A 57671-nucleotide genomic window follows, 5' to 3' on the forward strand; every position below is an offset into this window, starting at 1 on the left:
CCTTATATCAAGTATTCAGAAACGAGTACCCAACTAGCTAGCAGCCCTTACATCAAGTATTCAGAAACGGGTACTCAACTAGCTAGCAGCCCTTATATCAAGTATTCAGAAACGAGTACCCAACTAGCTAGCAGCCCTTACATCAAGTATTCAGAAACGGGTACTCAGCTAGCCAGCAGCCCGTATATCAAGTATTCAGAGGCTGGTACCCAACTAGCTAGCAGCCCATATATCAAGTATTCAGAAACGAGTACCCAACTAGCTAGCAGCCCATATATCAAGTATTCAGAAACGGGTACCCAACTAGCTAGCAGCCCTTATATCAAGTATTCAGAGACTGGTACTCAACTAGCTAGCAGCCCTTATATCAAGTATTCAGAAACGGGTACCCAACTAGCTAGCAGCCCTTATATCAAGTATTCAGAAACGGGTACCCAACTAGCTAGCAGCCCATATATCAAGTATTCAGAAACGGGTACTCAACTAGCCAGCAGCCCATATATCAAGTATTCAGAAACGGGTACTCAACTAGCCAGCAGCCCTTATATTAAATACACCAATTCAAGCATCGCTTAAGGAGATAAAATTATGTTTAACTCTTTATTAAAAGCACTAGGAATTGCACAGCCGCAACGTAAGAAAGTTAAATTACCTGAAGGCCTTGAGCATCTAGAGGTCATCCCAGCTAAAGCATGGTGGAACTAAGTCTTGTAGTGATATTTTACAGGCAAAGAAAAAGGGAGCATTAGCTCCCTTTTTAATACGCGGAATTTGCTAAAAGTATTGTTGCTGTTCATTACTAACCGCTAGTTTACGGGTTAATAAATATTTATGACTGTTGAACAATGGGTAAGCCAGAGGGCCCATCAACAAACCGGCAAATGACCATCTTTTTACTGCCATACCTTGAGCAAAAGCACAATTGCCAAGATAAATCGACGATAAGATTGAAATAATAAACACTAGAAATACCACTGAAACCTCTACAATTCATTCAGTTAACATCATTTCTTAAGCTCGAAGCATTAAGTTTTTGTGTTCAATGCTAGCTTTGGTCACATTATAACCAAGCCAAATACTCAAAGCTATGGGGATTTTTTATTGAGCCACAGTCAAAATATTCCGCAGCGTACATAAAACAGGCAAATCTCTGCCACTTTAGAATGAAAAAGCGGCATCATGTTGCCGCTTTGTTAAATGTGTAATCCTTAAAGTCTTAGTTTAGACTAATAAAAACTCGCTCCCTCATCAGCCATTTTGACTAATCTTTCACAAGGGGCAAATCTTTCGCCATGTAATTGCTGATACTGACGTAATTTTGACACTAGATTATTGATCCCCATGGTATCCATATAACGGAAAGGACCGCCTAAGAATGGCGGAAAACCAATTCCAAAAATAGCACCGATATCACCGTCTCTTGCATTGGCAATAATGCCTTCATCTAAACAACGAACAGCTTCGTTTAGCATCTGCACAACACAACGCATAGCAATATCGATTTCACTACCACTTAACTGATTATTAATGCCTAGTACTTGATATACACTTTCATCCACTAGCTTAGCTTTGTTTTTCTTGTTGCCGTATTGGTAAAAACCTTTGCCGTTTTTACGGCCTTTACGGTCATCTGCAAGTAACTTATCAAATGCACTTGGAGCTTCAAAGCGCTCACCCAGTTCTTTAGTTAAGATCGGCGCGATCTTAGCACCAACATCAATACCTACCTCGTCTAGCAAAGTAATAGGTCCTACAGGGAAACCAAACTTAACTAACGCTTTATCTAAAAATTCAATTTTTTGCCCTTCAAGAAGCACTTGCGCAGCTTCATTCATGTATAAGGCTAAAATACGATTTACATAAAAACCGGCTCCGTCTTGAACAACAATCGGTGTCTTACCTTGCTTACGAGCAAAGGCCACTGTCGTAGCAATGGTTTCTGGAGAGGTTTTCTTGTGCGCAATCACTTCCACTAACGGCATTTTCTCAACTGGCGAGAAATAATGCAGACCAATCACATTTTCAGGTCGACTGGCCGCTTCGGCAATTTGGCTGATTGGTAATGAAGATGTGTTAGATGCAAAGATAGTATTTTCATGACATTCACGTTCTACATCTTTCACCATTTGATGTTTTAATGCTAAATCTTCAAATACTGCTTCTACTACGATATCAGCATCTTTTACGCCGCTATATTCAGTGGTTGTCGTCATTAACGCCATTAGATTATCTCTAACTGCCGGAGTCATATGACGGCGCTTAACGCCTTTGGCTAACAACTTATAAGCATAAGCCAACGCATTACTTAAGCCGGTTTCATTGATATCTTTAACACGAGCAGGAATTTTAGCTTTGGTTGTCGTCACAGAGGCTATTCCGCCACCCATTAAGCCACCACCAATAACCAGTGCCTTGTTCACTTTGCGAGGTTTGCCCCCTTCTGCACCGGTTTCTTTTTTCATTTCTGTGGTTGCAAGGAATATACTACGAAGCGCTTCTGACTCTGGTGACATAATAAGTTCAGCAAAATGACTTGCTTCAACTTCTAAGCCTTTGATCATGCCTTTATTCATACCCTGCTTAACACAATCAATGATTTTAGCAGGAGCTGGATAATTACCCTGGGTTTTCTTCATCACTTGTTTAGCGGCTTGCTCAAAAATAATGTCACGAGTCGTACTGGTTGATTCAAGCAACTTGTTTAAAGCAGACTTTTTAACCACTTTAGCAGCAGACTTGCCTTTTTTTGCCATGGCAACTGCAGTCTCAAGCAAAATAGACTCTGGGACAACGTCATCAACCAAGGCTATTTTCAGTGCTTGTTTCGGACGCAGCTGCTTACCTGTTAGCATCATATCGAGCGCTGTAGTAATACCGACTTTTCTTGGTAAACGTTGGGTTCCCCCGCCACCTGGTAATAACCCAAGTTGAACTTCAGGCACACCCATAATAGTTTTCTTACTGTCGCTGCACACACGCAAATGACACGCTAGCGCTAGCTCTAATCCACCACCTAAGCAGGCACCGTTAATAGCAGCAACAACCGGTATAGTGAGGTTTTCTAATTCATTAAATACCACATGCCCTTGTTGTGATAGTTCTTTGGCAGCAGCAACACTGGTACAGGCATCTAACATGGTGATGTCAGCGCCAGCAACAAAAGAGTCAGATTTTCCTGAAATAATCACTAAACCTTTAATGCTAGCGTCAGTTTTTATCTCGGTAAGAATGTCACTAATTTCTGGGCCAAATTCTGCTTTTAAGGTGTTCATGGTTTCACCAGGAACATCCATAGTCAAAACCGCAATACCGTCTTCACGGCGTTGTAAATTAAATGTCTTTTCCATCAGAATTACTCCACTTCTACTATCATTGCAGCGCCAAGACCACCTGCTGCGCAGGCTGTGGCTAAACCGGTTCCACCACCACGGCGTTTAAGTTCACGACATACTTGAGTGATCAAACGCGTACCCGTAGCCGCAAATGGATGCCCATAAGCTAATGAACCACCTAGTACGTTAAATTTACTCATATCGATTTCACCAATCGCACGATTTTGGCCTAACTTTTCTGCAGCAAACTTTTTAGAGCCAAACATTTGCATGTTGGCTAAGGTTTGCGCTGCAAATGCTTCATGCATTTCAATTAAGGTTAAATCTTCTAACTGCATACCAGCACGCTTTAGTGCTAGCGGCGTAGCATAAGATGGCCCCATTAACATATCTTGCCAAACATCAATGGCAGTAAAGGCATAGCTCTTAATGTAACCAATAGGCTGATAACCTAATGCTTTGGCACGGCCTTCACTCATTAAGATAATTGCTGATGCGCCATCAGTTAGCGGCGTACTGTTGGCTGCGGTAACTGAACCATGTTTGCGATCAAAAGCTGGACGTAATTTCGCGTAAGACTCTAAAACTGAGTTTTCACGAATGTTGTTATCACGATCAATAAACTGCTTATAAGGAGGCACATGAGCCGTCATCACTTCATCGCGTAAATTACCTGAGTTCCAAGTTTCTGTTGCCAGAGTATGTGAGCGATGAGCCAGTGCATCTTGATCGGCGCGGCTAATTGAATAGGTCTTAGCCATTTGCTCAGCCGTTTGCCCCATTGACAAACCGGTAGAATATTCTGCAACCGCTGGCGGTACCGGCATTAAGTCTTTTAAACCCAAACGACGTGCAATGGCAAATTTTTGTTTAAAGGTACGGGCCTTATTTAAGTCCACTAGCGCATGAGCCAGCTTTTTTGACACGCCAATCGGTAAAACAGAAGATGAATCTGCGCCGCCAGCAATACCAATTTCAACATTACCAGTCATGATTGACTCAGCCACATTCACTGCCGATTGAAAACTTGTCGCACAAGCACGAGTGACACTGTAAGCATCCGTTGATACATCCATGCCAGTGCCTAATACGATTTCACGAGCAATATTTGGCGCAGCAGGCATTTGCACAACTTGACCATAAACTAATTGCTCAATGGTTTTTGGGTCTAACTCTGAGCGAGAAAGCAATTCATTAACCACCATTTTGCCCATATCTAAAGCTGAAACGCCATGAAATGCGGTGGCTTGTTTGGCAAAAGGCGTTCGTAAACCCGCTACAATTGCAATGCGCTCGCCGCGGGCATTGGTTACTTGTTGTCTATCACTCATTGTTCACCCTCTTTTAATTGTTTAGCCTTTATAGGCTTTTCAGTGAAAATCCATTTTGTCAGCGTTATCTGGTCTGACCATAAAAGTGTGATCTGATTCTAACTTTTAATTAGCAAGTTTAAAACACCCGTATGAAAATAACCTGACAATTTCCAACAAAATTAACAACCCAATTGAGATTTATATATTAAATACAGAAGGTTAAACTTTAGAGCATTAGCTTTATTAATATATTTAAGTATCGATTAAAGCTAGCTAACGCACCTTTAGTTGCAGCTAATGAACACCACGAATAAATAAAAATGAAATTCTGTTAATGCTACTAGCCAAAGGCCAATAAAATTCATTAACATAGAGTGAATTAGATAACGTTTTTTAGACAATAAATTTGAGTATCATCATGCCTTTGAGTCGATTTCATTCTTTACGCGCTTATTTAGATAATGTCATTTTGGGACAACCGGTTTTAACTGAAAATATGCTCATCGCACTTATTGCCGATGGTCATTTACTGGTTGAAGGCCCTCCAGGTTTAGCCAAAACCCGTGCAGTAAAAGCATTATGTGATGGCGTTGAAGGCGACTTTCATCGCATCCAGTTCACGCCTGATTTATTACCAGCGGATTTGACCGGCACCGATATCTATCGCGCTCAAACGGGTACCTTTGAATTTGAAGCGGGGCCGATTTTCCATAACTTAATCCTTGCCGATGAAATTAACCGCGCTCCAGCGAAGGTACAATCCGCATTACTTGAAGCAATGGCTGAAGGACAAGTGACCGTAGGTAAACACAGTTACCCGCTGCCAAAACTCTTTTTAGTGATGGCAACCCAAAACCCACTTGAAAACGAAGGGACTTACCCGCTACCTGAAGCGCAATTAGATCGCTTCTTAATGCACTTAAATTTAGATTACCCAAGTGCCGATACCGAGCGTCAGATTTTGCGTCAGTCTCGTAACGAAGCACTGACTCATCAGTTACCGACCATCGAGCCTGTGGTACAAGCAGATGTATTTTCTGCCCGTGAACAAGCGATGGAACTGTACTTAGCTGAGCCCCTTGAAAGCTATATCGTAGAAATTATTATGGCCACTCGTCAGCCAGAGCGTTATAGCCCAGAACTAGCCAAGTGGCTTGAATACGGCGTGAGTCCCCGCGCTTCAATTTCATTAGAGCGCTGCGCGCGAGCCAGAGCCTGGTTACATCAACGCGATTTTGTCTCACCTGAAGATATTCAAGCTGTGGCGCCTAATGTTTTACGCCACCGTCTACTGTTGAGTTATCAGGCACAGGCAGAAGGGATTAGTGCAGATCACGTCATAAATCATATTTTAAGCCAAGTGGCTGTACCTTAATGTTGAGTTATAGCCACTATGTCAGTAACCGCTATGTCAATTGAAAAAGAGTTGCCGCTATTTAGTAATGGCGTCAACCTTAATGAGCAAGAGCTAATAAGTTGTCAGAGTATTGCCCGTGCAATGCCTGAAAAACGTAGCCGTGCAAAAGCCAGCCTTGCGGGCCATAGAAGCAGCCTAATAAAAGGTCGTGGTATGGAGTTTGCTGAGGTGCGTCATTATCAAAATGGTGATGACGTGCGCACCATTGACTGGCGCGTGACGGCCAGAACCGGTAAAGCGCACACCAAATTATTTGTTGAAGAACGTGAACGACCCATTATCTTGTTGGTCGACCTAAGCCATAGCTTATTTTTTGGCTCAAGTTTACTTTTGCAATCAGTGCAAGCCGCCCATGTTGCAGCAACCCTAGGCTGGAACGCCATTAACCATGGTGACCGTTTAGGCGCATTGATTGCCAGTGAAACCGAACATGTGGAGCTAAAACCTCGCAGCCGTCGACAAGGTATTTTGCAGCTCACATCAGCATTAATCAAAGTGCATCAAAACCAATTAAATCACTTTGATGAATTACCACAAGATCCCCAACATATTCTGCGGGCTTGCCAGCGATTACAGCGCATCGCTAAACCCGGCTCACTGGTATGGATAATTACCGATGGTCAGCACTTTAGCCAAGAATGTTTAGCAGCGCTAACCGAACTTAAGCGCCATTGTGATGTAGGCGCCTTTGTGATTAGCGATCCATTGCGACAAGGCACATTAGCGTTACCGAAGCGATTTTCACTGCCTGTGCGTGATGGTAAGCAACAACTTACCTTAACTCGCCATAGTTACGATGTTTGGTTAAACGAGCAGTTAGCTCGCCAACAGCAATTTATTGAATTAATGAAAATGCTCAAAGTTCAAACCCGCTTTATCGATGCAGGTAAGAGTCTTAGCGATCAATTGGAACTATTACGTTAAATGAATGCTCCTCAAATCAACCCTGCATTAATGCAAATGGAAGATATCGTGCTGCCGCAGCCAATATCACAATTGCCCATTGCCCCCGGTTATTGGCTAGTGACGATTATCATTATCGCGGCTGGTGTCATCACTTTCATCAAGCTGCGAAAACGTGCCAAATATCACGCCCCGAGAAAGGCCGCATTAGCGCAACTACAGCAACTTGATATAAATGACAGTCAATACCCAAGCCAGATTAATAGCTTACTAAAACGAACTGCCTTGAGTTATTTACCCAGACAGGATTTTGCACAACTTGATGGCGACCAATGGTTCAAATGGCTTGAGCTAAGGTTACCGCAAGCAGAGCAAGGCCAAATTGGCTTGTTATTAGCCAAGCGTTATCAAGCTTGTGGCTTAAATGCAGCTGAAAAGCAGCAGTTATTTAAGTTAGCCAAGTCTTGGTTAACTAAAAAAGCTCGCTTTGCGCCCCTTAATGCCATCAAAAGCAACGCTAACAGCGCAAATACTCAAGCAAATAGTCCACAGGAGGCATCATGTTCTCTATAGCATGGCCGTGGTTATTGCTTTTATTGCCATTACCTTGGCTGTTAAAACCAAAGCGCGTTTCAAAAAATAATGGCGGTCACCTGCAACTTCCTGGCATCGCTAATGCTGATCAGGTCATATCAAGCCATGCTGACAAACCATCCCGTAAATTGTATTGGTTAATGTGGGCATGTTTATTGTGCGCACTTGTCAGGCCCCAATGGTTAGGCGAGCCTATAGAGCTGCCATCTGAAGGGCGCGACTTAATGCTGGCAGTCGATTTATCCGGCAGTATGCAAATTGAAGACATGGTTGTTGAAGGCAAAACGGTTGATAGATTGACCCTTATTAAACATGTGATTGGCGACTTTATCGAACGCCGTAATGGTGATCGCCTTGGGTTAATTTTATTTGCCGATCACGCCTATTTACAAGCGCCACTGACCCAAGATAGACGCTCGGTGGCAAAGTTCCTCGCCGATAGTCAAATTGGCCTAGTGGGCAAACAAACCGCCATTGGTGAATCAATTGCATTGGCGGTGAGACGCTTTGATAACGTTAACGACAGTAACCGAGTGCTCATTTTACTCACCGATGGTTCAAATAACGCAGGTAACATAGAACCTGAAGTGGCAGCTCGCATCGCTGCAGAACGCAATGTCACTATTTATACCGTCGGTGTTGGCGCTGAAATACTGGAAAGACGCAGTATTTTCGGCACTGAAAAAGTAAACCCGTCAGCAGATCTTGATGAAGCGCAATTACAACAGCTTGCAGAAATGACCAATGGTCATTACTTTAGAGCCCGTAATAGCGAAGAGCTAGAAGAAATTTATCAAAAAATTGATGAATTAGAGCCAGTCAGTCGCGACCAATTAACCTACCGCCCCCAAAGCGAGTTATTTTACTGGCCGCTATTTTTAGCTTTATTAGTCAGTTTAGCTATTAGCTTACGTGGTCAAATGAACCTTTCCCAAAGAGTAAATTCCAGTTATAACAAGGAGGATAAATAATGAGCTTGCATTTTATCCGTCCTGAATGGTTTTTGGCATTAATTCCATTAACGATTATCGGGCTGTTTCTGTGGCGTCAAACTAAAAATAACGCTGCATGGCAACACTACATAGCCCCTCATCTTGCCAGCACCTTGATCAGTGAATCCGCACAAATAAAAAAACAACCTAAATGGCTATTAATGCTGTGTTGGTTTATTGCTGTGGTTGCCATATCAGGCCCTGCCATTAATAAACAAAGCTTGCCTGTGTATGCCAGCGAGCAAGGGCGTGTACTGGTAATGGATATGTCTTTATCCATGTATGCAACCGATCAAAAACCTAATCGACTATCCCAGGCCAAATATCGAGCCACCGATTTTTTAACCAATTTAAAAGAAGGTGAAACTGGGTTAATCGCTTTTGCGGGAGATGCATTTACTATTAGTCCGTTAACCCGTGATAGCTCTACCCTATTAAATCTGCTCCCAACCTTAAGCCCGGACATTATGCCCGTTAGAGGCTCAGATTTAGCCGCCGCCCTTACCCTTGCCCAACAGTTATTAGGTCAAGGCGGGCATATCAGCGGTGATATTATTGTGATGACCGATGGTGTTAATGCAGCCCAATATGCGCAGGCAGCAAAAGCGCTGGATGGCAGTCGATATCGAGTATCGGTGATGGCATTTGGTAGCCAACAAGGCGCAGCAATACAGCTGCCAGATGGTCAGCTCATGCGCGATAATGCCGGTGAGATCGTGGTTGATAAAACTGACTTTTCATTGCTTGATAAATTGGTTACTCCCACTGGCGGTTTAATGTTACCAGCACGGGCAGACGGCGCTGCACTGGGCCAACTCGAAGCATGGCTTGCTAATGATGGTAATGCAAAAGCCACCGAACTTGAAGGTGAAGCTTGGCAAGATTTAGGCCCTTATATTGCCCTCCTGTTGATTATTCCAGTACTGCTGAGTTTTAGGTTTACAGTACTGCCTATGGTGAGTGTCCTCACGCTAGGCTTATTGATGCAGCCAACTCCTGCTTCAGCTAATAGCTGGGATGATTTATGGCAAACCGCCGATCAACAAGCCTTAGAGCAATTTAATCAGGCTCAATCAGCAGAAGACTATTCTAAAGCTGCCGAGCAATTTGACATACCTCAATGGCAAGCTAGCGCCCAATATAAGGCTGGTAACTATGAAAATGCCTTAAGCGGTTTTGAGCAAGATGACTCTGCCAATGGTTTATATAATCAAGCCAATAGTTTACTGCAGCTCAATAAAATTGATGAGGCGATAAAGCGTTATAAGCAAGCATTAACTCAACAAGCAGATTTCCCTCAGGCCGAGAAAAACCTCGCTTTGGCTGAGCAAATGAAGCAGCAACAAGAGCAACAGTCGGAGCAGGATCAGCAAAGTGATGACAACCAATCATCTGACCAGAAGCCAAATGATGAGCAGTCATCAAATGATCAATCTCAAGGAGATCAATCACAGCAAGATCAATCTCAAAGTGATGAGTCTAGCTCTGAGCAATCTCAACAGCAGCAGTCTCAAAATGACCCGTCACAAGAAGATCAATCTGCGAATGATTCTCAGCAGGATCAGCAATCTAGTGACTCTCAACAAGATGACAGCCCCAATGAGGCTGACGAAAGTTCATCAGCTTCATCTCAACAAAATGAGCAACAAGCCGATAATAATGAAGCTGAAATGCAAGCTAACAGTCAAGATAACCAAGCTCAAGCTGAGCCTGAAACTGCTGAGCAACAAGACAAGACTCAACAACAAGCTCAAGCTGCTGAAACATCAGAACAACAGCCAGAATCTGAGTCTGGCACACCAGTGGCCTCATCGGCTTTATCTGAAGAGCCGCTGCCAGCAGATTTAGAAAGAGCACTTCGCGCAGTCAGTGAAGATCCACAAGTATTAATTAGAAACAAAATGCTATTGGAATATCAAAAGCGTCGTCAAAACGGCCAACTTCCTAAGGATAAACAACAGTGGTAAACAGAATCATTTTAGCCCTAGTCGCTATTCTTTTTACAGGGCAAGCACTCGCGGTCACTAACATTCAAGCAACGGTGGACCGTAACCCCGTCATGCAAGGTGAGTATTTTGTATTAAACGTCACCGCAGATGATGATGTTAATGCAGGCTCATTAGACACCTCAATATTGCTAAAAGACTTTGTTGTCGGCCGCACTAGCGTGGGACGAAGCACGCAAATCGTTAACTTCAACTCCAGTAAAGAAACCCGCTGGCAAGTATTATTATCGGCTAAAAATAGCGGCACTGTGACTATTCCTGCCTTTACTATGGAAGGTATTCAATCTAATCCCATCGAGTTAACGGTTTTAGATGCTGGCTCCCAGCCTCAGCAAATGCGCAATTTGTTTGTGGAAGGCGAAGTTAGCACTCAAGAAGCTTATGTGGGCCAATTAATTACCTATAAAGTTAAGCTATTTTTAGCTGCTGAATTACAGCGTGGTGTCATTAGCGCCCCAGAAATATCAGGTGCTGAGATCAAGCAGCTTGGCGAAGATCAAGACAGTGTTGAAGTGGTTAATGGCCGCCGTTTTCGCGTAATTGAGCGAACCTATGCCATGATTGCCGATACTCCAGGTAAACTCGCCATTAAAGGTGCGAGTTTTTCAGGTGATATTTTAGTTGAAGCACCACGACGTGGCGGCATGTTTGGCTTTAATGAAAGCCGTCCGATGCAAGCTGCTGCTGAAGATACTGAAATCGTAATTAAACCCATACCTGACAGCTATCAAGGTGATTGGCTCGTCAGTGATTTATTAATCGCTAAAGAAGTGTGGCCTGAAGACAGCAGTGAATTTGAAGTGGGTAGCCCAATCACCCGCACCATTAATATCATCGCATCTAATGCTGACAGTAATAGCCTGCCTGACATTGAATTAGCTATGCCAAGTGCGCTGAAATCATATCCAGAAAAACCAGTTAGACAAACTGTACTTAGAGAAAACCATGTAGTGGCTCAGTACAGCCTTACCACTGCTATCGTGCCAACCAAAGCTGGAACATTTACCCTTCCTGAAATTACAATTCCGTGGTGGAACTCGCAGCTACGTCAGCAGCAATTTACCACCATTCCAGCAAGAACAGTGACCATTGCGGCTAATCCAGAACAAGCACCAACGCCAATTACACCTGAGGTTACACAGCCCAGCAATAATCCTGGTTTTTGGCCTTGGTTAACACTGCTATTTGCCGCATTATGGCTTATCACAATCGCCCTGTGGTTAAACGCCCGTAAGCAAAAGTCGCTAACAGTTACCTCTGAAAATGTTGATGTTCAGTCCTCCTCTGCTCGAGTGAGCATCAAAGTCATCAGCCTCGCCTGTGATAAAAATGATGTATCTCAAGTCATTACATTACTGCAGCAGCATTTTTCTACATTACTAAACAAACCAATGAACTTGGCTGATATTAGCCAGTTATCAACTGCGCTAGCTCAAGCAACTCATCAATTACAGCAGGCTAAATACAGCCAATCTTCAACATTTGTTGATAAAGCTGCTTTATTAAAAGCCATTGAGAGTTACAGTCATAATTCTGCAGTAAACTCCCCATCTGCACTGAGTTCGTTAAACCCTTAACGAATAAACTGATTGAATAGCAAGCATAATTATACTTGCTATTCATCAGTAACCTTTTAAGCTATCGAACATAATATTTTTAACAAAAAGATAAAAATGTTTGATAGCTTGCGAAATAAAAAGTCCGAACCCACGGTCATATCTGACATGTTAACTAAACAGCGACGATACGACAGCCTCGTCCGGGCACTTCACGCAGATATCTTCCGATATGCCTATTGGCTTATCGGCGATAAACATGTTGCTGAAGACGTCACTCAAGAAACCTTTTTACGTGCATGGCGTGCGCTTGACTCTTTAAAAGATGACAAAGCAGCTAAAGCATGGCTGATCACTATCTTGCGCCGAGAGAATGCCCGTCGATTTGAACGTAAGCAGTTTGACTACAGTGATGTAGAGCAAGAGTTGCTTGAAGACCAAAAGTCTTCCACTACCGAAGAGCAAACAGAGCAATATTGGCTACGTAAACAGATCGGCTTATTAGAGATTGAATATCGAGAGCCATTACTGCTGCAACTCATTGGCGGTTTTAGTGGTGAAGAAATTGCAGAGTTGCTTGAACTTAATAGAAACACCGTCATGACGCGATTATTTCGTGCCCGTAATCAATTAAAAGACGCTTTAGAGTCTCCTGAAGTTAGAGGTCAATCAAATGGATGATCTACAATTTCGTCGCCATGCCTATGACGACCCCAACAGCCAAGATGAAGATTTCTTGGCACAAATTGCTGCGTCTGAGTCTGATGCAAAGTTAGTCAGTGAATTAAAAACATTAGACAGTAAGCTTACCCATGCGCTTAATATTGATGTGCCTAATGATTTAGCAGATAAATTATTATTACGTCAGCAACTGAATAAACATCAGGAGCAAAAAAAGCATACTCGTTATTTAATGGCTATGGCTGCCTCCGTGGCATTAGTCATCGGTTTAAGTTTTAGCATGTTAAAATTTGCCCCCGTTGACTTAGCTGAGCATGCGCTCGCTCATGTATACCATGAACCCAAATCAATGCTGGTTGATCAAAATGTTGGCTTTGAAGATGTTAATTTTAAACTGGCTGGTATTGGCGGTTTAGAAAACGCCAAATTCATTCAACAGCCCGGAAAAGTGTTTTATACCTCCTATTGTGACTTTCAAGGAGTTAAAAGCTTGCACTTAGTGATGGAAGGTAAAGACGGTAAAGTCACCCTCTTTATTGTCCCGGCTGAAAATAGAATGGTCACCGAAGAAGCTTTTGCAGATCAACACTATCAGGGCTTGGGCTTTCAAACAGCTGGGGCATTCATGATGTTAGTTGCAGAGCAAGATACTGATTTACAGTTTGTTAAATCTGAAATAGAGCAAACCTTTATCTAGTTATAGTCACAACCTGTAACCATCTCCTATCAATTAGATAATAAGCAGTCAATGTAAACTTATTGAGTGCTTGTTATCACATCAAATTTACTTCCCAAATTGTGCACTGGCTCATACATCTGCTAGCATATGCGCCACAATAATAAAAATACGGAAGTATCATGACCATAGAAACCCCCATTCTAATCACTTTTATCGGCTACCTCGCGTTAATGATGGGGATTGGCTACTGGGCTTATCGTAAAACAGATACCGTTGACGACTATATTCTGGGTGGCCGAAAAATGGGCCCTGCTGTCACCGCCTTAAGTGTTGGTGCATCAGATATGTCAGGTTGGTTATTACTTGGCTTACCTGGTGCAGTGTATTTAGGCGGCTTAGGTGAAGCTTGGATTGGTTTTGGACTGATATTTGGTGCCTGGCTCAACTGGCTTTTTGTCGCCAAACGTTTACGTATTTACACTGAACTGGCTGACAACTCGCTGACATTACCTGACTTTTTTGAAAATCGCTTTCATGATAACCAAGGCGTATTAAAAATGGTTGCTGCGGTCACCATCTTAGTCTTTTTCACCTTTTATACCTCATCAGGTATGGTTGGCGGCGCAATATTATTTGAAAAAGTATTTGGCCTTGATTACACCTTAGCACTCATTATAGGTTCAGTAATCATCGTTTCTTACACTTTTGTAGGCGGTTTCTTTGCCGTCAGTTGGACTGACTTTTTCCAAGGCTGTTTAATGTTAGTGGCCTTACTTATTGTACCTGTAGCCATCTTCAGCCAACCTGAGACTCAAGAAAACCTGCAGCAACTTGACCCTGCCATGCTGTCGTTTGTCAGTGAAAACACCACAGTCATCGGCTTAGTGTCATTACTGGCTTGGGGTTTAGGCTATTTTGGCCAGCCACATATTCTATCTCGCTTTATGGCCATTGGCAGCGCTAAAGACATTAAGTTATCTCGTCGCATTGCTATGAGCTGGATGGGTATTTCTCTGATTGGTGCATTGGCAACGGGTATCGCTGGTACCTTGTATTTTGCCGACACTCCCCTAGATAACCCAGAAACTGTATTTATTCACCTTGCCCATGCTGCGTTTAATCCATGGGTTGGCGGCTTGTTAATTGCAGCAATTTTATCAGCGATCATGAGCACCATTGATTCACAGCTTTTGGTTTGTTCAAGCGTAATAACTGAAGACTTTTATCGCAAATGGATTAAACCCGATGCGAGTAATAAAGAGTTAATGCTCGTGGGCCGTTTGGGGGTTATCGCCATTGCTATTGTGGCCGCAGTCATTGCACTTAATCCTGAAAGCAGTGTCCTAGGGTTAGTGAGCTACGCATGGGCAGGCTTTGGCGCAGCATTTGGCCCTGTGGTATTACTATCACTATTTTGGCAGCAATATAGTCGTAACGGCGCTGTAGCAACAATTGTTGTCGGTGCGGTGACCGTGGTGGTCTGGAAACAACTCTCTGGTGGTATTTTTGACTTGTACGAAATAGTCCCTGGATTTTTGCTCGCCTCATTGGCAGGTATCTTAGTCAGTAAGCTATTTCCTGCAAGCACAGAGACGGTGGCCTCATTCAAAGCCTTTCGCCAGTCACTTTAGTGCTTTACAAGGTTAACCCTTAGTAAACACCTGCCGACTTTTTCGTTAACAACAATTAGTCGGCTGGCTCATTTCTAGAGTAAAGATTCTAAACTCAGCGTACAGATGTTAGCTAAAAAGCAGCCCTAGTCACAATTCTTAATTACAGCAACCTAACAAAGTTATCATTATAAAATCAAACTCAAACCACTGAAATTACAGCGTTAACTCCCACAAAGGTTTGTAAGACCTTCTCACAATTATATTTAACAGCTCAAATTATTAACAAAAATTCAACACCAAAAGTCACTGGTCGGAGTTGTATAGCTTACTTGTGTTACCTAAGATGCGCTCAAATATAAGTGGCAGTGATATGAACACATGCAGTATTCATGCATATGCGACAATAAAGATGAGCAATAATTATGACTAAATTCAACAAGACACTACTGGCAGCAGCTGTAGCTTTAGCAAGTACTCAAACATTCGCAGCGGGTTTTCAACTCAACAGCCAGTCTGCAACCGGTTTAGGCCGCGCAATGGCGGGGGATGCCATCATCGCAGATAACGCTTCAGTATTGGCTCGCAACCCAGCGGCAATGGCATTATTTGATGAAAAAGCGCTTTCTATTGGTGCTACCTATGCCGACGTAAACGTTGAAGTCACAGACGCGCAATTCTTAGGTCAAGACTTAGGCTCAATTGATAACGCTGCTGAAGGGAAATTCATTCCTAACGCTTACTATATCAACCCTGTAAATGAGCAGTTCGCCTTTGGTTTTGCCGCTTTCAGTAACTTCGGCACTGGCGCAGATTTAACACCTCTAACAGAGGTTGAAGGTACCATTAGCCCAGTTGATTTATTAGGAAACACTGAAGTAGCTACCATCAACCTAAATGCGAGCATGTCTTATCGTATTAATGATGCATTAAGTTTAGGTTTAGGTATCGATCTTATTCAAGGCTCAGGTAAGCTATCACGTGGGTCGTTAGTTGAAGTTGAAGCAGACGGCTGGGCTGTGGGTGGTATCGTTGGTTTAGCATACGAAATCAACGAAAATCATCGTTTAGGTTTAAGCTACCGTATTAGCCCTGAAATGCAAGCAAGCGGCGACATTATGTATTTGGGTACCGAATTCGAAGATATTAATATCCCATTAGCAGATATCGCACAACTTGCAGGTTACCATCAGCTAACTGAAAAATTTGCAATTCACTATACCGCGCAGTGGTCTCAGTGGAGCTCGTTTGACAGTATTACTCTTGAAAACCCTAGCTCACCAGAGCAAATCCTTAAAGATTATCATTGGAAAGATTCTTGGTTCTTAAGCTTAGGTGCGACTTACGATATCAATGACCGCTGGACAGTACGTGCTGGTATTGCAAGTGATAAAGGAGTCGTTGATGAACAATCATCACTATCAATTCCTGATTCTGACCGTATTTGGTATTCAGCGGGCTTTAGCTATAACTTCAGCGAAAAATCAAGCATCGACTTCGGTTACACACTGGTCGTTGGCGAAAAGGTTCATGTTGAAGAAAAAAATGCGATTTTATTACCGATAGATGCATACACTGAATCTGGTGCGAATTACTTCTCAATCCAGTATAACTACACTTTTTAAGCTAATATTTAACTAAAAAGATAGTTAACTTAATTAGTTAAATCGTTATAGCAAAGCTTAAAATGCCTAACTAAAACGATTATTAATTTAAAACCATCGATGATCCATCGGTGGTTTTTTTATATCTGCTATACTTTCATTAGATTTTTCTCATAAATAAATTGCGCTTAATACTAAAGTCCATTAGAATTTTCTCATAAACAAATTTTTGAGGTGGAACATGGCAACCTTTCACAAACGCTTATCTTTATTTAGTGCAGTAATACCTACTTTGCTGGCTATTGTTAGCTATAGCGCTATAGCTGATACAGACAAACTAAAAACCGATAAAGCTTTTGATACCCTAACAGTCACTGAAACAGAGTCTGTTTCATCAATAATCATTGATGGACAAGTGGAAGCGATTAAAGCCGCTACCGTTTCAGCACAAACCTCAGGGCGCATTATTCAGGTCAATTATGATGTCAATGATGTGGTCACCGCGGGCGCGTCTTTACTTGAAATTACCAGTGATGAGCAGACCGCAGAATTTAATGCGGCAGAGGCTCAGCTTGCCAGTTCAGAAGCCATGAACTTTGAAGCACAAGCGACACTGACTCGTTATGCGGCGCTGTTTCCTCAAGGTGCCATATCTCAAGGGCAAATGGATGAAGCGACCGCCAATGCCAAATCCAGTAAGCAAGCGGTATCCGCGGCAAAAGCTCAGCTTAATAAAGCAAAACAAAGTTTAAATTACACTGTGGTTTCTGCGCCATTTGAAGGCCGAGTGACTGAACGCTTTATTGAACTCGGTGAAACCATTTCATACGGTCAGCCATTATTTTCCGGTTTTGATACCCGAGAGTTACGTGCCACTTTTAATGTTCCCTCGCGTTACTTAGCCAACCTGCAAGCGGCTAAGCAGCTTGAATTAACCTTAACCAATGGTGAAAAAGTTATCAGCAACGATATCAATGTTTACCAATTTGCCGATGCCAACAGTCATCAGCATCAAGTAAGAATTAACTTTAGTCATCCTCAAGCACTCACCGGCCAATGGGTTAAAATCGCGGTACCCGTTAAAACCAGCAACGTGGTCATTATTCCCTTAAGTGCTCTTTATCAGGTCAATGATCTGGATGGCGTGTACCGAAAAGTGGGTCAGCACACCTTGTTAACACAAATTCGCCTCGGAAAAATTGACAAGCAACAGCAAACCGTTGAAGTGTTATCAGGTCTTGATAAAGGTGATGAAATTATCCTTAACGCCAGTCGCTACGTGTTACTGCGCGCAGCTAACCAAAGTAAGGAGTAGTTCATGGCTAATTCAGAACCTCGTTTAGGTATTTCTGGCACCATTGCTAAGAACTTTCAAACCAGTGCTATCACCCCTTTACTGGCTATTTTGGCATTACTACTCGGCTTATTTGCGGTACTCATAACCCCTAAAGAAGAAGAGCCGCAAATTGATGTCACCTTTGCTGATGTGTTTATCCCCTATCCAGGTGCAAGTCCTACGCAAGTCGCTAATCAGGTTACCTTACCTGCCGAAAAAATTATTTCAGAAATTAAAGGTGTTGATACCCTTTATTCATTCTCACAGCCTGACGGCGCCTTAATCATTGCCATCTTCAAAGTGGGCATTGCTCGAGAACAAGCTGTTGTCGATTTATACAATAAAATTTATTCTAATCTTGATAAATTCAATCAAGCCGCAGGCATTGGTGAGCCGCTGATAAAACCTCGCGGTATTGATGACGTACCTATTTTTGGTCTCACCTTATGGTCAGATGATCCCACCATGAACCCTGAGCAACTCACTAAAGTCGCTACGGTACTAGAAACTGAACTAAAACGTATCCCAGGCACCCGTGAGATATATTCTCAAGGTAGGCATGAGCTTATTGCCAATGTTCGCTTAGATCCTAGTAAGCTAAACAGTTTTGGGGTCACGATTGAACAAATTGAGCAAGTGCTAAACAGTAATAATTCCGTCTCAACAACAGGTTCATTAACCCAAAATAATCAAGAGATTAAGGTTCAAACTGGACAGTTTTTAGACTCAGTTGACGATCTTAAAAACCTGGTTATCAAAGTAATACCCGCTAATAACTCAATCACTGAGCCTGCCAGCGCCAAGGTGGTTTATTTAGCCGATGTTGCTGATATCACCTTAAAAAGAGATATTCAAAAGCAGCAGGTCTGGCATGCTAATCAGCAAGGTCAATTCCCTGCTGTAACCATTGCTATTGGTAAGCAAGCCGGTGAAAACGCGGTAGATATTGCCAATTTAATTACAGATAAAGTTGCCAAACTCGATAACTTACTTATTCCTGATAACGTCAATGTCGCTGTTTCCCGTAACTATGGCGCTACCGCGGGCGAAAAAGCCAGCACACTGATATTTAAATTAATTTTTGCTACCGCTGCAGTGGTGATATTGGTGCTATTAACTATGGGCGCCCGCGAATCAGCCATTGTTGGCGTCGCTATTATTATTACCTTAGCACTGACATTATTTGCCTCATGGGCATGGGGCTTTACCCTTAACCGTATTTCACTTTTTGCACTGATATTTTCAATTGGGATCTTAGTGGATGACGCCATTGTTGTGGTAGAAAACATTCACCGTCATATGGCGATGAGTAATAAACCGCTCACAGAATTAATCCCACAGGCTGTGGATGAAGTGGGCGGGCCGACAATTTTGGCCACCTTTACCGTTATTGCGGCATTACTGCCAATGGCGTTTGTTTCTGGCTTAATGGGCCCTTACATGAGCCCTATTCCCATCAATGCCAGTATGGGCATGCTTATCTCGCTATTGATTGCTTTTGTGATGACCCCATGGCTGAGTAATAAATGGCTTAATGCCAAAGCTCACCGAGGTAACACCAGCAGTGACCTAAATGAGCAACCCCATACAGAAACAGCCTCAACTAAATTACTGAGCTTTTTCACTTTCATCATGAAACCATTTCTTGATGGTGAACACGCCAGTAAGGCGCGTAAAGCTATGGCGTTAGGCATTTCGCTGTTAATCGCATTGGCAGTGTCATTACCCTTCATGCAAGCCGTTGTGCTTAAAATGCTGCCTTTTGATAATAAATCGGAGTTTCAGGTGATTGTTGATCTACCTGAAGGCACGCCGTTTGAGCAAAATCAAAAACTGCTACAAGAGCTTGGACTTTATCTGACGACTGTTGAAGAAGTTGAACACTTGCAGTTGTACGCAGGCACCCACTCGCCAATGAATTTTAACGGCCTAGTGAGACATTACTTTTTACGTGAAAGCCAAGAAGTGGCTGATATTCAAGTCAATCTGGTTGAAAAGTCAGAACGTGATAGAAACAGTCATGATATTGCTATGTCAGTGAGAGAGCCTTTGCAAGCCATTGGTGTCGCTTACAATGCCAATATCAAAATTGTTGAAGTGCCTCCAGGGCCACCAGTATGGTCACCGATTGTGGCTGAAGTTTACGCGCCAACCACAGCGCTGCGCGAACAAGCGGCTAACGATTTAATGAGCCGTTTTCAGCAAACTGAGCATGTTGTAGATGTGGATATTTATTTACCCGCACAGCAAAGCAAATGGCAAGTGAGTATTGATCGTAATCGCGCTGCAATTGCTGGGGTGGCTTACTCAAGTATTGTTAATACTATTCAAGCGGCAATTGATGGCAAAGATGCCAGTTACCTTTATCAAAGCAACTTGCACCTGCCAACACCAATCAGGCTGCAGCTTGATGAAGCCGCCAAGGTGGATATGCATCAGGTGATGTTATTAAAAATCCCTTCAGCCTCAGGAGCAATGGTCACCCTTGCTGATGTGGCTTCAATTAAACAAACCAGCATTGATACCACTATTATCCATAAAAATATGGTGCCCATGATCATGGTCATTGCCGATATGGCAGGCCCGACAGGCAGCCCTTTGTATGGCATGTTTGATATGGTAGGCCAAATAAACCATGAGCAAGAAAGTGGTGAAGCTGCATACCCAATGAGCCAATACTTTGCCAATCAACCCGACGGCTTAGATGAAGTTGCCGTACTATGGGATGGCGAGTGGAAAATCACTTATGAAACCTTCCGCGATATGGGCATTGCGTATGCGGTGGGTATGATTGCGATTTACTTATTAGTGGTCGCACAATTTAAGTCTTATACCGTGCCGCTGATTATTATGGCGCCCATTCCATTAACCATTATTGGGGTCATGCCAGGACACGCAATACTCGGGGCGCAATTCACCGCCCCATCAATGATAGGCATGATCGCGCTGGCCGGTATCATAGTGCGAAACTCAATTTTGCTGGTTGATTTTATCCATCAACAGGCAACCGAAGGTGTGCCGTTTGAACAAGCCGTGATCAATGCCGCTGCAGTGCGCGCCAAACCGATTATGTTAACGGCCTTTGCCGCCATGATTGGCGCACTATTTATCATTGATGACCCGATTTTTAGTGGGCTAGCAATCAGCCTTATTTTCGGGATATTTATTTCAACCATTTTAACCTTGGTCGTTATCCCAGTGCTGTATTACGCAGTAATGAAAAACCGCCAAGGGATCCACAACTAATCTAACGTTTAAGGAGTTACTTATGTCTATTGAAAGATCAATTATGGCTTTTGCCGGCTTTATGGTGCTGTTATCTTTAGTGCTTACCGCTACCGTCAGTCACCATTTTATTTGGCTGACAGCATTTGTTGGTGCTAATCTATTTCAAAGTGCTTTTACTGGTTTTTGTCCCGCCGCTATGGTGATGAAAAAACTCGGTCTAAAAACCGAAGCTGAAAAAGCAACCCAATAGCATTGCAAAAATATATCAATAAGGAGCCACAGTGCAGCTATTAGATTGTAATAAATTGACCATGCAAACAGTTAAAGCGCTCACCCTACTTGCCATGTGCTTAATGGTATTAACAGTGAGTAAAATCAGCGTTGCCCAAGATATGAATCCCGTTATTGCGTGGGAAAAAATTAACAAGGGTGCGATGATATTGGATGTAAGAACCGCTGAAGAGTTTGCCGCAGGTCACCTTGAGGGCGCGATTAATATTCCCTTTAATATCGCCCTTAAAGAGTTAAATAAACAAAATATTGCCAAAGATACAGCCATCGTATTGTATTGCCGCAGCGGCCGCAGAAGCGGTATTGCCAACGATGAGTTAGCCGCTGCAGGCTACACTCAAACTTATAACGGTGGCGGCATTGCTACTTTATCAGCAAATAAGCAATAGCCCGCTTTATTAACGCTTACAGCTAAATGAGCCCCTTATTGGATATAAAAAAGGTCTGCCAGATAACTCTGACAGACCTTTTTGTTACTTCATTAAAAGTCTAAAAAACCACGGTTTTGTTACCATAGACTACTACTTGTTCATCAAGGACAAGCTGCAGGGCTTTACTCAGCACGCTTTTTTCAACATCGCGGCCATTATGGGCTAGTTCTTCTGCGCTGAAACTATGATCAACATTAATCACATCTTGTTTGATAATAGGCCCTTCATCTAAGCAATTATTGACAAAGTGGGCTGTCGCACCAATGATTTTTACCCCACGCTCCCACGCTTGACGATAAGGTGAGGCGCCAATAAATGCCGGTAAAAATGAGTGATGAATATTGATAATGGTATTGGGAAACTCAGCGACAAACTCAGGAGTTAAAATTCGCATATATTTTGCCAATACAATGTAATCAGCATTATAGGTTTTTATAACCTCAAGCATCGCTTGCTCGTGCTGGGCTCGGTCTAAACCTTCATGACTAACATGATGAAATGGAATATCAAACTTTTCAGTTAAGCCTTGCAACACATCGTAGTTACCCACCACTGCAGCGATCTCAACATCTAAACCGCCATAATAGGACTTCATTAAAATATCACCTAAACAATGGGCTTCTTTGGTGACTAAAATGACTATACGTTTTCGGCCTGCATCCACCAGCTTCATGTGATTTTGTAAAGGCAGCACCTCAGTTAAGTCTGCCAATAACTGCTGATCGTTAATTTGCCCTTCAAGCACAGTACGCATAAAAAAGCGTCCTTGTTCATGGTCAACAAATTCGGTGTTTTTAATAATATTTAGCTTATGGGCAAAACACACCCCGGTAATTTTAGCGATAAGGCCTTTTGCATCTTCACAATCAGTGATCAAAATTTTTCGCTCTAGGCTTGCTGTATTGTTAACTGGGTTACTTTTAGACTTCATAAACTATTGGCTCACAAGAATTAAATCGATGACGTTTACATTCAAATAAAATGCAGCTGGCTAAAAACTATATTTTACTTTTAACATAGCTTTTATGGGAGATGTAATTAAATAACCAGATATATCAATAATTGATTTTTTTATAGCAACCTAATTATTAAATAGTTAAAAGAGTTGCTATATTTATGAGGTTTTAATAATCATTTACGGGTGTCGAGGTACTTTTGCAGTAGTTTGCGCAAACTTTCCGCCTTAGTCCCAAATACAACCTGTACTCCATGCCCCACTTTGATCACCCCTTTCGCGCCTAAGCGCATCAACCTGGGTTTATCGACAAGTTTTGGATTCACGACTGTAATGCGTAAGCGGGTTAAACAAGCATTTAATTCAACAATATTGTCTGCCCCGCCAAGAGCACTAATCATGCTGCGTAGGCTTTCTTTATTGCCGTGACCATCAGCTTCTAACCGCCCAGGGGTTTTTAAGTTAAATGCTACAATACTCACCCTAAATAAAAGATAATAAACAAACCCCGTTAATGGCCCTAAAAACCAAATCCATTGAGTATTACTTGATTGAGCAAACAACAAACTGAAATCAATCAGTCCGTGGGAAAACACCACACTGTGTTTTACTTCAAGCAAAACACAAACGCTATAGGCCACACCAGTCAGAATGGCGTGAATTAAAAACAATATCGGCGCCACAAACATAAAGGCAAATTCAATGGGTTCGGTGATCCCAGTTAACCAACTTGCGGTTGCCGCTGACAGCATAATCCCGGCAACGCGATTACGTTCAGATTTATCCGCGCTACGCCAAATAGCCAACGCTGCAGCAGGGAGTCCCCACATTTTTATGAGGTAACCCCCAGCAAAATTACCCGCAGCAGGATCACCAGCAAGATAGCGAGCTATTTCACCTCTCACCAATTTACCGTCATCAATATATTGTCCCACTTCCAAGTAAAATGGCGCGTTCCAAATGTGGTGTAGGCCCAATGGAATAAGTAATCGTTCAATGGCGCCATAAACACCAAAGGCGACAGCAGGCTCTTGATATACAGCCCATAAGGATAAAGAATCGATTTCATAGGCCAGTGTGGGCCAAATATGGGCCAAGATAAACGCCATCAGCATGGAAAATGGAATAATGATTAACGCAGCGCTTCGATGGCCTTCAAAAAATGAGAACACTGCTGGCAGTTTTACATTTTCACTCAATCGCACCACCAAACAAGTCAGCGCGCCAATGAGCACACCACCAGCAATTCCGGTATCCATTGTCTCCATCCCCCAAATGGGCCTCGAGGGTAAGTGATAAAGGGTTGTCATTGCTCCAAGGCTTGAAATATAAACGCCAAAGCCAAAAACTGCGACAAAGGCGGCAATACCTTGGTCTTGACAAAAGCCAATGGCAATAGCTATCGCAAATAATAGCGGCATCATGGTAAAAATTAGATTACCCACATTCGAAAGCACGATGGCGAGTTCGGTAGATATAAAAGGAAGGGGATTGGCAGAAAGCCCGAGCATGACACCTGCAGCGGGTAAAATGGCGATGGGAATTAACAGCGCCTGACTAAGACGCTGAGCAAATTTAAACCACCGCTGGCTTAATAACCTTAACTGTCTTGCGACTGGGTTACTGCGGTTTGCCAAGTTGTTATCCATTGTGTGGCTTCTGTTTCTGGTTCCATGGTTTCACAGGCATCGATTTCAAGGCGCGGCGTAATACTGGTTGCACCGAGTTCAGTAAGCAGTTCATCAAATTGTTTTCCTCCGCCGCAGAATGTTTCATAGCTTGAGTCACCTAAGGCAATAACGCTGTAGTTAAGCTTAGGCAAATAAGGCGCTACTGAGCGCAACTCATTAAACCATGGCGCAATATCTTCAGGTAAGTCACCGTGACCAGTGGTAGAGGTCACTATGATCAGTAATTCATCTTCAGCCGGAACATAGCCCAATAGCTCAGTTGGCTGAAACAATTGGGTATTAAAATCCAATTGTGCGATCTTATCGGTTAATGTTTCAGCAACAAATTGTGCACTTCCATACACTGTTCCGAACACTATATTAACTTTATCCATGATATACTTTTCCCCAAGCTCACTGACTGCATTGATTATTACAGCTTAAATGCTGACTAATTTGAGTTAATAGCTTCACCATACTGCATTCCAGCGCTGGGCTGCAAGTATGAAATACAAACAAAAGTAACAACTTATCTAAACGTTAAGGTTATTGTTATGCGCCAAGCCAACCGGCATAGATTGTTCAAACTCCAGCATAAGGCCGCCCATATTAGGCGAAACTTTTACTTTAGATGTGAACAACAAGATACTAGCGAGCCACTTGCAAAAATTGATGAGTTCGAGAAGTTGAAGGCATTATTGTTAAAACACAATAAAACCCCTTTAAAACAAAGTACTTAATAAGCGCACTTACCAAGTACTTGGATTTATCTTTAAGATTCTTACGTAACTTATTATTACGTGATAGTTTTTACGTAAGAATTTTTTATAGCCTACTAAGCAATATCCATAGGTGCTGAGCAATCAAGCGCATCATCCCAGCCAAACTGCTCAAATATCCTCAGCCATTCTTGCTCCAATTCTGTTTCTATATGCATTTTCTCTAAGGTCACAGGATGAGTAAAACGAATTGACTTAGCGATAAGCCATAAACGATTTATCTCAAAGTGCGATCTAAAAAACTTATTCTGCTTACCATCACCATGGGTGGTATCACCAATAATAGGATGACGTAAATGCGCCATATGTCGTCTCAGTTGATGTTTACGGCCCGTTTGCGGTGTAAGGTTAATTAAGCAAAAGCGGCTACTGGGATAACGCCCAGAACTGTATGGGATCTCTGCATTCATTAACGGCTTATAATCAGTTACCGCTTCTTGTGCGGGCTTATCTTTATTGGCCTTTTTGTCGGCAACATCATCTAGTTCTACTTTTAAAGCGTAATCTAAACGGCCTGCCTCATGCATATTGCCTCGAACCAAAGCGATATATTCTTTCGTCACTTGATGATGTTCAAACTGCTCACAAAGCGCTCTGGCGACTTCACTGCTTTTGGCAAAAACTAACACTCCTGATGTGGGTCTATCTAATCTGTGCACCGGAAACACATGGCAGCCCACTAGGTCTCGAGTCAGTTGCATCGCAAAAAAGCGCTCCTTTCTTGCAAGGTAACTGCGGTGCACCAACAAACCAGCCGGCTTATGAATAACCACCAGATGCTCATCTTCAAAAAGAATTTCTAACTCAGGCGGTGTTTCATCTTCAAGCCCCTCCGCTGCTAGCGTTTCAGCTTGAAGGCTCGCTGCATCTTCTTGGTCATCGAAATATTCATCATCTATCATGTTATTGCTCACTTAAAAAGGTGTCTAACTCAGCCAATAAACGTATCAAAGGATTAAGATCATCACGCTGACTCCACACATGTGCCGCCATAGGGGCTAAGGCTATTTTAGTAGGTAAAGCCTGCTTCATACAAATAAGCTGTTGCATCTTAGGGATAAAAATAAACTGCAACCATTGCTCAAACCCCATGGTATCGCAGGCAAAAGGAGAACTGCTCGCAAGCGCTTGAGCAGAAGGTTTAGTCGATGACCAAAGGTTTGCATCTTTAAGGTTTTGTTCTATCTGAATTAAGTATTGCTCTGTTTTAATATACGGCATAACTGTGATTTATCGCTCACACAAGTTTGAAATAACACGATTGTTTGTGCGACTAATTATATCATCAGGAGGCAGTTAACCCTATAATACGCACAAGTTAATCGCTATATAAAAACACCATGACACAACTCGAAACCCTAAGTGAATTTTTAGACACCGCTAATACTCAATTTCAGGTTTATGATTTAGGCCGCAGAGTCGAAAACATCGATATGATGTTGTTTAATCAAATTGAAGCATTAAAAACCCCTTACCCTTTTCCAACTCAAGGTCATGCACAATTTGCCATCGTGTTTTGGCGCGAAGCACAGCCACCTTTTATTTGGTTTTTAAAGCTGCCACTGGATGAGCAAGGCTTGTTGTCTCCAGCTCAGCGCAGTCAATTCATCAAAATGATCCTCGAAGCTCTAGGGCAAGATCCAACCAAAGCATTAAGTGATGAAGAACAAGAGCGCTATGCTAATCACCCTTTTAGCTTCAAGCCTAGCCAGGAAAAGCTAGCGCTATTTAATGCCTTAGTAAAACGTCAATTAAGCCAGCAACCATCAGCGCAATATCAATTTGCCGCTAGCTACTTTGCTGCGCTGATAGCAAGTCCAAAGAAAGTGGATGACTCGTGGCAGCAATTAGGGCTTCAAGGCATTGCCGACATCTGTGTGCGCCTAGATCAACATAACCACGCTGCAGAAATTAATGCCGCTTTTGAATTTGCCCCAGTTGAAGTTCAAGCAGCTATTTGCCAATGCTTAGAACATGTGACCATTGATGCAGTGCTTGCACAAACCTTGTTTGATAAGTTATCTCAAGCGCCTGTTGAGCATAAGCATATCTATCTTAGAGCCCTTGCTTCACAAGCTGAGTTAACTCAAAAAGCCATTAAGCAATTGGTTAATTACCAACAACTTGATGAAAACTTATTGATCACCATTGCTGCCAGAAACTGGATTGCATTAAAAGATGACCAAACTCGCAAACTTTATCTAGAAGTCTTAGCAAATCAGCCACAAATCTTCTTTAACCAAGTATTTGCTGATATCGTGTCTATACCGAGTTTACGCCAGCCGCTGTTGCTTGAACTAAGAAATACCGAACGAAGTGAGAAACTATCAGCGGCTATTGGCGGTTTATTTAAGGCACTAAGCCAATGATGTCAGATTTTATTTTAATCGTAGCAGTCGTGGTTGTGGGCGCATTCTTTTGGCAATTACGACAAATGGCAGAAATTAGCCGTAAGTATGCTGAAAGCGCCTGCGGCAAGCAAAAAGTACAACTCCTTGCTATCGCAATGGAGTCAGCAAGACCTAGCCTGGGTGGTACTACTGGCCTTTGTTGGCGTGCTAAATTTTTGTTTGAATTTAGCACCGATGGCATGAACCAATATCGCGCGCATATCCAAATGCATGGTAAAAAAATAGAAAAAATAAATTGGCCTATTTTCCCAGAGCCAGAATGGATGGATGCGCCGATGGCAAAAGGTAAGTTTGGTGGTTGTGGCGGCGCATCTAGCTGCAACTCCGGAAAGTGTAAGTAATTTATTGGCTTAACGACTCAATAGGTAAGCCATACTGCATAAACCATTTTTTACTGGAAAATCGTTATTTATTAAACGCTAGCCAAAAGAAAGACCGCGACAAATCATTGCCGCGGTCTCTTGTGCTTTTGTTAAGCCATCCAGCTATTGTTGTGCTCCCTGCACCATCCATGCGTCTAACTTGCTCCGAGCGCTATCCTTATTCAATCCTTGATATTCCTTGTACACTTAAGTACTTTCCATCTTACTCGATTATCCATTGACCGAGCCTGCTCAAATCCTTAAGCGTGTCCTTAATTCATCCTTGGGGTTCTTCCATGACATCCTTTAATCAAGTTATTGCATCCAATGCAATCACCATAAATCCCTTATGGCGTAAATCCCTTAATTGATGTCCTTCAATCTAATAAAGTCGCTTATATCCATAAACTGCAGTGATGGGGTATTAGTTAACTCCTTGTCACTAACCTTTTAATCATGCCACTGTCCATAGCGTACATTTTACCTTGATTTGAAAGTCACTGTAGAGCAGAAAATACTTTACTTATAATCCTATTGATACAACTTAAGCACTTCCTGTGCATATTTGCTTTCTTGGTATCTATTATAGTTCATATGGTTCAACAGGTAAGTCATAAGTATTCACATTACAGCGTAATTACAAAGTAGTAACACCACTAAACCAGCAGGCGTCAAATTAAAATCAATAAAAACAACAACTTTAAAATAAACCTAATTTAAGGCGCGTTTCAAATGCGATAAGGCTTACACCCCTTGTGAGATATATCGCACAAACACTCTGGCTATTAGGGAAATTAACCACTGCAAAAAAATTCACATATTTAACATTTGTATTTCTGAAATGTAAAAAGCGCAATCCTAATAAATTAAGATTGCGCCTATTTTACGCTCTGTTAGCTTATCCGGCTAAATTGTGCTTCCCTGCTCCATCCATGCGATTATTTGCTCCCTGCTCCCTTTATTCCCTGTTACTCAATTTCCTTGTATTCTTGCCAGTTGCTGAATACTTGAGTTTTCAATCCATTGAACAGTCTATCCCTTTGACTGACAGTTTTACTCCTAGATTACCATCCTGGTATGCTGCATCCTGCAATCCGTCATCATCCTGATGAGGGTTCATCCTAGTTTCAGTTATCCATAACTGAGCTTATGCCCTTTCCTTGAGCGTGTCCTGACTTCGTCCTGAATTCATATTTTGAGATAGCTAATAAGAGGTTTTCTCATATAAATATCTCAATGAATAACCAGCGCCCTTCCTTTAATTGTCATCTCATCCTGAGACATTAACGACCAAAGGTTGTTGGCTTTACAATATGACTATTCATTATAAGTGCAATATTAAACAAAACATCCTGTTCTATTTATGTTGCGACTTGATGAAATTATTTTAGCTAAATTTATTAATAAGAAAACGGTCCATTTAACATCTGACACAGAGCGGATATTGACAAAACAAAACAAAACTGTGTAAGTTATTGTTTTTTTTAGTAAAAGATATAATTTGCGCAGACAATGTACACACAAAGAAATTAGATAACTTACAGGCTATGTGAGATAAGTCTTACACGCCAAAGTGAAACTTGCCTTGTTTATGACTTTGAGACGAATAGTCTTTTTAACATCTGTGCAAACATCACCCAGTCCCCCAACAAACTATATAGTGGGTACTCAAAAGTGGCGGGTTTATTTTTTTCAAATACAAAGTGCCCAATCCACGCAAAGCCATAACCAATGACGGGGATAAATAACAGTTGCCACCATTGTTGGCTAACTAAAGTAGCTAAAAGCAATAACACTATCAGGCCCGAACCGACATAGTGCAAACGCCGACAGATGGTATTTTGATGTTGTGATAAATAAAAAGGATAAAATGACTCAAAGTCTTGATACTGTTTATCAGCCATTCATCACTCCTATTTACTTTGATAAATGAGAATTTCACCATCAACAGAACCAATAGTTTGTTCTGACAGCTGGCTAAATCCTTCACCAATAAAAAGTTCTGCATGTTTATCATTGTTAACAAACACCCCTACGCCATCGAGTTCTAACTGTTCATCACACCAGCTCAACACCGCTTGGATTAATTTTGCTCCATTACCCTTTCTTTGCTCATTAGGGGCTAAAGCGATAAATTGTAAAATTCCGTATTGTTTACTCGGTAAACTTTCTAAGATGGTATGTTCTTTTTTGATAAACGCTTGGGTGGAACTCCAACCAGTACCTAACACCATTTTTAAACGCCAATGCCAGTAACGACTTTCACCAAGCGGCACTTGATGGGTGATCACACAGGCGACACCGATTAGTCGTTTGCCTTCGAACCAACCAATTAATGGTTGCTCCTGCTGCCATAACTCAGTGAGCTCTTCTCTGATTGCCGCTCGCAGTTTTTGTTCGTAATTGGCTTGATTAGTGGTGGCTAGGGCTTCAATAAAGAATGGATCATCATGATAGGCATTATAAATTATCGATGCCGCAACTCTTAGATCTTCCGCAGTCAAATAAACCGCTCTAGGTTGATCGTTAGTTTGTTCATCCGAAGACGGCGACGCTTGAGTTTTCGGGGTCAAAGTGTTGTTTTCCATGATGTCACTCTTAACTAATCCAGTTGATAGTCTCAACTTAACAACTTTGAAACATATTGCAATTTAAATAGGGTCACCTAATCTTAGTAAAGTAATATCATTCATACATGGTGAAAGCTCATGGATACGACAACGACAACATTTGAACACCTATTTCAGCAATTAGGTTTAGATTCATCTGAAGAAAGCATTAATCAGTTTATCGAACAACATAAACTGGCCAAAAATAGCACTATTACACAGGCTGGTTTTTGGTCTGAATCACAAAGACACTTTATTGAAGAAGCCTTAAATCAAGACGGCCAGTGGTCTGAATTAGTAGACCAACTGGACGTTTTATTAAGAAATTAAATGTTTTGGTAAGCAGTTTCACCCCAACCCACTAATTTATTGTCACTTATCACAACCGGAGTACATTCACTTTTAGTGGTTTTACCGTCACCTTTGCTCCACTGAGTGCGATAGAAAAACACCTGAACCTCTTGCTTTGGACTTTGTGCATCTGCTTGCGTCACATAAGCCTCACTAAAATCAGCCGTTCCCATCAAAATGGTGACTTGATCTTTTGCCATTCCGATTGAAAGTTTCGCTAAGTTATTACGATTAGTTTGTTGTTGTTTTTGCCAATATGAATCACTACGCTTACCTTCGTGATCGCCCACATTCAATACGCAACCAGTTAGTGAAGTCGCTGCTATAGCCATAATTAATGCTGCACCCAATTTTGCTTTCATAATACGTCCCTTTCAAATGGTTCTAATGTAATTTCTACTGAAACTGTTTTTCAGAGTAAGTTATACTGTTCTCAATACTGATTAAGCTAAAAGTGTGCCAAAAGTTAAACCCTTGATTTTATTCATCATTTAAAACCAAGTCTCACTTTTTGAGTAATTTCACTACCAATATTTAAGGATTTTCACTAATTATGAGTCCAATTGAACAAGTCCTTGCGGCGGCAAAATCCATTGCTGTAGCAGGTCATACGCCAACATTAGCGTTAATAAAAGGTAAATTAGGTACGCGGATAGCCATGCCAACCCTTATTCAGGGGTTGCAGCAATTTAAAGCCACCCCCAAAGAGCAATGGCAAGACTTACCCGATTTAGCAGCCATGATACAGCCAGCTAATACTGAAACGGCTCAAGACCCATTAACGGCGCTAGAACAAAAATGGCAGGCTAAATTTGACGCTGTCGAAAGTGAATTTGCCCTAAAGATAGCAGCACTTGAAAAACGAATTGTACAATTAGAAAGTTAAGCACCACATCCTCAATACATTTAACCAGCTAAAAACGGAAAACCATGTTTGTCACTGAACTCAGATTTGAATGTTTCGCCGATACCACTATCACCGCGGCAGAAAAAGCCATTAATAACTTTCTAGAAGCACTCAGAGCCAATGGCCAAGTATTAGGAAGAGAATTTGCTGTCGCATTTAATGAAGGTGAGTTTAAAGTCAGGCTATTAATACCTGAAAAAAACAGTTTATCAGCCCGTAACAACAGCCCATGGGTCAAACAAGCATTAACTATGCTAACTGAAGCAAAGTTATTGGCGCCACGTGAAAAGTTTATCGGTCAAGATATCAATTCAGAGCAAAGTAATATCGACACTCCCAGCTGGCAGGTGCTTTACACCAGCTATGTACATATGTGCTCACCATTAAGAAGTGGCGACAACCTTCTCCCTATTCCGCTATATCAAATTCCAGCCAGCTTTAATGGCGACCATAAGCGAGTTATTCGCTGGCAAACAGAGTGGCAAGCTTGTGATGAACTGCAAATGGCGGCGGCAACCAAAGCTGAATTTGCAGCATTAGAAGAACTGACCAGTCATAAAAGTGATTTATTTAGACGAGGCTGGGATATCCGCGGCAGAATTGAATTTATTACCAAAATTCCGACTTACTATTATCTTTATCGCGTTGGTGGTGAAAGTTTACAGTCTGAAAAAGAACGAGCCTGTCCACGCTGTGGATCGAAACAGTGGTTATTGGATGAGCCATTATTGGATATGTTTCACTTCAGATGTGAGCCATGCAGAATTGTGTCGAATATCTCATGGGATCATCAGTAATAATGTTATTACCAAAAGAGAATGGCACTCTTTTTAGTTGGGTAGATGACAATGTTACCTAGTTCCGCTGCGAAAGCAGGGACAAATCAAAACTTTCTATCTTCCCTTTGCCAATTAACCTTAAGTAAGCCTGCATTCTTTGTATAAAATACTTTAGAAAAGCTTACACATTTATCAAGCTTAATTAAAAATGTGATGATTACTAATATTTAATTCTAAATACTTGAATTATTCAAAAACTAAACCAAACTAAATGTGTTTATTAGATGATTTCCAAGGATGATAAAATGAAACTATATAATATTTATAAATTACTAATCATTACATTGGCCTGTTCCCAATTGAGTTTAGCCCACGCTGATGAAAATAGAGCTATATATGATAATTACGGCTATTTAGGCCTAGGTTATTCTTATGTTGATACCGATATTAGTGTTACGGATTTAGGTTCAACGTCTATAAATAACTCTCTGCTAGGGGCGGTTATTGGTTATCAATTTATACAAAATTTTGCTGTTGAGTTTCGTGGGTATGGCAGTGTATCGGAAGATGAAATAGCAGGAATAGATCTTGAAATAGAAAGTAATATTAGCTTATTAGCCAAAGGAATATTACCCGTTCATCAGCACTTTAATGTCTATGGGTTAGTTGGTTATGGAACAATAAAAGGCTCTATTGATAGTATATCTGAAAATGAAAGCAGCTTTCAATTTGGTGTAGGTATGGGAATCAACAATGGTTCACCACTAGAGCTCCAAGTTGAGTGGTTGAGAATAGTTGATGATAACTTTGGCTTACCAAGTACCAACGTTACAGCCGATAGCATTAATATTAATTTGGTTTATCGAATGTAATAGTACTAAATTAGTAAAAATTAGTTTTTTACACATAAAAAGCCTGACTTTATGACTTAATAAGTCAGGTTTTTTTATTATCAAATCATTTCTATGAAGTCAGTTTATGATTTTCGCTTTAGTAAATCATTCCACATCATTTTCATTCGCTGCCAAATCCCCGGATGTGGCACATGGCCATGATCTTCTTCTACAGGTTCAATTGCTGGTGTGACTCTTGGCGTTAGGCTATCGATAAACCCAGCTAGGCTATCAGCAAGCTTTTCATGGGGCTTATTGCCTGGCACTTCAATCCACACACTGCCATCTTCATTATCAACCGTTAGCATGTTATCGCCATCACCCAATACACCGATAAACCAGGTTGGTGCTTGTTTGAGTTTTTTCTTCATCATCAAGTGGCCAATGATATTTTGCTGCAAAGATTCAAAGTCTTGCTGATTCCAAACTTGCAGTAATTCGCCTTCACCCCAGTTTGAATCAAAATACAGTGATGCTGAAAAGAAGTGGCCGTAAAAATCATTGATATCATCATGCAGCTTAAGCTCTAAAGCATGTTCGACATTACTAAAGTCTGCGGTGCTTTTACGCTTAACAGTCTGCCAAAATACCGCTTCATCAGATTCAAGATCATACTGGCCCTCAATACAACTAGACCCTTGACCCATTGGGTAAAATCGCGGTAATTCCCCTAAGGTATCTTGGTAAGCTTGAATATAACGGTTAGAAAATTGATCCAATGATGTTGAACAAGACACTTAAGATGCTCCAATATTGTTTGTGACCAAATAGATTGGTGTATTTGTCACGTACAGTGATTACCTAATTATATAAATTGGTATTATAATAAAGGCCTATTTTGACACGGAAACACACTAGATGACACACAATCACGATCCCTATAGTGATGCTGAAGCACTTAAAGGTTTAACTTTAGGTCAAGCGACGCAATATCAAGCTGAATATGATGCATCATTGCTGCAAGTGGTTCCTCGTAAGCTAAATAGAGATGCCATTGCATTAACGGCTGAGTTACCTTTTCAAGGTGCTGATATTTGGACTGGCTATGAACTATCTTGGCTTAATGCCAAAGGCAAGCCTATGGTAGCCATCATTGAAGTTTACCTTGCCATCGAAAGTGATAACTTAATTGAATCGAAGTCATTTAAGCTTTATTTAAATAGCTTTAATCAAACCCGCTTTGACAGTGTTGAACTAGTACAACAAACTTTACAACAAGATCTTAGCCGCTGTGCCAATGGCGAGGTCACGGTAAAAATCATCGAGCCAAAACATTTTAATACCCAGCGCATTGTCGAGTTACCGGGTAACTGTATTGATGAACTTGATATTGAAGTTGATGATTATCAATTTAAACCTGAGTACCTTGAAGACAGCACTGAAGAGAAACATGTTGCTGAGACACTTACATCCAACTTGCTAAAGTCGAATTGTTTAATTACCTCTCAGCCTGATTGGGGTAGCGTGATGATCCGCTACCAAGGTCCTAAAATCGATCGAGAGAAGTTACTGCGTTATTTGATTTCATTCCGTCAACACAATGAATTTCACGAGCAATGTGTTGAGCGTATTTTTACTGACTTAAAACGCTATTGCCAATGTTCTAAATTAACGGTTTATGCCCGTTATACTCGCCGTGGAGGTTTAGATATTAATCCATTTAGAAGTGATTTTGAGCAGCCGCCTGAGACACATCGTTTAGCGAGACAGTAATTTCAAAAATGATATTACAACTTAAAAGGCACTTTTTAGTGCCTTTTTTGATCTGCAGGTAAACCGACTTAGCTAACGATCAATTTAGGCATGCCTTTAAGGCAACTTAATGAGAATCAATAATAAGCTCAGCCCAATCTATTACTTCAGCGTTATATTCAGGCTCGTTCGCAACACATCCACTATAAAAGCTAATGGCAAACCGATAGCTCTCATTAAGCTTACCTAAACTACAATGCCATTGGTTTTCAATCTCAAAGCGCTCTTTGTCATCATTTATCAGCCGCAAAGAGACATTGAATTGTAAAGGTATGACAGCGCCTTTATTCAGCTTAAGCTCGCTTTTTTCAGCCATTTCAAAATCAAACCCAAAGGATTTCAGCGATAATGCCAATCCCAAACCTTTGGCCTTAATGTAGGACTCTTTTAAAGTCCATAAATCAAAGAACCGCTCTCGATGTTCCGCTTTTGGTAAAGCTAATAAAGCTGCCGCTTCTGGTTCAGAAAAGTAATGATTTAATATCGAATGAATATTGGTACTGTCACGGTGACGCTCAATATCCGCCCCCAGCTCAAACGCTTGCATTGGGGCATTAGTTTGATAAATAGCCACCAATAACCAGTCACCACTGTGACTGATGTTGAAACCTAAACCCGTTTGCTGAAATTGCAGATCAGTTAAACGCGGTTTGCCTTTTTCGCCATATTCAAATACCCATTCATTGGGCTTTATATCGGCAAAACGCGACAACAAAGCCCGCAAGTAACCTCTAACCATTAAGCCTTTTTCACGGGCTGATTGTTGAATATAGCGATTCACTTTTTGGGTTTCATCTGCAGGCAACCAAGATGACACCAATGAGGTGGTTTCTTGATCCAATACTGCCGTGGTAAGCGGACAGAAAAATAGATTTATCTTGGTGTCAGAATTCAAAATCAACTCAATAGTAAAACAAAAAGCCATTGTCGCTTGTTTCTAACTGAATTTATAGTCTGTGTAATACGCCAAATAAATAAAAACGGCTGGAACATTACAGCCCCTGCCGTTTTAATCCTATTAGCTTGCGATTAAGACCCGTTTATTGCCGTTGGCAACGATTAACTACTCATGGTGAACCCTTGGCGATTAAGCCATCGCGGTGGTCTTTGCCGCTTGCTGAGGTTGTACGTCATAGCGACTAAAGCTCATCGAGAACTGACCGTCACCACCCGTCATCGATTTTAGTCTAGTAGAATAGTCACTGACATTAGCCAAGGGCACTTCGACTTCAACTGTAACCATGCCAGAGCTATCGGCTTGTGTGCCGCACACCATACCTCGCTCGCTACTGATATCGGCGGTGATATCGCCCACATGTTGCTGAGCAACACAAATATTCATTTCAACGATAGGCTCTAAAACCACTGGCTGAGCAAGTTTAACGGCTTCCATAAAGGCTTTTTTACCCGCCATCACAAAGGCAATCTCTTTAGAGTCCACACTGTGATGTTTGCCATCTAATACAGTAACTTTGATGTCTTGCATCGGAAACCCACCAAGCTCACCAGCTGTCATAGCTTCTTTAATTCCCTTTTCAACCGCGGGAATATATTGAGTGGGTACCGAGCCCCCGACCACTTTGCTGACAAACTCAAAACCTTGACCACGCTCAAGGGGCTCAACTTTAAGCTCGACTTCTCCAAATTGGCCAGAGCCACCGGATTGCTTTTTATGACGATATCTAAAGCTCGCCTCACCCATTATGGTTTCACGATAAGCAATGGCTGGAGTGTCAGTGTCCATATCAACATTAAACAGCGTTTGCGCTTTTTCTAATGCAATTTGCAGATGTAAATCACCTTGGCCTTGCAGCACAGTTTGTCCTTCTGCCTCATTACGGGCAATCTGTAAGCTTGGGTCTTCTGCCACTAACTTATGTAGCACTTCCGATATTTTTTGTTCATCACCGCGGCGCTTTGCAGACACGGCCAAGCCAAAAATAGGTTGCGGCAATACCAGCTCAGGTAAATGAAATTCATCTTCATCATGGCTGTCATGCAGCACAGCGCCAACTTCTAACTCATCAATTTTAGCAATGGCGCAGATATCACCCGGGATAGCCTGATTGACGTTACTATGCTGGTCCCCTTGTAACTTAAGAATGTTAGTCACTTTAAAGGGTTTACGGCTATGACCGATAAACAGTTTCATGCCCACTTCTATGGTGCCTTGGTATAAACGAAAAACGCCCATGCGGCCTAAAAATGGATCGATTGACACTCTAAAGATATGGGCTAATACATGGTCATCAGCTTTTTGGCTAACATCAATAGGGGTGGCATTTTCAGTAAAGCCTTTGATAAATTGCGGCGGATTAGCTTCAAGAGGGCTTGGCATCAACTTAGTCAGCATTTCCAGTAACGAGCTAATACCAATGTCTTGTTCTGCACTGGTAAAACATACTGGTACTAAATGACCCATTCGCAATGCGGCTTCTAGCGGCGCATGCAATTGCTCTGGGGTTAATGAATCACCTTGCTCTAAATACAGCTCCATTAACCGCTCATCTTCTTCAAGCACGGTATCAATGAGTTCATCACGGGCAGTTTCCACATCGCTGAATAAGGTTTTCGCTTTTAGATCGCAATGCAGATAACAATCCACCACATCATTAGCCATTTCATTGGGGAGATTAACGGGTAAGCAGCGATGACCAAATTGCTGCTGGATATCAGTCAGCAATTCAGCAACTAAAGCTTCGTTGCCATCTAAGTGGTTAATGGCAATGATCACTGCTTTGCCCTGCGCTCGGGCTGCTTCAAAGGCTCTTTTGGTTACCGATTCAATCCCAGTGCTGGCATTGACCACCAATAATACCGATTCAACGGCAGAAAGAGGCAATAATGCTCTGCCAATAAAATCAGGTAAACCTGGAGTATCAATAACGTTTAAATGGTGGTTTTGGAAGTCAAAATTAAGAAAGGAAGGTTCTAGGCTGTGGTGGTGGGCTTTTTCTTGGGCAGTGAAATCGGCATGATTTGTGCCCTTGTCGACCCTGCCTTTTAAGGTTATTGCATTGGCGCTAAACAGTAATGCTTCGAGTAAAGAAGATTTGCCTGCGTTGGTGTGACCCATTACAGCCAAATTACGGATTTGCTCAGTGGTGAAATCAGCCATTGTGGCCTCCCTTTATCACATAGTTAATCAATCCATTTCGCTTTAAGCACTGTTAGCTTCACATGTTTAGCTGTAATAACTCAATCTCAGTAAAAGTATGCCGACAGGATTAACTGATTAGTCAGTGAAACCTTGCTGTTCACCTTTTAAGAGCCTGTCCGCCTTGCAAATCAAGTGAGATAATTCATGTCATTTAAAGCAAGTGCCTAGCGCTATTTAAATTCAGTATAGAACTGTAACTATGATTAAAAGTTGACCTAGATCAGGCTTTAACTCACCAATTAAATTTCATAACAAATACTCATTTGAGCTTACAACTGCTCGCTAGTTATGGTCTGATCTGTGAATAATCAGTCTCGGGTGATTGTATCGACCCGAAACCTCAGGTACTCTGCTTGCTCGATTGTGCTAAAACGATGATTATGAAGATTAACTATTGTTCATCTTTACTAGTCCCAACAGATTGTATTGCAAAAATACAGACCAAGGTTAAGCCTTAATGACAGTAGCATTATATAAATGACAGCAGAGCCAAGCGCAAAAGCTGCGATAAAGAAATCAGTGACGACAGACACTAGCACGCCAGTGGTGCGTCACCGTAATGCCACCACCACCCCTGAAATGCGTCAGTTCATTCAAACGTCTGACTTTAGCGTGAGCCAATTAGCTAAAATCCTCAATATTTCAGAGGCCACCGTGAGAAAGTGGCGTAAGCGTGATTCTGTCAGCGATACCCCCACCACGCCACATCACCTCAAAACCACATTGTCGCCAATGGAAGAGTATGTGGTGATCGGTTTGCGCTACCAATTAAAAATGCCGTTGGACAGACTGCTTAAGGTAACCCAGCAGTTTATTAATAAGGATGTCTCTCGCTCAGGGCTTGCCCGCTGCTTAAAACGCTACGGGGTATCAAAGCTTGATGAATTCGAAAGCCCCTATGTGCCCGAGCGCTATTTCAACCAGTTACCTATTGTTCAAGGCACTGATGTCGCCACTTATACTTTGAACCCAGAAACCTTAGCCAAAACCTTATCCTTACCTGAAGCCACTCAAGACAATGTGGTGCAAGTGGTGTCACTGACGATTCCACCACAATTAACGGATAAAGAAAGTTACTCGATTTTACTGGGTGTTGATTTCGCAACTGACTGGGTTTATCTCGACATCTATCAAGACAGCCATACCCAAGCGACTAATCGCTATATCGCTTATGTGTTAAAGCACGGCCCGTTTCATTTAAGAAAATTACTCGTAAAAAATTACCACACTTTTTTAGCTCGCTTCCCGGGCGCTAAAACCATGCATGCTTCGGAAGCAGCACACTCTACAAATAATTCAGCTATGGATAGACTGAACAACGGAGACTCAAAATGAGCCAAGAACCGACCCCACAAGAGTTAGTTGAAGACAAACGACTCAATAAGCGTCTTAAAGATATGCCTATCGCCATTGTCGGCATGGCAAGTATCTTTGCAAATTCGCGTTACTTGAATAAGTTTTGGGACTTAATCAGTGAAAAAATTGATGCCATTACTGAAGTACCTAAGTCGCACTGGCGCCCTGAAGATTACTTCGATGCAGACAAAACAACCCCAGATAAAAGTTACTGTAAGCGCGGTGGCTTCATCCCTGACGTTGACTTTAACCCTATGGAGTTTGGCCTACCGCCAAATATCCTAGAGCTCACTGACACCTCACAATTATTATCATTGGTTATCGCCAAAGAGGTGCTTGCCGATGCGGGTGTAACACCTGAATATGACACCGATAAAATCGGTATTACACTCGGCGTGGGCGGCGGTCAAAAAATCAATGCTAGCCTAACTGCGCGCCTACAATATCCTGTACTGAAAAAGGTATTTAAAAGTAGCGGCTTAAGTGATGCAGACAGCGATATGCTGATCAAGAAATTCCAAGACCAATATGTTCACTGGGAAGAAAACTCATTCCCGGGGTCTTTAGGTAATGTTATCGCTGGTCGTATTGCTAACCGCTTTGATTTAGGTGGCATGAACTGTGTGGTTGATGCAGCATGTGCAGGCTCACTAGCCGCTATGCGTATGGCATTAACAGAGCTGGTTGAAGGCCGCAGTGAAATGATGATCACCGGTGGTGTGTGTACTGATAACTCACCTTCTATGTATATGAGTTTCTCTAAAACGCCTGCATTTACCACTAACGAAACCATTCAACCATTTGATATCGATTCAAAAGGTATGATGATCGGTGAAGGTATCGGCATGGTGGCGCTGAAACGTCTTGAAGATGCTGAACGTGATGGCGATAGAATCTACTCTGTTATTAAAGGTGTGGGCGCGTCATCAGATGGTAAATTTAAATCAATTTATGCGCCACGCCCAGAAGGCCAAGCAAAAGCATTAAAACGAGCTTATGATGATGCCGGTTTTGAGCCTCACACTGTTGGTTTAATTGAAGCACATGGTACAGGTACTGCTGCAGGTGACGTAGCTGAATTTAACGGTCTTAAGTCCGTTTTTGGCGAGTTTAATGACACTAAACAACACATTGCTTTAGGTTCAGTTAAGTCTCAAGTGGGTCACACTAAGTCAACAGCTGGCACGGCAGGAGTCATTAAAGCAGCCCTAGCCCTGCATCATAAAGTGCTGCCACCAACCATAAACGTGTCTAAGCCTAATCCCAAACTAAATGTTGAAGATTCGCCGTTTTTCTTAAATACCGAAACCCGTCCTTGGATGCCGCGCCCTGATGGCACCCCGCGTCGTGCTGGTATTAGCTCATTTGGTTTCGGCGGTACTAACTTCCATATGGTGCTTGAAGAATACACAGCAGAACATGCTCGTGATGCGAAATACCGTCAACGCCAAGTACCTCAAAGTGTGTTAATTAGCGCCGATAATAAAGCGGCACTTCAAACTGAAGTTAGCACGTTAATCGCTGCCATCGCTAAGCTAACTGATACTGACAACACCAGTATTGCTCAAGCTGAACTTACCCGCATCGCTAAGCAATATGCCGTTAGAACATTAGATGTAAACGCGCCACGTTTAGGCTTAGTTGCTGCGAATTTAGCAGAGCTAACGGCTCAATTACAATTGGCATTAAAACAGCTTGAAAGCCAAAGCAGTGATGCTTGGCAATTGCCTTCAGGCACTAGCTACCGCTCAGCCGCTTTAATTAATACTGCCGCTAAAGGTAACAAGTCAGCTAAAGTTGCAGCCTTATTTGCAGGTCAAGGTTCTCAATACTTAAACATGGGTATTGAAGTCGCTTGTCATTTCCCAGAAATGCGTCAGCAGCTTAACAAGGCTGATAAAGTCTTCGCTAGCTTTAACAAAACGCCGCTTTCACAAGTCTTATTTCCAATCCCTGCATTTGAAAAAGCAGATAAAGAGGCTCAAGCAGCGTTACTGACGAGCACTGATAACGCCCAAAGCGCCATTGGTGTCGTCAGCATGAGTCAATACCAGTTATTCACTCAAGCAGGATTTGCTGCTGACATGTTTGCGGGTCACAGCTTTGGTGAGCTTTCTGCATTATGTGCAGCGGGTGTTATCTCTAATGATGACTACTACCAATTATCTTTTGCACGCGGCGAGTCAATGGCAGCATCTGCTGTTGATAAAGACGGTAATGCACTTGATAAAGGCACCATGTACGCCATTATCTTGCCAGCAAATGATGCTGACGCGGCCAATGCTGAAAATATCGCAAAATTAGAAAGCTGCATCAGTGATTTTGATGGCGTAAAAGTGGCTAACTACAACTCAGCGACTCAGCTTGTTATTGCAGGTCCTACTGAAAGTTGCGCAGCTGCGGCTAAAGCCATTAGCGCATTAGGCTTTAAAGCAATTGCACTGCCAGTATCTGGCGCCTTCCATACTCCGCTTGTGGGTCATGCACAAAAGCCATTTGCTAAAGCGATCGATAAAGCCAAATTTAGCGCAAGTAAAGTGGCCTTGTTCTCAAATGCTAGCGGTGAGCAACACCCAACAGATGCTAAATCAATTAAAGCGGCATTCAAGCAACATATGCTGCAATCAGTGCGCTTTACTGATCAGCTAAATAATATGTATGACGCGGGTGCACGGGTATTTGTTGAATTTGGTCCTAAGAACATTCTTCAAAAACTGGTACAAGCCACCTTGGGCGATAAAGCTGAGTCAGTTTCTGTTGTCAGCATAAACCCGAATCCTAAAGGTAATAGTGATACCCAGCTTCGCATTGCTGCTATGCAACTTTGTGTATTGGGCGCACCCTTGACTGAAATTGATCCATACCAAGCTGACATTGCAGCGCCTGCTAAACCTAAAGGCATGAACGTCAAACTGAATGCATCGAACCATATTAGCGCGCCAACCCTTGCAAAAATGGAAAAATCATTGGCGACAGGCCAAGTAACATCACAAGTGGTTGAAACCATCGTTGAGAAGATTGTTGAAAAGCCAGTTGAGAAAATCGTAGAAAAGATTGTGGAAAAAGAAGTGATAAAAACTGAATATATTGAAGTGGCCTCAGCCAATGCCAACGCACCAGCTGTTAGCAATACAGTAACCACTGCGCCTGTAGCTGGCAATGCACTAGCGCAACCTGCTGCAGGAACTGGTAGCTTAGAAGCATTTTTCAATGCCCAGCAACAAGCTGCAAACTTACATCAGCAGTTCTTGGCTATTCCTCAACAATACGGTGATACCTTTACTCACCTGATGACAGAGCAAAGCAAAATGGTTGCGGCAGGACTCGCTATTCCAGAGAGCTTACAGCGCTCAATGGAGCTATTCCACCAGCATCAAGCACAAACACTACAAAGCCATACATTGTTCCTTGAGCAGCAAGCACAATCAAGCCAGTCTGCCCTTGCTATGCTAACAGGCACTTCGCTGCCAGTTCAGCCGCAGACAGTAGCAACAACAGCAGCTCCAGCAATGACTCAGGCTGTTGCAGCAACAGCGACAGTTCAAACGCCAACTCAAGTACCTGCGCCTGTTGCAGCGCCAGTAGCAAAAGCTCCGGTAACACAATCACAGATAGCACAAGAGCCTGCAGCAAAAGTAACAGCCCCATTAGCACCAGCAAGAACCGTTACTGCAGAACCTATTTCAGCGTCAGCAGCTCCAGTGCAATTAATGCCTGCTGGTTTATCAGCAGAAACAGTCTTGAACACTATGTTAGAAGTGGTTGCTGAAAAAACTGGCTACCCCACTGAAATGCTAGAACTGGGCATGGATATGGAAGCGGATTTAGGTATCGATTCAATCAAGCGTGTTGAAATCTTAGGCACGGTACAAGATGAGCTACCTGGTTTACCTGAGCTTAGCCCAGAAGATTTAGCTGAGTGTCGTACCCTTGGCGAAATCGTAGCTTATATGAATAGTAAACTACCAGCCGCGGGCGCTATGAACTCTGCGCCACCAGCAATTTCAGTAGCTCAAGCCGCACCAGTAGCTTCAGGTTTATCGGCTGAAACAGTATTGAATACCATGCTAGCAGTGGTTGCTGAAAAAACCGGTTACCCTACTGAAATGCTAGAACTTGGCATGGATATGGAAGCGGATTTAGGTATCGATTCAATCAAGCGTGTTGAAATCTTAGGCACGGTACAAGATGAGCTACCTGGTTTACCAGAGCTTAGCCCAGAAGATTTAGCTGAGTGTCGTACCCTTGGCGAAATCGTATCTTACATGAACAGCAAACTGCCCGCCGCGGGCGCTATGAACTCTAAGTTACCCGCTGAAGGCTCTAAGTTACCCGCTGAAGGCTCTAAGCTACCAGCGGAAGGAAACGTTACAGCTGCAGCTGCGCCAGTTGCTTCTGCTGTAGTTTCAGGTTTATCGGCTGAAACAGTATTGAATACCATGCTAGCAGTGGTTGCTGAAAAAACCGGTTACCCAACTGAAATGCTAGAACTTAGCATGGATATGGAAGCGGATTTAGGTATTGATTCAATCAAACGTGTTGAGATTTTAGGCACTGTACAGGATGAGCTACCAGGCTTACCTGAACTTAACCCTGAAGATTTAGCTGAGTGTCGTACTCTTGGCGAAATCGTATCTTACATGAACTCTAAACTGCCTGCCGCTGGAGCCGTTACAGCTTCAGTTGCGCCAGTTGCTTCTAATGTCGTTTCAGGTTTATCGGCTGAAACAGTATTGAATACCATGCTAGCAGTGGTTGCTGAAAAAACCGGTTACCCAACTGAAATGCTAGAGCTTAGCATGGATATGGAAGCGGATTTAGGTATTGATTCGATCAAACGTGTTGAGATTTTAGGCACAGTACAAGATGAGCTACCAGGCTTACCTGAACTTAACCCAGAAGATCTAGCTGAGTGTCGTACCCTTGGCGAAATCGTATCTTACATGAACAGCAAACTGCCAGCCGCAGGCGCTATGAGCTCTGAATCACCAGCGATTTCTGCCGCTGCTGTAGCTTCTGGTTTATCCGCTGAGACAGCCTTGAGCGCCCAACAAATTCAAAGCACTATGATGTCAGTTGTTGCAGAGAAGACTGGTTACCCAACAGAAATGCTAGAACTTAGCATGGATATGGAAGCAGACTTAGGCATCGACTCAATCAAACGTGTAGAAATTTTAGGGACTGTTCAAGATGAGCTACCAGGCTTACCTGAGCTTAACCCAGAAGATTTAGCTGAGTGCCGTACCCTTGGTGAAATCGTTTCTTATATGAACTCTAAGTTACCAGTTGGTTCTGCTACTGCGTCAGCAACTGCAGCTCAAGTGGCACCTGTCGCTTCTGGTTTAAGTGCAGAACAAGTACAAAGCACCATGATGTCAGTGGTTGCTGACAAAACTGGTTACCCAACTGAAATGCTAGAACTTAGCATGGACATGGAAGCAGATCTGGGTATCGATTCTATCAAGCGCGTAGAGATTCTTGGTACGGTACAAGACGAGCTACCAGGTTTACCAGAGCTTAACCCAGAAGATTTAGCTGAGTGTCGCACGCTTGGTGAAATCGTATCTTATATGAACTCTAAACTCGCCACAGGCGCTATAAACAGCAAGCTATCAGCTGATGTAGTTTCTGACACGACAGCGACTACAGTATCTGAATTAGCAACTGACTTACCTCCACATCAGGAAGTCGCGCTAAAAAAGCTACCAGCGGCGGATAAGTTAGTTGATGGTTTTTCAAAAGACGCGTGTATCGTCATCAATGATGATGGTCATAACGCAGGCGTTCTCGCAGAAAAACTCACCGCAACAGGCCTAACCGTCGCCGTTATTCGTAGTCCAGAATCAGTCACTAGCGCACAATCACCGCTAAGCAGTGATATCAAAAGTTACAACCTAACGGCTGTAAATGATGACGCGATTAGTGATGTCATTGCACAAATCAGTAAAGCCCATAAAGTGGCTGGTTTTGTTCACCTACAACCACAACTTGCCACTGCGAACAATGTCATGCCGCTAAGTGATGCAGGTTTTGTTGCTGTTGAACAAGCTTTCTTAATGGCTAAGCACCTACAGAAAAGCTTTACCGAATTAGCAAAAACTGAACGTGTAAGCTTTATGACGGTAAGTCGTATTGATGGTGGTTTTGGTTACTTAAACAGTAATGAACTCGCCACTGCAGAGTTAAATCAAGCAGCGCTTTCAGGTCTAAGCAAAACCCTTAGCCATGAATGGCCAACAGTGTTTTGTCGAGCATTAGATATCGCCCCAAGCTTTGAAGCTGTGGACCTTGCTGATGCCGTTATTGCTGAGTTATTTGATGTTAATTCTGCCAATCAGATTGTTGAGGTAGGTATTAGTAGCGAAGGCCGTCATACATTAACAGTGACCACAACCGCGAAAACGCGCTATCAAACTACTACCCTTGATAGCAATGATACTGTGTTAGTCACAGGCGGTGCTAAGGGGGTTACATTTGAATGTGCGCTTACACTTGCTAAACAGACAAAGTCTCACTTTATCCTTGCAGGCCGTAGCCAACACCTTGGGGCAAACTTGCCAACATGGGCGCAAGGCAAACAAGCTAAAGAATTAAAAGCGGCTGCAATTGGTTTTATTCAATCTCAAGGTAACAAGCCAACGCCAAAACAAATTGACGCGTTAGTATGGCCAATTACCAGTAGTTTAGAAATTGACCGCGCCTTAGTAGCATTCACAGAAGTGGGCGCAAGTGCTGAATATATCAGTATGGATGTCAGCTCAGATGATGCCATTAAGCAATCGCTTTCAGCTTTCAAATCAATTACCGGCATCATTCATGGCGCAGGTGTATTGGCTGATAAGCATATCCAAGACAAAACCTTAGCTGAATTAGGTCGTGTATACGGCACTAAAGTCACCGGCTTTGCAGGTATCATTAATGCCATTGATGCCAGTAAATTAAAGCTGGTTGCTATGTTTTCATCTGCTGCTGGTTTCTACGGCAACACCGGACAAAGTGACTATTCAATGTCCAATGAGATCCTCAATAAAACCGCATTACAACTTGCCAATAACTATCCGCAAGCCAAAGTAATGAGCTTTAACTGGGGCCCTTGGGATGGCGGAATGGTCAGCTCAGCATTGAAGAAGATGTTTGTTGAACGTGGCGTTTACGTTATTCCGTTAGATAAAGGCGCAAACTTATTTGCCCACAGTCTGTTATCTGAAACCGGTGTTCAAATGCTGATTGGTTCGAGCATGCAAGGTTCAGATTCTTCAGCACAAGCAACTGGTTCAGCTGTAAAAAAGCTTAATGCGGACTCTGCGCTAAATGCTGAGAGTTCGCTGACATTATCTTTTTTAAATACTGTATCTAACAGTGCAACTGCAGCAGATAAGCCTCGCAGCTTATCTGTTGTAAGAGTACTTAATCCGGTTGCAATGCCCTTCATTGAAGATCATTGCATCGCGGGTAATCCAGTACTGCCGACAGTGTGCGCCATACAATGGATGCGTGAAACAGCGCAAAAGCTATGTGGTTTACCTGTAAGCACCAAAGATTATAAGTTACTTAAAGGCATTATTTTTGAGTCGGCCCAGCCACAAGAGTTAACCCTGCAGTTAACTGAAACCGCTGAAGGCTTAAAAGCATTGATTTCTAGCCGAGTACTTGACGGTAACAGTGATGCTAACGCGTTATTAAGACCGCAATACCAAGCGAACTTAATCGTTAACAGTGCATTACTTAATGAAGTTGCCACTACAGCAACCGATAAAATGGCTCAGTTAGCGTCAATCATTGATAAGGTTAAAAACAACAAGGCCATTAGTACTGACAGTGAACTTTATTCAAACGGCAGCTTATTTCATGGCCCACGTTTACAAGGGATCAAGCAAGTATTGGTTGCTAATGATAGCCAGCTTATTTGTAAAGTGACCTTACCAGAAATTGAACAAACTGATTGTTTAGGTTTTGAAGCGCAACTTGAAATCGGTGGTAGTCAGGCATTTGCAGAAGATCTACTGCTACAAGCAATGCTAGTGTGGGCACGAATAAAGCATGACGCAGCAAGTTTGCCATCAACCATTGGTGAGCTAACCACTTATGCGCCATTTGCATCAAATGACCAAGGTTATTTAGTGCTTAATGTCGTAAAAAGTACTAGTCGCTCTTTGACTGCTGACATTGCGCTTTACCATGAAGATGGTCGCTTAAGTTGCACCATGACAGCGGCAAAAACAACCATTAGCAAAAGCTTGAATGAGGCTTTTTTAGCCCCGGCTAAAGCACTTGCTGATTTGCAGGAGTCGGTGTGAGCAATCAATCAACTTCTGTGATGTCAAAGCCTGAGCCAACAAAAGTTGCATCAGTAAAAAGCATGCGCATCGCCTTAAAACTGATTGCCAATGATGCTGCATCATTGGCGCAAGCTGCTAATGGAGCTAATGGTTCCTTGCATGCAAATAACAATGCATTTGCTGCTATCAAACCTTGTTCATTGGCTGAAACATTAGGCGCGACAGCCATCCCGCTTGAAATTGATGTGTCGTCATTAGATGGCACATCAACTACCGCCACAAACTTAAACATGAGTTTTCGCGACTATTTAGCTCAAGCGATTGAACGTATTGAGCAACAACAAACGGTATTGCTAAGCCATCCAGCTTTGCCATACCGCTTGTTAATGATGCCAGCCATTGTTGCAGCAAAACATCGGTGTCATCCCCATGCCTATTTAACCGGTATGGGCGAAGGCCACGAGTTATCAGATGCCGTGCAACAAGCACTCACTCAAGCCAAACGGGCTCATGTTAGTCCAACTCAAATCGATGCGACTCATTGCACTAGCTATAAAGATAAATTTTTTGAACTGATTCAGTTGATTGGCCACCTTGCGACTCGTAGCTTACCGACTGAAAACAACTGTGAGAATAACAGTACGAATAAACAGTATTGGTTTAGTGAAATGCACCAAAGCCGCGTCGCCAGTTTCAATTTTATTGAAGCCGAAATGCAACACGCAGTGGTATTCGTTCAGGGAACTGAACTTGCTCAGGCAAGCTCATTACTGGATAACACTAGGTTGTTTTTCCCAACATCTGCCAGCACAGTCTCAGGTATACAGCAGCAACTAACGCAGTTACAAAGCCAGTTAAACGCTATTATTAATACAAATACCAGTGCAGCAATCAATGTCAACCACAGCACGCTGTTAGCACTGATGTTGAACAATCTAAACCAGTTTGATCACCAAGCAGCAAAAGCTGCGGTGATCATGGGCAATTCAATTGAAACTGCATGCAGCGAGATTGAAGCCATGTTGGCGATGCTAAGTACTTCATATACATTAGCAAGCTCGCCATCGGAAGTTGAATACAAGACCCCATCAGGTAGCTGTTTGATGCTTACGGCCAATGAGCCATTAGGCACGAATGGTCTTTGTTTCGTCTATCCTGGTGTCGGCACTGTATACCCACAGATGTTCAGTCAACTGCCGCGCTTCTTCCCTGACTTATATGCTCAGTTAGAGCGTGATGGTGATGTAAAAGCCATGCTTCAGGCGGATAGCATTTATGCTGATAACGCTAAAGTCACTGATATGAGTTTGGGTGAGCTTGCAATTGCAGGTGTTGGTGCAAGTTATATCTTAACCAAAGTGCTGACCGAATATTTTAACGTTAAGCCCGACTTTGCCATGGGTTACTCCATGGGCGAAGCGTCTATGTGGGCAAGCCTTGGTATTTGGAAGCATCCCCACAGTATGATTGAGGCAACTCAAACCAGTTCTATTTTCACTACAGATATTTCAGGTCGTTTAGATTGTGTGCGCAAGGCATGGCAGTTGAACCAAGCTGACGATATTGTGTGGAATAGTTTTGTTGTTAGAGCAACCCCTGCCGATATTGAAGCGGTTTTAACCCAATATCCTCGTTGTTATCTCGCTATCATTCAAGGTGATACTTGCGTGCTGGCAGGATGTGAAGCCAGTTGTAAAGCGCTGCTAAAACAAATCGGCAAACGCGGCATTGCAGCAAATCGCGTGACCGCAATGCATACTGCGCCAGCCATGCTAATTCATCGCGAAGTGGCTCAATTCTATCAACAAGCGCTTCACCACAATGAGCAGCTTGAACAAACTGCACAGATAAAATTTATCAGCGCAGCAAGTTCACAACCGATTAATGTCAGCAGCCTTGATATTGCAACCTCAATCGCTGACACCTTTTGTCAGCCGCTTAACTTTACTGAGTTGGTTAACAACGCACGTAAATTAGGCGCGAAACTTTTTGTTGAAATCGGTGCAGATCGCCAAACAACCACCTTGATTGATAAAATTGCTCGCACAAGTCCTACAGTTTCAGAGCCTTGCCAAGCCATTGCCGTCAATGCCAAAGGTGGAGACGATCAAACTGCGCTGCTTAAATGTATTGCCCAGCTTATCAGCCACAAAGCACCTGTTTCGCTGACCTGCCTTACACAAGGGTTAGCGAATTTGTTGGCTAGCACACTTAAGTTTGAAGTGAACAATCTTCAAGCGGATGCTACTTTAGCCCCACAATTAGAAGGAGAACAATCTTGAGTTCTCAATCGAATATGAAAAATATTGCCTATAGCGATGCTAATAAAAATAACGCTGGCAGCGTCCCTAAAATCGCAGTCGTCGGCTTAGCCACCCAATATCCTGACGCTGACACGCCGGTTAAATTTTGGCAAAACCTGCTGGATAAAAAAGATTCTCGTAGCACCATTAGCAGTCAAAAACTGAACGCTAATCCGGCCGATTATCAGGGTGTACAAGGTGAGTCAGACCGTTTTTATTGCGACAAAGGCGGCTACATTCAAAACTTCAGTTTCAATGCTGAAGGATACCGCATTCCAGCGCAGCAATTTAGCGGCTTAGACGACAGCTTTTTATGGGCTACCGATACTGCCCGTAAAGCACTGGTTGATGCCGGCGTAGATATTAATAACGCTGAGCACAATCTAACGCTTAATCGCACCGGTATTGTCATGGGAACCTTGTCGTTCCCAACCGCAAAATCAAATGAATTATTTGTACCGCTATATCACAGCGCAGTTGAAAAAGCCTTGCAGCATAAATTGCAGCAACCCAACTTCAATTTACAATCATTTGATAGTGAAGGCTTTAATCAACAACCAATCCCAGCATCACTGTCAAATGGTGCCATTGCCCATAACGCGTCCAAACTGGTTGCTGATGCACTGGGTTTAGGCGCGGCGCAATTAAGCCTTGATGCAGCCTGTGCTAGTTCAGTTTACTCGTTAAAACTTGCCTGTGATTACTTACATACTGGTAAAGCTGACATGATGTTAGCGGGCGCTGTATCAGGTGCCGACCCATTCTTTATTAATATGGGTTTTTCCATATTCCACGCTTACCCAGATCATGGTATTTCAGCGCCTTTTGATAGTAATTCAAAAGGTCTGTTTGCTGGTGAAGGTGCTGGCGTATTAGTACTAAAACGCCTTGAAGATGCAGAGCGTGATGGTGACCATATATACGCTTTAGTGAGCGGTATTGGACTATCTAATGACGGTAAAGGTCAATTTGTACTAAGCCCAAATAGCGACGGCCAAGTAAAAGCCTTTGAACGTGCTTATGCTGATGCAGCGATGCATGATGAAAGCTTTGGCCCTGCCAACATTGAAGTGATTGAGTGCCATGCAACGGGAACCCCACTAGGTGATAAAGTTGAACTGACCTCAATGGAGCGCTTCTTTGAAGATAAGCTTAATGGCACTAATACGCCATTAATTGGTTCGGCTAAATCAAATCTAGGTCACTTATTAACGGCTGCCGGTATGCCAGGGATCATGAAAATGATTTTTGCCATGCGCCAAGGCGTGTTACCACCGAGTATCAATGTCAGCGCACCCATCAATTCACCAAACAGTACTTTTGGTAACACTAACTTGCCAAGTGATGTACTGCCTTGGCCTGATAAGGCAGGGAATAATGCTCGCCATGCGGGAGTCTCGGTATTTGGATTTGGTGGTTGTAACGCGCATTTATTAATTGAGTCTTATCAAGGTAAAGCTCAAACGATTGATTCGAAGACTAATGCTTCTACGAGTCAAGCTTCTACAATCAATGCCCAAGCGCCAATGCACATTACCGGTATGGCGGCTCATTTCGGGCCACTATCAAGTATTAATGCCTTTGCTAAAGCGATTGATGCTAAACAATCGGCATTTACAGCCCTGCCTGAACAACGTTGGAAAGGCTTAGATAAACACCCAGAATTATTATCACAGTTTGGTATTAACCTTGAAGGTGAAGCCGCGCCCAAAGGGGCATACATCAATCAGTTTGATTTTGACTTCTTGCGCTTCAAAGTGCCGCCAAATGAAGATGACCGCTTAATCTCGCAACAACTGCTATTAATGAAAGTCGCAGATGAAGCCATTCATGACGCCAAGCTTGAATCAGGCAGTAAGGTTGCTGTGCTTGTCGCCATGGAAACAGAGCTTGAATTACATCAATTCCGTGGACGCGTTAACTTGCATACGCAAATAGCGGCAAGTCTTAAAGCTCATGGCGTTAACTTGTCAGAGTCTGAATACCAAGCCCTTGAAACCATTGCGATGGATAGCGTGTTAGATGCGGCGAAGTTAAATCAATATACCAGTTTCATTGGTAATATTATGGCATCGCGCATCTCATCACTTTGGGACTTCAATGGCCCTGCTTTCACGATTTCTGCCGGTGAGCAATCGGTTAACCGCTGTATTGATGTGGCGCAAAATCTACTGGCGATGGAATCTCGCCAAGAGCCTTTGGATGCAGTGATTATTGCTGCAGTAGACTTATCAGGTAGCATTGAGAATATCGTCCTAAAGACAGCCTCGCTTGCTCAAGCTAGTGCCAGTAAGCAGAACTTATCAATTGGTGAAGGTGCTGGCGCAATCGTATTACAAGCCGCTACAGCAAATGCTTCCAATATAGATTTGATCCATCAAGCCCTAGGCGCGCTTTCTGATCAAGATATGACTGATTCAGATATAAATGCATCTGGCTTTGCTGGCAGTTACGGCACCATTGAAAGCCTTGAATTTGGTTATAGTGAACAAATCGGCTCAATCGCTGATACCTTGCTGACTCAAACAGGGTTAACTAGTACGGATATTCAATTAGTAGAATTAAACCAAGCACCTGCTTGTTTAAACACGTCAAGCATCAAGGCTTCGCAAGCCTTATCGCAGTTGTTTAGCCAGTCCCTAAGCACTACTGCTCAATCTTGTATTGGCCATACCTTTGCTGCATCTGGAATCGCCAGTTTATTACATGGTTTGTTAGCACTGCCTAAGTCTTTTGCTCTCAATAACGCAGCAGAGCCTCAACATGCAATCATAGCCACATTGAGTGAAAACCAATGTTCACAGCTATTGCTGAGTCAAACTTCACAGCAACAAGGTGCGAGTCAGCAGCGTTTAGACATCGATATCCAGCAGCAAACAGCCAAGAAGCTCAGCTTAGTTAAGCAAGTTAGCCTTGGTGGCCGCGATATTTACCAACATATTGTCGATGCGCCACTGGCTGAGATTAATAGCATCCGAGCTAAAACAGCCCAAATAAAACCCTTAGCGTCTGCTGCTGTCACAGCAATGACGAGCCGAGGACATTTTGAAGCACCTCAAATGAGTGAGCAGCAAAATACTTCAACGACTAAACAAGCGATGGTGAATTCACCATCAACAATAATAGAGTCCCCTATGCCGTTTTCAGATCGTTCTACCCAGTTCAGTCCTGCTAAACAGGAACCTGCATCTTCAGTGCAAACACCTTCGCTTGCACAAGCTCAAGCACAAGTTCCGCCAGCACATCTAACTGCTTTTGAACAAAACCAGTGGTTAGCACATCAAGCGCAACTGGCATTCTTAAAAAGCCGTAATGAAGGTTTGAAAGTTGCTGATGCACTGATGAAGCAGCAACTTGCGCAGGCCAATGGTCAGTCGTACGCTTTACCAGTACAAAGCGCCCCGACTCAAGCAGTAAACGTGCTAGCTCAGCCAGTTGCAGTCGCAGTCGCAGTCGCGCCGACACTGCGCCCAAATCATGCCAGTGTGCCACCTTATATCGCGCCTATCCCTGCGGATAAGCCATGTATCTGGAATTATGCTGATTTAGTTGAATACGCTGAAGGCGACATCGCCAAGGTATTTGGTCCTGATTACGCTGTTATTGATAACTACTCACGCCGCGTACGCCTGCCTACCACTGATTACTTATTGGTCTCGCGCGTCACTAAATTAGATGCCACCATGAACCAATATAAGCCATGTTCAATGACCACTGAATATGATATCCCAGTTGATGCGCCCTATTTAGTTGATGGCCAAATACCTTGGGCTGTCGCGGTTGAATCTGGTCAATGTGACTTAATGCTGATCAGTTACTTGGGCATTGATTTTGAAAACAAAGGTGAGCGCGTTTATCGTTTACTTGATTGTACGCTGACCTTTTTAGACGACTTACCACGTGGTGGCGACACGCTTCGTTATGACATTAAGATTAATAATTTCGCTAAAAATGGCGACACCTTATTATTCTTCTTCTCTTACGAGTGTTTTGTTGGCGATAAGATGATCCTGAAAATGGACGGTGGTTGTGCAGGCTTCTTTACTGACCAAGAACTTGATGATGGTAAAGGCGTAATTCGCACCGAAGATGAAATTAAACTGCGTGAAGATGCGTTTAACAACCCGAATAAGCCACGTTTTGAGCCATTATTGCATTGCGCTCAAACCCAGTTTGATTATGGTCAAATCCATAACTTACTGCACGCCGATATCGGCGCTTGTTTTGCTGGTGAGCATCAAAACCATCAACTGGCTTCAGGTAAGCAAGATTCATTATGCTTCGCCTCTGAAAAATTCTTAATGATTGAGCAAGTTGGCAATCTAGATGTTCATGGCGGCGCATGGGGCTTAGGCTTCATTGAAGGTCATAAAACACTGGCACCTGATCACTGGTATTTCCCGTGTCACTTTAAGGGCGACCAAGTCATGGCTGGCTCACTAATGGCTGAAGGTTGTGGTCAATTACTGCAGTTCTTCATGCTGCATATTGGTATGCACACCTTAGTTGAAAATGGTCGTTTCCAGCCACTTGAAAATGCCTCGCAAAAAGTGCGTTGTCGTGGTCAAGTTCTGCCACAACACGGTGAACTGACTTACCGCATGGAAGTGACTGAGATTGGTATTCACCCTCGCCCATATGCCAAAGCCAATATTGATATTTTGCTTAACGGTAAAGCTGTGGTTGATTTCCAAAATCTGGGTGTGATGCTTAAAGAAGAGAGCGAGTGCGCGCGATATATTAACGATACTGTTATTAACGACACTGCGACTGTTTCGAGTACTGAGACGAGTAAAGCTAGCGGCCAAGCATCAAAAAATGCACCGTTAATGTCACAAATACCTGACCTATCTGCAGCAACCAATAAAGGCGTGATTCCGCTGCAACATGTTGAAGCGCCGCTTATTCCTGATTACCCAAACCGCAGCCCTGATACGCTACCATTTACGCCATACCACATGTTCGAATTTGCAACCGGCAACATTGAAAACTGTTTTGGCCCAGACTTCAGCATTTACCGCGGCTTTATACCACCACGTACCCCATGTGGCGATTTGCAGCTCACTACGCGAGTGGTCGATATTCAAGGTAAACGTGGCGAACTTAAAAAGCCGTCATCGTGTATCGCTGAATACGAAGTGCCTGCAGACGCTTGGTACTTTACAAAAAACAGCCACGCTTCAGTGATGCCTTACTCGGTATTAATGGAAATTTCTCTGCAACCTAACGGCTTTATCTCAGGCTATATGGGCACCACACTAGGTTTCCCGGGCCAAGAGTTATTCTTCCGTAACCTAGATGGTAGCGGTGAGCTATTACGTGATGTTGATTTACGCGGTAAAACTATCGTCAATGACTCAAAGTTATTATCCACCGTGATTGCAGGTAGTAACATCATTCAAAGCTTTACCTTTGAATTAAGTGTTGATGGCGAGCCATTTTATAAAGGCAGCGCAGTATTTGGTTACTTTAAAGGCGACGCCCTTAAAAACCAATTAGGGATTGATAACGGCCGTATTACTCATCCTTGGCATATTGATAATAATGTCGCCGCTGATATTACTGTCGATTTACTCGATAAGCAGTCGCGGGTATTCCACGCCCCTGCTAACCAGCCACATTATCGCTTAGCTGGCGGTCAGCTTAACTTTATCGACAAAGCTGAAATCGTTGATAAAGGCGGTAAAAATGGTCTAGGTTACCTATCGGGTTCACGCACCATTGACCCAAGCGATTGGTTCTTCCAGTTCCATTTTCATCAAGATCCGGTTATGCCTGGCTCATTAGGCGTTGAAGCTATTATCGAGTTAATGCAAACTTACGCCATCAGTAAAGACTTAGGTAAAGGCTTTACCAATCCGAAGTTTGGCCAGATTTTATCTGACATAAAGTGGAAGTATCGCGGTCAAATTAACCCGCTGAACAAGCAAATGTCATTAGACGTGCATATCAGCGCCGTGAAAGATGAAAACGGCAAGCGCATCATTATTGGTGACGCAAACTTAAGCAAAGATGGCTTAAGAATTTACGAAGTAAAAGATATCGCAATCTGTATCGAAGAGGCATAAGGATTAATAATGACAATTAGCACTCAAAACGAAAAGCTATCTCCATGGCCTTGGCAAGTTGCCCCAAGTGATGCCAGCTTTGACCCTGCCGCTATCGGTAATAAATTAAAAGAGCTTTCCCAAGCTTGTTACTTGGTGAGCCATCCTGAAAAAGGCTTAGGGGTTTCTCAAAAAGCCCAAGTGGTCACAGAAAGCATTAGCAGCGGCCAAGACTTACCTGTCAGCGCTTTTGCACCCGCACTTGGCACCCAGAGCTTAGGTGATAGTAACTTCCGCCGTGTACACGGGGTTAAATACGCATACTATGCTGGCGCAATGGCTAATGGTATTTCATCTGAAGAATTAGTTATCGCCCTCGGTCAAGCGGGCATCTTATGTTCGTTTGGCGCTGCGGGCTTAATTCCTTCACGGGTAGAGCAAGCCATTAACCGCATTCAAGCGGCGCTGCCAAACGGCCCGTACATGTTTAACTTAATTCACAGCCCAAGCGAGCCTGCCCTTGAGCGTGGTAGCGTTGAGTTATTTTTAAAACATAAAGTACGCACCGTTGAAGCATCGGCTTTCTTAGGCTTAACACCGCAAATTGTTTACTACCGCGCGGCAGGTTTAAGCCGTGATGCTAGCGGCAATGTGGTTGTTGCTAACAAAGTTATCGCCAAAGTGAGCCGCACCGAAGTCGCGATTAAGTTCATGCAACCTGCGCCAGTTAAAATACTGCAAAAATTGGTTGATGAAGGCTTAATCACCCCCGAGCAAATGGAGCTAGCTCAGCTTGTTCCTATGGCTGATGATATTACTGCAGAAGCTGACTCTGGCGGTCATACCGATAACCGACCTTTAGTGACGTTACTGCCGACTATCTTGGCCTTAAAAGACAAGGTACAAGCTGAATACAACTACAACCCGCCTATTCGTGTCGGTTGTGGTGGCGGCGTGGGTACCCCTGATGCCGCGCTGGCGACCTTCAATATGGGCGCAGCTTATATTGTTACCGGCTCTATCAACCAAGCGTGTGTTGAAGCAGGCGCCAGTGAACATACTCGTAAACTGCTTGCCACCACTGA

At 42.8% G+C, this 57671-nt stretch carries 41 protein-coding genes (1 of these 41 running past the window's edge); 27 read left to right on the forward strand and 14 right to left on the reverse strand.

Features of this window, described 5'->3' with window-relative positions:
* Positions 1-576: hypothetical protein (locus Q4546_RS07290; protein WP_303445986.1), on the forward strand; the 576-nt coding region annotated here is incomplete at its 5' end.
* Positions 577-774: 198 nt separating this feature from the next.
* Here Q4546_RS07290 and Q4546_RS07295 read toward each other — a convergent pair.
* The 3 genes from Q4546_RS07295 to fadI all read right to left on the reverse strand — a co-directional run bounded on the left by Q4546_RS07295 (position 775) and on the right by fadI (position 4663).
* Positions 775-963 (reverse strand): hypothetical protein, encoded by a 189-nt coding sequence (locus Q4546_RS07295; RefSeq protein WP_241904012.1) that lies wholly within the window; start codon positions 961-963, stop codon positions 775-777.
* A 263-nt stretch (positions 964-1226) separates the two neighbouring features.
* Positions 1227-3347, reverse strand: coding sequence for a fatty acid oxidation complex subunit alpha FadJ (gene fadJ / locus Q4546_RS07300; RefSeq protein WP_303445987.1), 2121 nt, complete (start codon positions 3345-3347; stop codon positions 1227-1229).
* Positions 3348-3352: 5 nt separating this feature from the next.
* The gene (gene fadI / locus Q4546_RS07305; protein WP_076537168.1) at positions 3353-4663 is read right to left on the reverse strand and encodes an acetyl-CoA C-acyltransferase FadI; all 1311 of its coding nucleotides are present in this window, start codon (positions 4661-4663) and stop codon (positions 3353-3355) included.
* 400 nt (positions 4664-5063) lie between these two features.
* Between fadI and Q4546_RS07310 the strand changes: the two genes are divergently transcribed.
* From Q4546_RS07310 to Q4546_RS07375, 14 genes are all read left to right on the forward strand, one after another.
* Entirely contained in the window at positions 5064-6020 is a 957-nt protein-coding gene (locus tag Q4546_RS07310; protein WP_102437486.1) for a MoxR family ATPase, read from the forward strand.
* An 18-nt stretch (positions 6021-6038) separates the two neighbouring features.
* Positions 6039-6986 carry a DUF58 domain-containing protein gene (locus tag Q4546_RS07315; RefSeq protein WP_303445988.1) on the forward strand — a complete coding sequence of 316 codons (948 nt, stop codon included), beginning with the start codon at positions 6039-6041 and terminating at the stop codon, positions 6984-6986.
* Entirely contained in the window at positions 6987-7538 is a 552-nt protein-coding gene (locus Q4546_RS07320) for a DUF4381 domain-containing protein (RefSeq protein ID WP_303445989.1), read from the forward strand. It abuts the gene before it with no gap.
* Positions 7526-8530, forward strand: coding sequence for a VWA domain-containing protein (locus Q4546_RS07325; protein WP_303445990.1), 1005 nt, complete (start codon positions 7526-7528; stop codon positions 8528-8530). Before Q4546_RS07320 ends, Q4546_RS07325 begins: the two co-directional genes overlap by 13 nt.
* Entirely contained in the window at positions 8530-10518 is a 1989-nt protein-coding gene (locus Q4546_RS07330) for a VWA domain-containing protein (protein ID WP_303445991.1), read from the forward strand. The genes Q4546_RS07325 and Q4546_RS07330 overlap by 1 nt, the downstream gene beginning before the upstream one ends.
* The gene (locus Q4546_RS07335) at positions 10512-12134 is read left to right on the forward strand and encodes a BatD family protein (RefSeq protein ID WP_303445992.1); all 1623 of its coding nucleotides are present in this window, start codon (positions 10512-10514) and stop codon (positions 12132-12134) included. The genes Q4546_RS07330 and Q4546_RS07335 overlap by 7 nt, the downstream gene beginning before the upstream one ends.
* Before the next feature lie 96 nt (positions 12135-12230).
* On the forward strand, positions 12231-12794 hold the full coding sequence (locus tag Q4546_RS07340; RefSeq protein ID WP_102437495.1) for a sigma-70 family RNA polymerase sigma factor: 564 nt from the start codon (positions 12231-12233) through the stop codon (positions 12792-12794).
* A complete protein-coding gene (locus Q4546_RS07345; protein ID WP_102475695.1) occupies positions 12787-13491 on the forward strand; it encodes a DUF3379 domain-containing protein in 705 nt (234 codons plus the stop codon). The genes Q4546_RS07340 and Q4546_RS07345 overlap by 8 nt, the downstream gene beginning before the upstream one ends.
* Positions 13492-13652: 161 nt before the next feature.
* Positions 13653-15104 carry a sodium/proline symporter PutP gene (putP, locus tag Q4546_RS07350; RefSeq protein ID WP_102437499.1) on the forward strand — a complete coding sequence of 484 codons (1452 nt, stop codon included), beginning with the start codon at positions 13653-13655 and terminating at the stop codon, positions 15102-15104.
* Positions 15105-15508: 404 nt separating this feature from the next.
* Positions 15509-16708 carry an outer membrane protein transport protein gene (locus Q4546_RS07355; protein ID WP_303445993.1) on the forward strand — a complete coding sequence of 400 codons (1200 nt, stop codon included), beginning with the start codon at positions 15509-15511 and terminating at the stop codon, positions 16706-16708.
* Between the two features lie 220 nt (positions 16709-16928).
* A complete protein-coding gene (locus Q4546_RS07360) occupies positions 16929-18002 on the forward strand; it encodes an efflux RND transporter periplasmic adaptor subunit (protein WP_102530718.1) in 1074 nt (357 codons plus the stop codon).
* A gap of 3 nt (positions 18003-18005) precedes the next feature.
* Positions 18006-21269: an efflux RND transporter permease subunit gene (locus Q4546_RS07365; RefSeq protein WP_303445994.1), complete on the forward strand. Its 3264-nt coding sequence runs from the start codon at positions 18006-18008 to the stop codon at positions 21267-21269.
* 22 nt (positions 21270-21291) lie between these two features.
* A complete protein-coding gene (locus Q4546_RS07370) occupies positions 21292-21501 on the forward strand; it encodes a DUF2892 domain-containing protein (RefSeq protein ID WP_102437507.1) in 210 nt (69 codons plus the stop codon).
* Between the two features lie 94 nt (positions 21502-21595).
* Complete coding sequence (locus tag Q4546_RS07375; RefSeq protein WP_241903493.1) at positions 21596-21931, forward strand: rhodanese-like domain-containing protein; 336 nt, start codon at positions 21596-21598, stop codon at positions 21929-21931.
* 100 nt (positions 21932-22031) lie between these two features.
* Here Q4546_RS07375 and purU read toward each other — a convergent pair whose 3' ends face one another.
* The 5 genes from purU to Q4546_RS07400 all read right to left on the reverse strand — a co-directional run bounded on the left by purU (position 22032) and on the right by Q4546_RS07400 (position 26598).
* Complete coding sequence (gene purU, locus Q4546_RS07380; protein WP_102530720.1) at positions 22032-22904, reverse strand: formyltetrahydrofolate deformylase; 873 nt, start codon at positions 22902-22904, stop codon at positions 22032-22034.
* 200 nt (positions 22905-23104) lie between these two features.
* Positions 23105-24577 carry a PTS transporter subunit EIIC gene (locus tag Q4546_RS07385; RefSeq protein WP_102520703.1) on the reverse strand — a complete coding sequence of 491 codons (1473 nt, stop codon included), beginning with the start codon at positions 24575-24577 and terminating at the stop codon, positions 23105-23107.
* The gene (locus tag Q4546_RS07390; protein ID WP_303445995.1) at positions 24529-24993 is read right to left on the reverse strand and encodes a flavodoxin; all 465 of its coding nucleotides are present in this window, start codon (positions 24991-24993) and stop codon (positions 24529-24531) included. Before Q4546_RS07390 ends, Q4546_RS07385 begins: the two co-directional genes overlap by 49 nt.
* A gap of 440 nt (positions 24994-25433) precedes the next feature.
* Positions 25434-26279, reverse strand: coding sequence for a tRNA pseudouridine(65) synthase TruC (gene truC / locus Q4546_RS07395; RefSeq protein WP_102437514.1), 846 nt, complete (start codon positions 26277-26279; stop codon positions 25434-25436).
* 1 nt (position 26280) lies between these two features.
* Positions 26281-26598, reverse strand: coding sequence for a YqcC family protein (locus tag Q4546_RS07400; RefSeq protein WP_303445996.1), 318 nt, complete (start codon positions 26596-26598; stop codon positions 26281-26283).
* 119 nt (positions 26599-26717) lie between these two features.
* Between Q4546_RS07400 and Q4546_RS07405 the strand changes: the two genes are divergently transcribed.
* Positions 26718-27746 carry a DUF3549 family protein gene (locus tag Q4546_RS07405; RefSeq protein WP_102437518.1) on the forward strand — a complete coding sequence of 343 codons (1029 nt, stop codon included), beginning with the start codon at positions 26718-26720 and terminating at the stop codon, positions 27744-27746.
* Positions 27743-28129 (forward strand): DUF3301 domain-containing protein, encoded by a 387-nt coding sequence (locus tag Q4546_RS07410; protein WP_102437520.1) that lies wholly within the window; start codon positions 27743-27745, stop codon positions 28127-28129. Before Q4546_RS07405 ends, Q4546_RS07410 begins: the two co-directional genes overlap by 4 nt.
* A 1610-nt stretch (positions 28130-29739) precedes the next feature.
* Here Q4546_RS07410 and Q4546_RS07415 read toward each other — a convergent pair.
* Together Q4546_RS07415 and Q4546_RS07420 are read right to left on the reverse strand one after the other, a co-directional pair.
* The gene (locus tag Q4546_RS07415) at positions 29740-30054 is read right to left on the reverse strand and encodes a DUF962 domain-containing protein (RefSeq protein ID WP_303445997.1); all 315 of its coding nucleotides are present in this window, start codon (positions 30052-30054) and stop codon (positions 29740-29742) included.
* Positions 30055-30063: 9 nt separating this feature from the next.
* The gene (locus tag Q4546_RS07420; protein WP_303445998.1) at positions 30064-30738 is read right to left on the reverse strand and encodes a GNAT family N-acetyltransferase; all 675 of its coding nucleotides are present in this window, start codon (positions 30736-30738) and stop codon (positions 30064-30066) included.
* 120 nt (positions 30739-30858) lie between these two features.
* Between Q4546_RS07420 and Q4546_RS07425 the strand changes: the two genes are divergently transcribed.
* The gene (locus Q4546_RS07425; RefSeq protein ID WP_102520706.1) at positions 30859-31089 is read left to right on the forward strand and encodes a DUF2789 domain-containing protein; all 231 of its coding nucleotides are present in this window, start codon (positions 30859-30861) and stop codon (positions 31087-31089) included.
* On the opposite strand, the gene Q4546_RS07430 is transcribed toward Q4546_RS07425, so the two are convergent.
* Complete coding sequence (locus Q4546_RS07430) at positions 31086-31472, reverse strand: DUF3192 domain-containing protein (protein WP_102520707.1); 387 nt, start codon at positions 31470-31472, stop codon at positions 31086-31088. The two genes, Q4546_RS07425 and Q4546_RS07430, sit on opposite strands and share 4 nt — an antisense overlap.
* Before the next feature lie 191 nt (positions 31473-31663).
* Here Q4546_RS07430 and Q4546_RS07435 point away from each other — a divergent pair, with 191 nt between their 5' ends.
* From Q4546_RS07435 to Q4546_RS07445, 3 genes are all read left to right on the forward strand, one after another.
* Entirely contained in the window at positions 31664-31996 is a 333-nt protein-coding gene (locus tag Q4546_RS07435; RefSeq protein WP_303445999.1) for a hypothetical protein, read from the forward strand.
* A 44-nt stretch (positions 31997-32040) separates the two neighbouring features.
* Positions 32041-32814, forward strand: a complete 774-nt coding sequence (locus tag Q4546_RS07440) for a Zn-ribbon-containing protein (protein WP_102475705.1) — start codon at positions 32041-32043, stop codon at positions 32812-32814.
* Between the two features lie 287 nt (positions 32815-33101).
* The gene (locus Q4546_RS07445) at positions 33102-33668 is read left to right on the forward strand and encodes an outer membrane beta-barrel protein (protein ID WP_303446000.1); all 567 of its coding nucleotides are present in this window, start codon (positions 33102-33104) and stop codon (positions 33666-33668) included.
* A 104-nt stretch (positions 33669-33772) separates the two neighbouring features.
* Here the strand turns inward: Q4546_RS07445 and syd are convergent, their stop codons facing one another.
* Entirely contained in the window at positions 33773-34426 is a 654-nt protein-coding gene (gene syd, locus Q4546_RS07450; protein WP_303446001.1) for a SecY-interacting protein, read from the reverse strand.
* Between the two features lie 121 nt (positions 34427-34547).
* Here syd and queF point away from each other — a divergent pair, with 121 nt between their 5' ends.
* The gene (queF, locus tag Q4546_RS07455; protein WP_303446002.1) at positions 34548-35402 is read left to right on the forward strand and encodes an NADPH-dependent 7-cyano-7-deazaguanine reductase QueF; all 855 of its coding nucleotides are present in this window, start codon (positions 34548-34550) and stop codon (positions 35400-35402) included.
* Between the two features lie 106 nt (positions 35403-35508).
* On the opposite strand, the gene Q4546_RS07460 is transcribed toward queF, so the two are convergent.
* Positions 35509-36180 (reverse strand): 4'-phosphopantetheinyl transferase superfamily protein, encoded by a 672-nt coding sequence (locus Q4546_RS07460; protein WP_368506618.1) that lies wholly within the window; start codon positions 36178-36180, stop codon positions 35509-35511.
* A 348-nt stretch (positions 36181-36528) separates the two neighbouring features.
* Positions 36529-38559 carry an elongation factor G gene (fusA, locus tag Q4546_RS07465; RefSeq protein ID WP_102475708.1) on the reverse strand — a complete coding sequence of 677 codons (2031 nt, stop codon included), beginning with the start codon at positions 38557-38559 and terminating at the stop codon, positions 36529-36531.
* Between the two features lie 519 nt (positions 38560-39078).
* Here fusA and Q4546_RS07470 point away from each other — a divergent pair.
* The 5 genes in view from Q4546_RS07470 to pfaD are tightly spaced (at most 14 nt apart) and all read left to right on the forward strand, a layout consistent with a single transcriptional unit that may run on beyond the window.
* Entirely contained in the window at positions 39079-39936 is an 858-nt protein-coding gene (locus Q4546_RS07470) for a transcriptional regulator (protein ID WP_241901113.1), read from the forward strand.
* Complete coding sequence (locus tag Q4546_RS07475; RefSeq protein ID WP_303446003.1) at positions 39933-48254, forward strand: type I polyketide synthase; 8322 nt, start codon at positions 39933-39935, stop codon at positions 48252-48254. Before Q4546_RS07470 ends, Q4546_RS07475 begins: the two co-directional genes overlap by 4 nt.
* Positions 48251-50518 carry a PfaB family protein gene (locus tag Q4546_RS07480; protein WP_303446004.1) on the forward strand — a complete coding sequence of 756 codons (2268 nt, stop codon included), beginning with the start codon at positions 48251-48253 and terminating at the stop codon, positions 50516-50518. The genes Q4546_RS07475 and Q4546_RS07480 overlap by 4 nt, the downstream gene beginning before the upstream one ends.
* A gap of 14 nt (positions 50519-50532) precedes the next feature.
* Complete coding sequence (locus tag Q4546_RS07485; RefSeq protein ID WP_303446059.1) at positions 50533-56607, forward strand: beta-ketoacyl synthase N-terminal-like domain-containing protein; 6075 nt, start codon at positions 50533-50535, stop codon at positions 56605-56607.
* Between the two features lie 9 nt (positions 56608-56616).
* A protein-coding gene (pfaD, locus tag Q4546_RS07490) for an eicosapentaenoate synthase subunit PfaD (protein WP_102437546.1) crosses the window boundary here: on the forward strand, positions 56617-57671 show its 5' portion. Its footprint extends 574 nt past the window's final position; 1055 of the gene's 1629 nt are visible here — the first part of the coding sequence; the start codon lies at positions 56617-56619; its stop codon lies beyond the right edge, outside the window.

The sequence above is a fragment of the Shewanella sp. 4_MG-2023 genome (assembly GCF_030548015.1).
Lineage (GTDB): Bacteria > Pseudomonadota > Gammaproteobacteria > Enterobacterales > Shewanellaceae > Shewanella.

What these genes read in the sequence shown, in the direction of transcription:
- fadJ (WP_303445987.1), bottom strand. Translation starts at nt 3,347, where the DNA reads ATGGAAAAGACATTTAATTTACAACGCCGTGAAGACGGTATTGCGGTT.
- fadI (WP_076537168.1), bottom strand. Translation starts at nt 4,663, where the DNA reads ATGAGTGATAGACAACAAGTAACCAATGCCCGCGGCGAGCGCATTGCA.
- Q4546_RS07310 (WP_102437486.1), top strand. Translation starts at nt 5,064, where the DNA reads ATGCCTTTGAGTCGATTTCATTCTTTACGCGCTTATTTAGATAATGTC.
- Q4546_RS07315 (WP_303445988.1), top strand. Translation starts at nt 6,039, where the DNA reads ATGTCAGTAACCGCTATGTCAATTGAAAAAGAGTTGCCGCTATTTAGT.
- Q4546_RS07320 (WP_303445989.1), top strand. Translation starts at nt 6,987, where the DNA reads ATGAATGCTCCTCAAATCAACCCTGCATTAATGCAAATGGAAGATATC.
- Q4546_RS07325 (WP_303445990.1), top strand. Translation starts at nt 7,526, where the DNA reads ATGTTCTCTATAGCATGGCCGTGGTTATTGCTTTTATTGCCATTACCT.
- Q4546_RS07330 (WP_303445991.1), top strand. Translation starts at nt 8,530, where the DNA reads ATGAGCTTGCATTTTATCCGTCCTGAATGGTTTTTGGCATTAATTCCA.
- Q4546_RS07340 (WP_102437495.1), top strand. Translation starts at nt 12,231, where the DNA reads ATGTTTGATAGCTTGCGAAATAAAAAGTCCGAACCCACGGTCATATCT.
- Q4546_RS07345 (WP_102475695.1), top strand. Translation starts at nt 12,787, where the DNA reads ATGGATGATCTACAATTTCGTCGCCATGCCTATGACGACCCCAACAGC.
- putP (WP_102437499.1), top strand. Translation starts at nt 13,653, where the DNA reads ATGACCATAGAAACCCCCATTCTAATCACTTTTATCGGCTACCTCGCG.
- Q4546_RS07355 (WP_303445993.1), top strand. Translation starts at nt 15,509, where the DNA reads ATGACTAAATTCAACAAGACACTACTGGCAGCAGCTGTAGCTTTAGCA.
- Q4546_RS07360 (WP_102530718.1), top strand. Translation starts at nt 16,929, where the DNA reads ATGGCAACCTTTCACAAACGCTTATCTTTATTTAGTGCAGTAATACCT.
- Q4546_RS07365 (WP_303445994.1), top strand. Translation starts at nt 18,006, where the DNA reads ATGGCTAATTCAGAACCTCGTTTAGGTATTTCTGGCACCATTGCTAAG.
- Q4546_RS07370 (WP_102437507.1), top strand. Translation starts at nt 21,292, where the DNA reads ATGTCTATTGAAAGATCAATTATGGCTTTTGCCGGCTTTATGGTGCTG.
- Q4546_RS07375 (WP_241903493.1), top strand. Translation starts at nt 21,596, where the DNA reads ATGTGCTTAATGGTATTAACAGTGAGTAAAATCAGCGTTGCCCAAGAT.
- purU (WP_102530720.1), bottom strand. Translation starts at nt 22,904, where the DNA reads ATGAAGTCTAAAAGTAACCCAGTTAACAATACAGCAAGCCTAGAGCGA.
- Q4546_RS07385 (WP_102520703.1), bottom strand. Translation starts at nt 24,577, where the DNA reads ATGGATAACAACTTGGCAAACCGCAGTAACCCAGTCGCAAGACAGTTA.
- Q4546_RS07390 (WP_303445995.1), bottom strand. Translation starts at nt 24,993, where the DNA reads ATGGATAAAGTTAATATAGTGTTCGGAACAGTGTATGGAAGTGCACAA.
- truC (WP_102437514.1), bottom strand. Translation starts at nt 26,279, where the DNA reads ATGATAGATGATGAATATTTCGATGACCAAGAAGATGCAGCGAGCCTT.
- Q4546_RS07400 (WP_303445996.1), bottom strand. Translation starts at nt 26,598, where the DNA reads ATGCCGTATATTAAAACAGAGCAATACTTAATTCAGATAGAACAAAAC.
- Q4546_RS07405 (WP_102437518.1), top strand. Translation starts at nt 26,718, where the DNA reads ATGACACAACTCGAAACCCTAAGTGAATTTTTAGACACCGCTAATACT.
- Q4546_RS07410 (WP_102437520.1), top strand. Translation starts at nt 27,743, where the DNA reads ATGATGTCAGATTTTATTTTAATCGTAGCAGTCGTGGTTGTGGGCGCA.
- Q4546_RS07415 (WP_303445997.1), bottom strand. Translation starts at nt 30,054, where the DNA reads ATGGCTGATAAACAGTATCAAGACTTTGAGTCATTTTATCCTTTTTAT.
- Q4546_RS07420 (WP_303445998.1), bottom strand. Translation starts at nt 30,738, where the DNA reads ATGGAAAACAACACTTTGACCCCGAAAACTCAAGCGTCGCCGTCTTCG.
- Q4546_RS07425 (WP_102520706.1), top strand. Translation starts at nt 30,859, where the DNA reads ATGGATACGACAACGACAACATTTGAACACCTATTTCAGCAATTAGGT.
- Q4546_RS07430 (WP_102520707.1), bottom strand. Translation starts at nt 31,472, where the DNA reads ATGAAAGCAAAATTGGGTGCAGCATTAATTATGGCTATAGCAGCGACT.
- Q4546_RS07435 (WP_303445999.1), top strand. Translation starts at nt 31,664, where the DNA reads ATGAGTCCAATTGAACAAGTCCTTGCGGCGGCAAAATCCATTGCTGTA.
- Q4546_RS07440 (WP_102475705.1), top strand. Translation starts at nt 32,041, where the DNA reads ATGTTTGTCACTGAACTCAGATTTGAATGTTTCGCCGATACCACTATC.
- Q4546_RS07445 (WP_303446000.1), top strand. Translation starts at nt 33,102, where the DNA reads ATGAAACTATATAATATTTATAAATTACTAATCATTACATTGGCCTGT.
- queF (WP_303446002.1), top strand. Translation starts at nt 34,548, where the DNA reads ATGACACACAATCACGATCCCTATAGTGATGCTGAAGCACTTAAAGGT.
- Q4546_RS07460 (WP_368506618.1), bottom strand. Translation starts at nt 36,180, where the DNA reads ATGGTTAGAGGTTACTTGCGGGCTTTGTTGTCGCGTTTTGCCGATATA.
- fusA (WP_102475708.1), bottom strand. Translation starts at nt 38,559, where the DNA reads ATGGCTGATTTCACCACTGAGCAAATCCGTAATTTGGCTGTAATGGGT.
- Q4546_RS07470 (WP_241901113.1), top strand. Translation starts at nt 39,079, where the DNA reads ATGACAGCAGAGCCAAGCGCAAAAGCTGCGATAAAGAAATCAGTGACG.
- Q4546_RS07475 (WP_303446003.1), top strand. Translation starts at nt 39,933, where the DNA reads ATGAGCCAAGAACCGACCCCACAAGAGTTAGTTGAAGACAAACGACTC.
- Q4546_RS07485 (WP_303446059.1), top strand. Translation starts at nt 50,533, where the DNA reads ATGAAAAATATTGCCTATAGCGATGCTAATAAAAATAACGCTGGCAGC.